Origin of the sequence: Niallia sp. FSL W8-0177, from assembly GCF_038006285.1 — a bacterium.
Lineage (GTDB): Bacteria > Bacillota > Bacilli > Bacillales > Cytobacillaceae > Niallia > Niallia circulans_A.
On sequence record NZ_JBBOUX010000001.1, the window covers coordinates 2,939,641 to 2,997,311 of the forward strand.

Below are 57,671 nucleotides of genomic sequence, written 5' to 3' on the forward strand. Positions count from 1 at the left end.
TGTTTAACCTAAATACGTGGGGAGTTCTATTACCTGTCATTGCATGGATCGGCAGTATCTTTACATTTGTTTATTGCATGATTCTTGTATTTAAGACTTTCACTGGAAAATACCAACCAGAAAAATTATCGGCTAAACCACATGAAGCACCAATGGGTATGCTTATTTCACCCATTATCTTAGTATCCCTTGTTGTCATATTTGGATTATTTCCTGGGCTTCTAACCAATACCATTCTTTCTCCTGCTATTACATCTATTTATGGCGGAGGCGTTTATGATCTGCATATCTATCACTGGCATGGATTTGAACCTGAGTTATTTATGACGATTGGGGTCATTGTGTTTGGAATAATTCTCTATTTAACTGTAGGAAAATGGTCTGTTATCTATCAAGCCATTCCTATTATTTGGAATCGAATATATGATTGGTTATTTGGCGAAACAGAAAATGGATTTAACAAGCTGACAAACAGATATATGACAGGTTCCTTGCGTACCTATCTCATTTATATCTTTTCTTTCTTTATTCTAATCCTTTCTTACACTCTATTTATAAAGGATGGCTTTACAATAAACACTTCCCGACTAGCACCAATTGGTGGATATGAAGTCGTGCTGTCGCTTGTTCTGGTGATTTCCACCATCGCTATATTATTCGCTAAATCTCGTTTGACTTCTATTATTCTTTTAGGAGCAGTCGGATATACCGTATCATTATTTTACGTAGTATTTCGCGCACCTGATCTTGCTTTAACACAATTAGTTATTGAAACAGTTTCCGTTGCTTTATTCTTATTGTGTTTTTACCATTTACCTAGAAATGCTAGAAAAAAGGAAAGTATTCCTTTCAAATTATCCAATGCAATCATTTCTGTACTAGTTGGACTCGTAGTGATGATCATTGCGATTGCCTCCTATAGCACGAAACTATTCGATTCCATTTCTCAATTTTATGTGGAGAATACGTATACAAAAGCGGCAGGAGAAAACATGGTAAATGTTATCTTAGTGGATTTCAGGGGTTTTGATACACTTTTTGAAATTACAGTACTAGCTATTGCTGCTATTGGTATTTATTCGATGATCACTTTGAGAATGGGAGGAAAGAAAAATGAAAATAAATAATTTAGTTTTACAAACCATTACAAAAGTCATTGTTTTTTTAATACTCCTCTATGCAGTTGATCTCTTTTTTGCTGGTCACTATACGCCAGGCGGAGGCTTTATCGGTGGATTAATGGCAAGTGGAGCAATAGTTCTATTGCTGATAGCTTATGATTTAAAATTAGTAAAGAAAATCTTTCCGGTTAATTTTATCTATGTTACTGCAATAGGATTGCTGATAAGCACTTTAACAGGAATGATTGGCGTATTAAATGACAAACCATTTTTAACGCACTTTTTTAATAAACATGCTCACTTGCCTTTATTAGGAGAAACGTCCCTTCACACTGCTGCACTGTTTGATCTTGGGGTTTTCTTAGTAGTAGTGGGAGTTACAATGACCATTATTCAAACGATTGGAGAGGATGACTAATGGAATTCTTAATGGCATTCATTATCGGCATTTTATTTATGTGTGCGACGTATTTAATTCTTTCTAAGAGTCTATTGCGCATTATTATCGGAACTGGCCTTCTTAGCCATGGGGTTCATTTACTAATATTAACGATGGGTGGCTTAAAGAAAGGTGCTGCGCCACTCTTAGGGCAGCATGCTGACAGTTATTCTGACCCGTTACCCCAAGCATTAATATTAACTGCGATTGTTATTAGCTTTGGTGTCACTTCCTTCTTATTAGTACTTGCCTACAGAACTTATCAAGAATTAGGGACTGATAATCTGGAGAAATTGAGAGGGAAAAAGCATGAGTAACTTAATTCTATTTCCAATTTTAATTCCTTTACTCACAGGAATCATTTTGATTTTCTTTTATAAGAAGACCATCTTACAACGGATTATTTCCTTATTGAGCACTAGTGTTTCGATTATAATTGTGCTATTTATGATAGATAAAATCAAAAATGAGGGAATTCAAACAGTAAATTTAAGTAATTGGGATGCTCCGTTTGGGATAACGATTGTAGCAGATATGGTATCAGCACTTCTTGTGTTAACAACAAATATAATCGCCTTTTGTTGTATCCTCTACTCCTTAAAGGGAATCGATAGAGAAAGAGAAAATTACTTTTATTACGCTATGATTCAATTTCTCTTAGTTGGTGTTATTGGTGCGTTTTCAACTGGCGATATCTTTAACTTGTTTGTATTTTTTGAAGTAATGTTAATGGCTTCCTATGTACTACTTGTTCTTGGAAATACAAAAATTCAATTAAGAGAAACAGTAAAATATATTATTGTAAATGTTGTCGCTTCCGCACTCTTCGTTATTGCCGTTGCCTATTTTTATTCTGTTGTTGGAACTTTAAACATGGCGTCTATTTCAGAGCGAATCAGTGAAGTGGGTGGATCAGGCATATTAACGGTCATAGCTGTCCTGTTCTTAATCGTCTTTGGATTAAAAGGGGCTCTCTTCCCGTTATTTTTCTGGCTTCCAGGATCTTATTATGCCGCTCCCATACCGATACTTGCATTATTTGGAGCGTTATTAACAAAAGTTGGAGTTTATTCGATTGCCCGGACGTACTCCCTCTTCTTCTATGAGGATTCTTATGTCTTTACATTATTAGGCATCCTGTCTCTTCTAACCATTATTTTAGGAGCAATTGGAGCAATTGCCTATAATGATGTCAAAAAAATTATTATTTATAATATCGTTACGGCAATTGGTGTTATCTTGTATGGATTCTCTATTTTTAATAGCACTTCCTTAAATGGAGCGATTTTCTACCTTTTACATGACATGATTATTAAAGGAGCGCTGTTTCTATTAATTGGAATCATGATTTATATTACTGGAACTAGCAATTTAAAATATATGAGTGGCTTGATGAAGAAATACCCTTTACTGACTTGGACCTTCTTTCTTGCCGCACTTAGCCTTGCAGGTATTCCGCCATTAAGTGGATTTATTGGTAAATTACTCATTATTCAAGGAGCCTTTGAAGAAAGGAATTATATGGGAAGTTTTATTGTTGTGCTATCGAGTCTCCTCGTATTACTATCTGTTATCAAGATATTTGTTAAAGGTTTTTGGGGAGAGGAATCAGATAATATTACTATAAAGTCTATAAAAACACTTTTACTACCCGGGTGTATACTAGTCCTTCTTTCCTGTCTAATCGGAATTGGCACAGAGATGATCTCACCATATATTTCACTCGCTGTTGAAAGTTTATTGCAACCGGAAAACTATATCCATGCCGTATTAAAGGAGTGATGACAATGGCATTTCAATTATTATTAAATTTTGTAATCAGTTTTATTTGGATGTTTCTGAAAGGCTCCTTCGCTCCAGATACGTTTCTAATCGGGTTTATTATCGGATTGATTCTTATATTTATTACAAGAAGATTTTTCTCCGATAAGTTTTATTTATATCGAGTTGTTTCTATATTAAAACTTTTAGGTATTTTTCTAAGAGAATTAGTACTTTCCAATATCGCTGTGTTAAAAATCATTCTTCGGCCAAGGTTAAAAGTAACGCCGGGTATTTTTGCCCTAGAAACCGATTTAAGGAAAGACTGGGAAATAACGATACTTTGTAATCTTATCACGCTCACACCTGGAACGCTTGTAGTGGATATTTCAGAAGATAATAAAATCCTATATATTCATGCAATGGATATTAGCGATAAAGAGGCCGCTATCAGCAGTATTAAAAATAGCTTTGAAAAAGCCATACAAGAGGTGAGTATTTGATGTTCCAGACCATTATGCATATATCTTTATTTATTGTTTCTATCTCGACGATTTTATTTATTTATCGAGTCGTAAAGGGACCTTCTACTCCCGATAGAGTAGTCGCTCTAGATGCTATCGGAATCAACCTTGTTGCGATTACTGCTATTTTATCAATAGTGTTAAAAACTTCGGCCTTTTTGGAAGTTATTCTTCTCATTGGTATTTTAGCCTTTATTGGTACGGTAGCTTTTTCTAAGTATCTGGAGAAAGGAGTAATAATCGAAAATGACCGAGACAATCATTAACATTATTATAGCCATTCTTATTCTCTTAGGATCCTTATTAAGTCTAGTTGCAAGCATTGGCGTATTAAGATTACCAGATGTGTATACAAGAAGTCACGCAGCGTCTAAATCCGCAACTCTAGGAGTCATGTTTATCCTTCTTGGTGCTTGTCTCTATTTTTTTCAGTCGGAACAAATTTTTAATTCTCGTTTAATTCTTGCAATCGCCTTTATTTTCTTAACATCTCCAGTTGCGGGACAACTTATTATTCGCTCTGCTTATAACAGAAAAATACCAATGGCAGATGAAACGATAAGAGATGATTTAAAAGAAGCGAGAGACGCTGCTGCGAAAAGCAAATAAAACCATCATTTCCCTGCAGACCCAATGTAATGCAGGATAAGCTTTCAAACAAAAGCAAATAATATTCCTGTCCTGTCATTGGACTAATACAGAACAGGAGTACAATAAAATGAAAAATATACGTGAAGGATTAATCCCTACTGTTCTTGGAACAGCCGTTACAACTGCCGGCATTGCCATGAAGAAAAATCGTAAAGTCGATTCCATGATTTCCAATACAGTCTTTGGATTTGGACTAGCACATGTCGTCTTAGGAACAATTGATCTAATCGAACACCGTAATAAGTTTTAGTATTAAACAAAACATCTTAAAGTTCTGCACACTTTAAAGACTTGATATCCAAACAGGATCTTTTTTCCTTTTGTGATTTCAAGTCTTTTTCTTATTCATAAATTCCCTTGATAAGGAATAGTATATAAGAAATAAGATTATGCATGAAAGGAATGGCTACTATGTACCACGCTCGATATTATCATCGTAAAATCCCTACTTTAGCAGCATTCCACCCATATCTTCATTATCCTCTCTATTTTCGAGAACTCCCAGAAGCGAATCCTTCTAAACTCATCGACTCTGCTAAGGATACCCTATCTTTATTGCCTGATGTAGAAACCTGTTTAAAAAAATTAGCTAACTCTCCTGACTTTTCCAAAAATCTCATGAATGCCGCTCAATTATCTAAAACGGAAACAGTAGAGCAATTAATTAAGTCAATTGGTGTAAAAGAAACCCCTACAGTAGCCTATACTCCTGATGGGATCACATTAAATTTCGACCATAAAAATAAACCACCCTATTGCTGCTTCTTATCTGTTCAATTGAGATGGCGTTAGCATTTTTAAATTGTTCATAAAAGATTATTTCAGGCGGTATATCATACTGCCTGAAATAATCCGATAAAGAATAAGTGAATTTTATTTTTCTTAAATGCTTTGTGTCAAGATTATAATCCTTGCAAGCATTGCTATATAATGAATTGTACCTTTTTACCAAAAACAGCTATTCTTCCATCCAGCTGATGAATTTTTTAGTAATAAGGATACGGTCCATATGGTCCCGGAGCAAACGGAGCTGGACCAAACGGAACAGGGCCGTATGGGACAGGACCATAAAATGGTCTTGGTCTAACTAAAGCTCCTCCTATTACTCCTCCTAATAAACCACCCACAAAGGGTGCTGCAAACCAGGCTCTTGAATCTTGTTGTGGATATTGATACTGATAAGGGTATCCATACATTCTTCAACATTACCTCCACTCTCATTTTAGACTTATTTCTTTTCTCTATTTTCTATGCGAATGTCCCTCTTTTGGACTGGGCTATCGCCTTATATAGCTAAATTTCTAGAAATAATAGTCCTCATTTTCGAAGGGTTTTTTTTGATAAATTCATGTTTTATTAAATAATTTAAATGTTTGTGTACACTTGAAGGTGCTAATACTCCAATCTGATCCCCTATTTCTTTTTGGGTAGGCGGATAACCATTTGTACAAGAATAATCATAAATGTACTTAAAATTTCTGTAATGGTATTTTTATCTAAAAACATTAAACTAACTCCATTCTCTACTTATAATAATTGTGTAAAATTGCAAAAAAAATAATTCTATATACCTATGATGTGTGCAAAAATTAAAGCATTAATAAATATATATAAAATTAAACTGTTTCAAGAGTTATATTAATATTAACATAAATTTTTTTTAGAAATAATTGGTTTTAGATAAAATAAAGATGTGAAACTTTTATCTATTTCACTATCTGTTCTCACTGATTTATTATCCATTTATGCGTTGACAATTTTTTTGCTCGATTTTGATTAAACTCTGTTAAGGTATTTTGTTATAGAATTTAAAGAAGGTTATACCATTCTTAATTCCATTTACTATATACTATCCACTACTAAGCTATTTATTAACAAAAAAGAGATTTGGTTGGATTTTGATTTTGCTATTAAACTAAATAGAACTCTTCTTACTACGTTCATAGAATATACCGATTTATAGGATTAATAACAAGAAAAGTAAAAACCGTAACTTTTATACTGATATTTTAAATTATGGTACTCTACAGAAAATATGAAAGGAAAATGTGGGGCGTCCGTCTATGGGAGTTACTAAAAAGGTGTCTATAACCCTTCCTGACGATATATGGGGCAAAATAAAGAGCGATATTAAAGAGAGCGATTTAAAATCTATGTCTGCTTATTTTAGGGAATTAGCTTTGGCTCATTTTAAGGAAGAAACATGATGAGAAAATTAAAAATTTATATGAAAAATGAGGAATTTGTGATAGAGCATGTTAATTCGTTTGGACATAGTACAAAGCGTTTCCTATCAGAAGAAGGCACAATGTAATATAAAAAAGAAAAGTTCTTTATTGACTACAAGAAATTAGATTGCAATTGTACAGTAAGGAGAAATATATTCAGTGAAATATTAAAAATAAAAGAGAACAGCGTATTTGTCCTAAATCCTAAATTGAAACATATAATAGGAAGTATAGAATTTTAAAAAAAGAGAAAAAAATATCGAAAAAATAAATTAAACATTAGTTTAAATAAATAAACGAAAATGCTATTAAAAAATCTTTCTTACTAGTTCAACAAAATAGCCTAATTTACATGGTTATTAGAAGATAAGAAGAAAGTTTTTACTATTATATATATTTAATTTAAACTTGTTAACTAAATTACTAGATTGGTTTATAAAAAATTAAATTGAAAGAAATTATAAGAAAAATTAAAATAAGCAGAAGAGATATAACTTGCCTATGTTAATTGTCTTTAACGAATAATACACTAACATATTTTTTTAAGTACTCAATTATAAAAGTTCTTCTAAGTAGATAAGTTTCTCTTTTTTGGTCGAAATTTCAAATTTATTCTTTCTATAATGTGAGCGATCAAATACTTAACTAGCAAGTATAGACTTTCTCTATTAATTAATATGAAGGTGAAGAAATGAATAAAAGAATATACTTAAGTATCCCTTATTCAGAAAAAGAAGAAGTTAAAAGCAATGGAGCAAAGTGGGATCCAAAATTGAAAAGTTGGTATATTCCAGAAGGGGTAAACCTAAATGACTTTCAAAAGTGGTATCTTACTATTAATGATATAAAAGCTAATGAATATTTTATAGCCGAAACTGTTATAGATTGTTGGAAATGCAAAAAGAGGATTCCGGTTTTTTCTATTTTTCTAAATGAATACTATTCCTTAGATACTGAAGATTTAGAAAGAGATTGGGTATGGGATAAAATAGAGCAACCTTCATTTGTATCATATATTAGGTTTATAGACAAACAGGCTGCCAAACACATGGAAAATATTTCTGAAGGTTATGTGAATATGGATTATTCGAAGATGGTGGGAAATGGGTATTTAATGAATCATTGTCCTTTTTGTGAAATGAAGCAAGGAGATTTTTCATTATTTGAGGATAATCCAGGGGTTGGATTCTGTGTTAGTACTCTAGAACAACTAAATAAAATGAAATTTTATCAAATTAAAGAATCAATTACATTAAGCGGCCAAACATATATGAGTTTTTAAGTAATAAAATAAAGATACGATGTTTTGAAGAAAGTTGCGAAGATAAATAAGGAGTCAATAACATTTTTTAATCAAACTTTATTTCAAGGCTAAAATGGCATTTTAGAAAGAGATTGGACTCTCATTAAATGAGATAAAAAACACATTTCCATATTGAGGAAAGTGACTTTATCTTAAATAAATATATATATTTGAAAAAAATAACAATTTTGGTAGACGCATGACTATATTGGTATTAAAATAGATTTATAGTATTTTCTCACCTCGAATCCCCATCCTTAAACAAGAATGAATATCTGAAACAGGTTCTCTTCTCCAAAAACAAACTAGGGAGATGAGGATTTGAAAAAAATCGCACTAGCATTAGCATTAATGTTTGGTTTCTTGTTACTATCCACTCCAGCACTAGCCAATAATTCTAATGAAGTAAAAACTATCGAAGAATTGCATAATATGCTTTTGAATAAAGAATTAATAAGTCTAAATGATGATAAAAAACTGATTATCAGTCAAGATGCCAACAACTTAGAGATTGATTCATCGCTATTTGATGATTATAAGAAGAGAATTGAATCAGCAAATTTCGCTGTTGGCGAAGGTATAGCTTGGTACGATGAGAATTTACAAATAACATTTTTACCCGATGAAGAAATTACCGAAAAGGTTTACCAGAATTATCAAATAGAGAAAAGCCTTGGTCTTTCTGGACCAATCTCTACTATGGCTACAGTTCTCGATGTAAAGACTATGATGGACAAAAATTACAGAGCTGTTAATAGTATCAATACTGTTGGTAGAGTAACCATAGCTAGAGCATATTGGGTTGGTAAGGTAAGAGAAGGTGGAGCATGGGATTACAAAGTTGTCAAGGGTTTTTCTCCTTGGTATAAAACTTTCTCAATGGTTTTACCGAACGGAAGTACTGAAACTCATAATAGTAAGTGGTTAGGTAATTACAACTACGGATATACAGGTAGGGTTGTTTTTAACAAAACAGTACTTTTGATTGGCGGAGATTTGGTTGGATTAGGAAAAAATCAGAAACCGGATGATGCTCAAGCGAAAGATGCAATTAGAAGGGGATATGATCACGCTAATTCATTTCAAAAAAAGTAAATTGTAATTTTTAAAATTTACTAAGGAGAAGAGAACCTGTTTGAAATGTTAATTAACATCGTTATTATAAAATCTTTAAGATTAAGATTGAGGAATTGGGAGTGAACTATAATGAATGAAATATTATATTTGGCCTTATTTCTATCATTTTTTATCATATCACTAGTATCTATAATTTTTCTTGTTGTCCTATTTGTAAAAATGGTTAAATGGAAAAAAGGGAAATACCTATTCCCTCGAAAAACATTTTTCTATACTCTTTCTTTTTTAGTAGTTACTGGCATTCTCTACTACAATCAATATTATAATTTGGATTATCTCCCGTCCGGAGAAATGAATACTAATATTGTATCGCCAAACGGTAAATACTCTATAAAAACTTATCATTTTACCGGTATTTATGGTGAGAATGCAAAAGCAGTCTTGGTTGATTTAAATAAGAATAAGGAAAAAACCATTTACTTTAATCGATTCGATTATGATCCATATGTGGAATGGGTAACGAACGACCAAGTAGTAATCGGTGAGGAGAAGTTAAATATCCATAAAGACACTTACGATTATAGACATGATCCAAACGCTCTTCGAGGGTTAACTCGGCAAAGATTAGAACATTAGAATTGTTATTAATTCATAAAAGAGAAGATGATATGTCTCTAGTTGGTGAAGTTCTAGGTTCCTCAATGATTACTGGAACCCAAGAATTATTTATTTTCTCCGTACTTTGATCTTTAATCTTTTTCTTCCAATATCCAAATTGCTGATAACTTATCCCATTGTCCTCACAACATTTAACTTGGGATTGACCACTAGATTTGTAGTCAGAAATTCTTTGTTGCCGTTTTTTTCGTAGTTCTAAATTATGGATTCTAGTCATGAAAAATCCTCCTCAAATATTTTTGAAGAGATTATTTCAAAATTTATGGTGTATGAACATGTGGGAAGAATATTACGCTTACTATTAAACACACAATGCTAAACATTTTAGCATTGTGTGTTTTTAAATTTCTTAATACTCTTAAAAAAAATCGTAAAAAACCAAACTAACCCTACTAACGTTGCAATTAAAAAAATATATTCATTTGATTTCCTCCTATAATTTATATTCTTTCTTGCGACTATATAGCAGGGTCAATCTTATAATCTAATGTTATCCCCCAGAAATAAGCTTGACCTAATTTTATAAATAAATAAATGCTTTTTTGTTGATAAAAAAGGCAGGATAGGCATAGGTAATTCCATTAATTTATTCACGCTTAGGTCATTGCTTGTCTATACTATATGGAATAGATGTCGCAGGAGGAATGGTAAAGAAAATGAATTCACTTTTTGATTTCACGAATAAGACGGCAATTATCTCAGGGGGGAGTCGAGGGTTAGGAGAACAAATGGCTAAAACACTAGGTGAAGCTGGAGCTAATATTGTCATTTGTTCCAGAAACTTAGAACAGTGTACAAAAACTGCTGCTAAATTACAAGATAAAGGGATAAAGGTATTAGCCCTTCCATGCGATGTATCCAAAAAAGAGGATATAGACCATGTTATTAGTCAAACAATCGCCAAATTCCAAACAATAGATATCTTAATTAATAACAGCGGAACTTCCTGGATGGCACCTTTTCTTGATTATCCCGAAGAGAAATGGGATAAAGTACTGGATGTTAATCTCAAAGGCTCTTTTTTATTTTCACAGGCAGCTGCAAAAAAAATGGTAGAACAAAAAAAGGGAAAAATAATTAATATTTCTTCTGTTACTGCATTTAACGGAACTCCGCCACACTTATTAGATGCAATCGCGTATAACACTAGTAAAGGGGCACTCATTACATTAACCAAAGAATTAGCTATTAAGTTAGCTCGATATAATATCCAAGTAAATGCGATTGCGCCAGGATTTTTCCCTACAAGTATTACGACTAGCTTAGAAGATTATAAAAAACAAATTACTGCTGGAATTCCAGCAAGGCGCTTAGGGGAATTAAGTGATTTAGATGGAATTATTCTGCTCTTGGCTGGAGAATCTTCCAATTATATCACTGGACAAACAATTGCCATTGATGGTGGACTTTCCTCCAGTTTATAAAAAAGTGAGTCTTTAAATAGACTTTAGGATGTTCACTAAAAAAGAAAAGAAAGAGGGATAGGAAAATGGCACACGTTACAATCGATTTTTATGAGTTATTAAAGAAAGGTGGAACATTATTACAATATCAGTTAAATAACCGTATTAAAAAAAGCTTAAATCAAATGTCCATCATTGATTTCACGACTTCAAAAACAAATCCATTAACAAACAAAATAGATCGAATTCAAACCTATACAGAGCAATTAAGTAATTATATGAATCTACCTACTAAAACAGACCTTGCAAATGCAACCCAATTAATTCTTCAATCAGAAGAAAAAATCGATAATCTTGATGATCAGTTATTTGAATTAACGACAATGATGAAAGAAGTCAAACAATTAATAGAACAACTAAACATGAATCCTTCTGATGATTACTCTAATCAATTGACAACTATTATTACTGAACAAGAACAACGTATTTCCACACTTCAAAATGAATTGACACAAGCAAAACAACAATTGGATTCACAAAAAGACGAACTCAGCTTTTCTACTTTTTCCAATCAGGCGATATAATATGGCAAAAAAAAGTATAGCTAAATTTATTCATACCTTATCGTACGATCCTGCCGTTGGACAGTCAGAAAAATATGCCATCTGGAAAAAAAACAAAGCAACTTTATGGTATTACCCTTCTAAAGAAAGAAAATATAAAGAGTCGATTTTCCTTATTTATTCGATCGTAAATAAACCATATATTCTTGATTTAGGTCCCTCCATGAGTTTAATTGAGGCATTTAATAACGCAGGGTATGATACGTATTTAATTGATTTTGGAATCCCTGCATATGAAGATCGTCATTTAACCATTGATGATTATATAACAAAGTATATTCAACCAGGTTTTAAACGAGCGATGCGACATGCTAATTCCGATTCCTTTACTGTCATTGGTTTTTGTTTAGGAGGAACACTTGCCAGCATATTTGCCGCATTAGATAATCGTTATATTAAAAACTTAATTCTTGCCGTGTCTCCAATTAATTTTTCCGATTTTCCGGACTATGATAAGTGGCTGAATGCCCTTCGCGAAAATGAACTGCACCTTGAGGAATTAATCGATAAAATGGGAATTGTTCCTCCTGAATCGGTTAAATATGGCACTAGGTTACTTGTTGCTCCCCTGTCATTCAGTCATTATTTAGCACTTTTGAATCGTTCTGGCGAAGATAAATACTCGGAAAAATGGGCAAGAATGAACAAATGGACACTTGATCATATCCCTGTAGCTGGTGCAACATTTAAACAACTTATGAATGACTATGTCAGGGACAATAAGATGATTGAGGGTGGATTAACAATCAACGGGGAAGAGGTTGATTTGGCGAACATTCACTCTAATTTACTCGTATTTTCCACCAAGAATGATCCACTTGTTCCAAGTTCTCTCTGCGAACCAATTATGGATCTTGTTTCAAGTCAAGATAAATCCTTTGTTTTATTTGAGGGCGGGCATGCTGGTCTCGTTGCGAGTTCCCATATGCCAGAACCAATGGAAAAGTGGCTGCAAGCGCACAGCACCCCCTTATAAAAAATTACAGACCCCATCAAATTAATAAAATGGGGTCTGTAATTTTTTATATTATATTTTAATAAAACTTTCTACTTTGTACTTTCAAATCTTTCCACAAACAATGCTAATGTTCTAGTCATAGCGCCTGTTCCGCCTGGATGTCCTAAATCAGTAGCTTTACTTTGGGTAGACGTTCCAGCAATATCCAAATGCACCCATGGTGTTTCCTCTGCAAATTCGCCGATAAAGGCCCCACCCATAATTGCATGACCAGCGGCACCTGGTGAATTATTTAAATCTGCAATCGGACTATTGCGCACTAATTTCTTATGACTCTCGAAAATAGGCAGTCTCCACATTTGTTCCCCTGCTTCATAGGAAGCTTCTAACACTTGTTCAAATAAAGATTCATTATTTGTCATTGCACCTGTCGTTTCCATTCCTAAAGCAGTAATTACTCCACCTGTAAGGGTTGCAACATCTACAAGGTAGTCAGCGCCATGATGTTTTGCGTAAGTTACTGCATCTGCTAAAACTAAGCGACCTTCTGCATCTGTATTTAATACCTCAATTGTTTTTCCACTCATTGATGTGATAACATCATCTGGTTTAAACGCATTACCACTTATCATATTATCAGTAGATGGAATAACTGCAACGACATTTTGTTCTGGTCTCAATTCTCCAATAATCTCCATTGCTCCAAGAACTGCTGCCGCACCGCCCATATCCGTTTTCATACCGACAATACCTGTTTTTGGCTTAATAGAATAGCCACCTGTATCAAACGTAATCCCTTTTCCGACTAAGCCGATGACATCTTCCCAGTTATCTTTTCCCTGGTATTTCAGCACAATCATTTTAGGAGGCTCTGTCGAACCTTGGTTCACAGCAAGCATTGCCCCCATACCAAGCTTTAACATATCTTCTCTCTCTAATATTTCTGCCTCAAAGCCATATTTTTCTGCTAATTCTAGTGCATAATTAGCTAGATCTGCTGCTTTTAACATATTTCCTGGCAAGTTAACTAGCGTACGTGCAGAATTTGTCGCCTGACCGTATACATACCCTACTGTTAGCGATGACAAAACTTCCTCTTGCTCTGCATGGCTATAAACCGTAATTTCTGTAATCTTTTTTTCTGGTTCATTTGATTTTTGTTTATAACCTGAAAACTCATAGGTAGCAAGACCAAACGCTTCACTGCATGCATGAGCAACATCTTGTGCATCATTTTCCTCTGATATAAAGGAATCTAAGTATACAGCTGTTTCCACCCACTTTTCACTAGTAATACGTTTGAAAGTTGCTCCAAAGATTGCTTTTAACTCATCAAAGGAAAGTTCTTTCTTTTTTCCTAATCCAACAAAAATAATTCTTTTTGCTCCAATTTTTCCAAAAGTATGTATCACCGTAACGGACTTTTTCTTTGCTGAAATATCTCCATCTTTTACTAAACTGGTTAATTCTCCTTCAAACTGTTCGTCTAGTAATTGCAGCTGACCTTCTAATTTAATAGACTTATCAAATAATCCAATAATAATACTTTCATGATTATTTTGAAAATCCCATTCTTTCTGATATGAAAACATAATCAATTCCTCCATTCTATTTCTTCTTCTATTATAACGAATTTATTTATCATTTCGTATATCTAATTAAATTTACATCATTCAATTCTAAATGATAAAGCTGCATTCCTAAAGATGAGCTATAATTTATTTTGAAAAACAACTTTCTTATAATAGATACCAAAATATAAAAAGTTTTTTCGAATTTAAGTAGAAAGCTCGATATTTGGTTATGTTATAATAAGATAAGTGGAAAAGCAAAGTGAGCATTGAAAATTGCTCTCACCCATTTAAAAATGAATCGCATTTTGTTTTTCCATGGCTTTGAAAGCAAATAACACAGAATAAAATTCATTTTTACCCTATATCTAACTCCACTGTCTACCTCCTTATTTCCATTAATTCTCCTTATATGAAAGATTAATAATGCGTTAAATAAGGTATACATACTAAAAGTACATATTTTTCACAGAATGATGAGGTGTTTTTATGGAACTACTAGCTAACTTTCCTTTACTTGCAAGTTTGGCTGCAATCTTTTTTGCGCAATTTGTCAAAGTGCCAATCACTTATTTTGTTACAAAAAAAATTGACTGGTCTTTGTTAACAAGTACAGGAGGAATGCCAAGTTCTCACTCAGCAGCTGTAACTGCTCTGTCTACTGGTGTGGCTCTGCAAACAGGCTTTGATTCACCGATCTTTGCGGTTGCTGCTATTTTTGCGATAATCACTATGTTTGATGCTACAGGTGTTAGAAGACAGGCAGGAGAACAAGCAATTGTTTTAAATCGCTTAGTGAATGATTTTAATAAGTTTTTAAATGAAGCTAAAGGGTGGCAAAACAAACCAGAACAGGAAAAAAGAAAAGAATTAAAGGAATTGTTAGGACATAAACCGATAGAAGTATTTTTTGGTGGACTAACCGGAATTGTATTGACGCTTGTTTTACATATGCTAATTTATTAACCTTCCCTTTATGAATAAATCCAAATAAAAACTGCTTAAGCTATTCAAAAGCAGTTATATTTATTCTAAAAAAAGAAGGATATCCTAAAAATCAACTAACAATTTTTTGTTAGGACTTTGATTTTAGGATATCCTTTTTACTTGTTAATTAAGTATGTAATTATTTGTTTTCTGCTTTTGTATACTGTTGACGGAATACTTGCATAGATTCTTCTTCATTTAATGCACTTAACGTTTCTTCGGTTAGTTTGCCTTTGCCCATTTCCACTATGTATACATCTATTGTTTTCTTGCCCCATTGACTATATACATCTTGTACGGTTTCATAGTATAAATCTAATCTATTGCCATTAATGGCTGAACCAGTATCGGCGACAACTCCAAATCCATAATCAGGGATAAAAAGAATAGTTCCAATTGGAAATACACTAGTATCAGCAGCAATGGTACTATATAAATCTCTTTTTACTTTTACGCCTGAATAGGTAATACCGAATTGTGGATGGCCTGGGTTCTTGCCAGTTGACTCATATCCAGCCGTATAGCCTGTTGCGATCACTCGTTTTGTCGGATATTGTGACCAATCTTTCATATTTTCTAGTGAAGGTGGTTTACCTGCAACCTCTTTACTGGATGAAATTTGTGTTTTTTCCGCCAATGCCTTTTTAAAGCTTTTTAATGCTACACTCATTTGCTTTATTGTATGATCAATATGATCTGGATTCTTACTTACCTGAGCATGTTCGTTAGTACCTAAATTTATCGAACTCGCCTTAACACCTGAAATCGATTGGAACGTGGTTAGTAGTGCTGCCATAAAAAGTAGAACCATTCCTACTCTTCTAAAAAACTTTTTATAAAAATTCATATTTTTCACTCCTCCCAAAACTATTCATTTCCCATATTCAAAGAATTTATTCATAAAAAGGTAAAAACCAGAACTTTCCCCCTAGTAAAATACCAAAAAAATACAAAAAAATATCGATTAAAAGCTTCTAATCGATAATTTTTACATTATTTTTCTGAATTATACCATTACCAATAAAAGTTAAAAATTGAAAATTTTATATTTTATAAAATTTATGAGTAGGATGGTGGCCTAGATATCTTTCAAAATTGGAAGATTTAAAAAGTGAGAAATCATAATCATTATGATATGATAGCTTGTAGAATTGATCTTTATTAGGAGGGTTTAGGAAAATTGGAAGAAAATCAAACCATTTATGATATTACTGTTATCGGTGGTGGACCTGTAGGCATGTTCACTGCTTTTTATGGAGGGATGAGACAAGCAACCGTTAAAATTATTGAGAGTCTCCCTACCCTTGGCGGTCAGCTTACAGCACTTTATCCCGAAAAATATATATATGACATTGCTGGATTTCCAAAAATTCGTGCTCAAGAGTTAGTCGATAATTTAGAAGAGCAAATGAAAAAATTTGAACAGTCTATCGTACTAGAACAAGCTGTTCAAACAGTGGAGAAACAAGGTGATGGTATATTCAAAATTACTACTGATAAAGAAGTCCATTACTCCAAAACTATTATTATTACAGCTGGAAACGGAGCTTTCCAACCTCGTAAATTAGAGTTGGAGCAAGCGAAAGAATATGAAGGAAAAAATCTTCATTACTTTATCAATGACTTAAATCAGTTTGCAGGGAAAAGGGTAATGGTATTTGGTGGTGGAGATTCTGCTGTTGACTGGGCATTAATGCTAGAGCCTATAGCTGATACTGTTTATTTAGCACATAGACGTGATAAATTCCGTGCCCATGAACATAGTGTAGAAAACCTTAAAAATTCAAAAGTAAACATTAAAACTCCATATATTCCTTCAGAATTAGTAGGAGATGAGGAAATCAAACAAGTGATTCTTGAAAATGTAACAACACAGGAAAAAGAAATTATTGATGTAGATGCAGTCATTGTAAACTATGGATTTGTTTCTTCTTTAGGCCCAATTAAGGAATGGGGCTTTGATATTCAAAAGAACTCTATTGTTGTTAACAGCAAAATGGAGACAAATATTCCAGGTATCTATGCAGCTGGAGACATATGCACATATGATGGAAAAGTGAAATTAATAGCGACAGGATTCGGAGAAGCCCCTACAGCTGTCAATAACGCTAAAACATATATGGATCCAAAAGCTCGCGTACAGCCTCTTCACAGTACTTCTTTGTTTAAATAGACGTTTCTAAAGACTAATGATAATCTTTTGTTTTCTTTAAATGTTTTGAAAAACAACTGATTACATTCAGTCTTTTTTTAATGAAACAAAAACACCGCTGCGTCATGAAGACCAATAAGGTGTTCATGACGCAGCGGTATTCAAATTTTAAACCTTGTTCTTAACACTCCTCAGGTGTTCCAGCCACTTTTGCTGTACGGAAAGAAGACCCGCAGCCACATGAAGCAATCGCATTAGGATTGTCGATGGTGAATCCTCCGCCCATTAGGGATTGCTTGTAATCAATTTTTGTTCCTTTTAAAATAGGACCATCGTTTTGATCAACTAACACACGAATGCCATATTGCTCAAAAAGTTGATCGTTTTCTTCTTTATCTGGTGAGAAGCCCATTCCATAAGATAAACCACTGCAGCCTCCACCTTTTACGGCAACTCTTAAATAGGAACCTTCTTCATCGTTCGCCTTCATCATTTCTTTTATTTGAAGAGCAGCGGCTTCTGTTATGTGTACAATTTCTTCTGTCACTGTTCATTCTCCTTTCGTCCTATTATTACTTCTTATTATATTATATACCGCTAATCAAAACTACTCAACTAAAGGGATCTGTGTAAAAGATGGGAACAAAACAGGTCTATTTGACAATCTGTACTAACATTCTTCAAGTATTTTTCGATTAGAACATTACTATCGTTTGCTGTTCCCACTTTAAAGAGATTTCTTAACATAATATAGACTTTTCACCTATCTGTAAAATTTTCATAGGGAATATTACTCACAATAAGGTATAATAAAATATATAAACATCTAGCCTTTTTACCTAACAACAAAGGGAGTGAGAAATTTGAACAAAATCGAACCGTTATTTGATAAGCAATGTACCTGTTTGCTTTGTCAAACTAAATTTACAACAAAAAAATTACGTTCAAGATTTGTCAAATTGAAACATTTAGATACAGATTTCTTTCCTGTCTATGCTGAGCATAATCCACTCCTTTATTATATAAATGTCTGCCCTGCTTGCGGGTTTTCTTTTAGTGATGATACGGTTTCTTATTTTTCTCCAGAAAGTAAAAAGATACTAATCGAAAAAGTATGTTCCCACTGGATTCCACATTCCTTTGGAGAAGAACGTAACATAGAGGATAGTATTAAAACGTATAAATTAGCTGCTTATTGCGCTTCTTTACGGAAGGATAAGCATATTATCCTTGCAGGACTCCACCTACGGATTGCATGGCATTATCGTATGTTAAATAATCAAGAACAAGAGAAGCGTTTTATATCCCTTGCATTAGCAGAATATGAAACTTCCTATTCTGTTGGTGACTATCAGGGAACTCCTGTTTCAGAATTAAGAACCATTTATTTAATAGCAGATCTTTCCAAGCGGACTGATAATCTTGAAAAAGCTACAAAATTTTATTCAAAAGTAATTGAGCAGCAGAGTAGAACAGTGGAAACACAAATTGTAAAGCTAGCTAAAGAAAGCTGGCAGGAATTAAGAGACAGTCAAAAAACCTTCATCTAAAAACCGCTTATATCAGTGAATAAAATTTTTTATCACACTGATATAAGAGGTTTTATGATGGATTCTCCTTCAAATGCTGATAGATATTTTCAACAAGCTCTTTTGTATCTTTCCCTTTTACTACTTCACCATCTATCAACGCAAATAACGAATCCCCGCATTGCCCACAATAACTCAAACAACCATAGTCAATCACATCTAAAGAATCATCCTGTTCAAGGCATTCTTTCGCTTCATATGCGCCTGATGCTAGGTTACTCGCACAAAATTCAATTAGCGGTTTAAACAAACACCTCACCTCCCTCTGAATTATACAGGTTTTTCTTGGTGGTGAACGCAAAAATTGTCTAATCTCATACTTCCTTTCTTATCTGTAAAGGGGAAAGTCATTTTCCTTCTATAATGAAGAATAAACAATCCTAACCTTTTAATATACTCTAAAAGGAGAAGATCCAAATTTACGAACTAATTTTTAAAGAATAGATATTCTCATGAGTACACTAAGGGGGAAAAAATGAAAAAATTAATAATATTAGGCGGCGGTTATGGTGGTATGCGTGTTTTATCCTCTATCATACCTCATTTACCATATAACTTTATGGTCATATTAATAGATAAGGTCCCATTTCATTTTCTAAAAACCGAATATTATGCTCTTGCAGCTGGCACTGTACTGGATAAAAGCCTACAAATCCCTTTTCCTAAACACCCTCAAGTAAGCATGATACAAGCAGAAGTGGAAAAAATTGATTTGGAAAACAATAAAGTTTGGTTGGCGGGGAGAAATCCGATCGATTATGATGATTTGATTATTGGACTTGGCTGTGAGGATAATTATCACCAAGTCGAGGGAGCTAAAGAAAACACTCATAGTATTCAAACCATCAATAAATCTAAACGAACACATAAGCATCTCCATAGCTTGCCTCAAGGGGCAAAGGTAGCGATTATTGGCGGCGGCTTAAGCGGTGTTGAATTAGCAGCAGAATTAGCTGAAAGTAGCAGCCTGCAAATAACACTATTGGATCGTGGAAATACCATATTATCTTCTTATCCTAAAAAAATAAGAAACTATGTAGAACGATGGTTTACAGATAAAAAGGTTAATCTTATCAAAAATAGCAACATTACTTGTATAAAAAAAAATACAGTTTATAATCATGGAAGCCCCCACCATTATGACTGTATTATTTGGACAGCTGGCATTCAACCAAATAAAATTGTGCGAGAACTTGACGTGGAAAAAGATAAAAAAGGACGCATTATCTTATCCAAGCATCACCATCTTCCTGATAATGAGCATGTTTTCGTAGTTGGTGATTGCGCAAGCCTTTCTCATCCCCCCAGTGCACAGCTTGCAGAAGGACAGGCAGAACAAATTGCTTTTGTTTTAATATCTCGATGGCAAGGAAAAGTACTACCCAATTATATGCCGCCAATCAAGCTGAAAGGAGTCTTAGGATCATTAGGGAAAAAAGCCGGTTTCGGCCTTATTGCCAAGACTGCTTTAACAGGAAGAATTCCACGCTTAATTAAACATGGAGTGTTATGGAAAGATAAAAATAATAAAAATAAAATTAATCACTAGTAAAAGAAAATGAGCATGTCATAAATATTCCAGCTTTAGATAACGCCGGACAACAGAAAACTACCAATAACATTTCCTATTGATTTTGTATGGATAACAAGAGTTATAGTTATCCTTCTAGACTGAATATACTTCCTATTCGATCGATAGTGATGTGTATTCAGTCTACTCCCTTATTACTTAAGGAATGAATACACTTTAACCATTAAGCACTAGTATAGCCGTATTTCTCAAATTCCGCATAAATTTTCTTCAACTTCGGATTACCTTCGCCTACAATCTCTCCCTCAATTACTACTACTGGATAGAATAAATCTTCCTCTATAATTTTCTGACAGAATTTATTTTTATCTTCCGTATAATTTGCTTGAAAAATATCATAATATTTAATCTGAAAAGTCTGCTCTGGAAATTTTCTACTTAATGCAGCTTGGAGCCATTCATATGTGTCCTTAGAAGATGGCAGGTTAACACAGCTTGCACAAATTTGTTCTGCACCATAAATACTAACTTCAATTTCCTTTTTCAAATAAACTCTCCTCCATTGGATAGACAAGCTTGCCTATCCTTTATTTTTCCATAATTATAGGGTTTTTATTATATATCCATTTTTTGTTTATTTAATTCGTGTTTCTTGATTATAGATTTTTCATCCTAATGTGATTATAATAAATAATAGGAAAGGAGTCGATATGTATGCAAGAAGTGGAAATGAAAGAACAAGTACAAGAAGTACTAGATAAATTACGTCCATTCCTTTTAAGAGATGGTGGAGACTGTGAATTAGTGGATGTAGAGGATGGCATTGTAAAACTACGCTTGTTAGGTGCTTGCGGAAGCTGCCCAAGTTCTACTATTACTTTAAAAGCTGGTATTGAACGTGCGTTATTAGAGGAAGTACCAGGCGTTTATGAAGTGGAACAAGTATTTTAATTTTTTATGAGAAAATACAGAAAGAGGATGCAATCGCATCCTCTTTCTTTTTTATTTAACTTCTGTTGCAAGTGCTCCGGAGCAAGTACTCCCTTTCTTGTCTATTTCCAAGGGGAGGAAACGCATATCAGGTAATTTCACTGCTAATCCATCTATTAACGTATTCATTTTTCCAGGTTCTACAAAACATAACACTGTCGGTCCCGCTCCACTTAAAGCCACTCCATAAGCACCTAGATCGCAAGCATGCTCTTCCATGATCTCTAAGTGCGGTACTAACTCTTTCCGATATGGCTGATGATACTTGTCTTTTTTCATCATTTTTCCTGCAAGTTTGCTATTGCCTGTAAGCAGTGCTGCAACTAATAGATTAGATATTGCACCTGCTGAAACAGCTTCAGCAAAAGAAAGAGAGTTCGGTAAAACTCCTCGAGAAGACTTTGTTAATAGCTCTTCTTCTGGAATCACTGCTAGTACTTCCAAGTCTATCGAATGAATAATTTCTGCATCTACTTCTTCTCCTAATTGACAACCAACAACTAATCCTCCGAAAATACTTGCCCCAACATTATCTGGATGCCCCTCCATTTTGGAGGCAATTGCAAATTTCTGTTGTTTAGTCAGTTGTAAATTACCGACTTGATCTGCTAGTTCAATTCCTGCCACAATAGCGGAGGCACTAGATCCTAGTCCTCTTGCTAAAGGAATATTACTATCCACTTTTATTTGACATGGAGGAAGAATAGTATGAAATGATTCCGCCACCTCGATCGCTGTTTTAATAATGAAATTACTTTCATCACTAGGAAATTCCTTCAATTCCTCTGTTAACGGAATAACCTCCCAACAGTCACTTTGAACAACTTCCAATGATAAATATAAATTTAATGCTAGTCCAATACTATCAAAGCCTGGCCCGAGATTAGCAGTACTCGCTGGGACTTTAATTAGCAGCATCTCTCCTTCGTTCATATATGAACGACTCCCTTAATGTGATTAGCTACTGCTTTTTCATCATTAGGCAGTACTACTGGCTTAATTGGACTTACATCGATCGCTGTATTCGGATCTTTCAAGCCATTTCCTGTAAGAATCGCTACTATTCTACTTCCTTTAGGAATTTTTCCATTTTGAATATGCTTATAAACACCGGCAATCGATGCACAAGAACCTGGCTCAGCAAATACCCCTTCTTTTGCAGCAATTGTACGATATGCAGCAATAATCTCTTCATCTGTTACTTCATCAATAATTCCCTTGGACTCTTCTTGTGCTTGAACAGCCAGCTGCCAGCTAGCAGGGTTACCAATTCGAATGGCAGTAGCAATTGTTTCTGGATTCTCAAATACGCGATTATGAACAATCGCTGCTGCTCCAGCCGCCTCAAAGCCATGGATTTTCGGTAGTCCAGTCTGCTTTTTTTCGTGATATTCTTTAAAGCCTTTCCAATATGCACTAATATTTCCGGCATTACCAACAGGAATTGCCAATATATCTGGCGCTTCTCCTAATTGGTCACAGACTTCAAAAGCAGCTGTTTTTTGTCCTTCTAAACGATACGGATTCACTGAATTAACAAGTGCAACGGGTTCTGTTTCACTAATTTTTCGTACCATTTGTAATGCTTGATCGAAATTCCCTTCAATCGCAATAATCTCAGCACCATACATAACGGCTTGTGCCAATTTTCCCATCGCAATTTTTCCTTCTGGTATAACGACAATACAGCGCATCCCTGCACGTGTAGCATAGGCAGCAGCTGCAGCTGACGTATTTCCTGTAGAGGCACAAATAACGGTAGAGTTTCCCTCTTCCTTTGCTTTAGCTACAGCCATGACCATTCCTCTATCTTTAAAGGAGCCAGTTGGATTAGTTCCTTCCGTTTTGACAAATAGCTCGACGCCCCATTCCTCAGACAACTTTTCCAGCTTAATTAAAGGAGTGTTTCCTTCATTTAGTGTTAACATTGGTGTCGATTCATTTATTGGTAAATATTCTTTATATTCTTCTAAAAGACCCTTCCATCTCATTACTTTGTTCCTCCTTCAACTCGATAAGAACTTTTAACTGTTCGAACAGATGATAAGTCCCTTAATTCTAATAAAATATTCTCATAGTTTAATAAAGACGCATGGTGTGTTACTAAGACTATTTCTGCCAATCCTTTTTCCTTTACTGGTAACTGGAGGATTTTCTCAAAGCTGACTCCATGCTGGGAGAAGATGGATGTAATTTCTGCAAATACTCCAACCTCATCCACTACTTGCAGACGTAAGAAATATTTAGAAAACATTTCGTCTGGCTCTTTTAGCTTCTTTTTAAATTGTGGAGCAATTGCACCTTTTCCATTAACGCCCAAGCGCATATTTTTCAAAACATTAACTAGATCCGATACAACGGCTGTTGCAGTTGGTAAGCTTCCGGCACCAGGACCATAAAACATCGTTTCTCCTACCGCTTCTCCATATACATACACAGCATTATACTCATTATTAACAGCTGCCAATGGATGGCTGTCGACAATAAAAGTAGGCTGGACACTAACTTCTACTTTTTCTTCCTGCCTTTGAGCAATGCCAATGAGTTTCATTGTATATCCTAACTGCTTTCCATACTGTATATCGTCATCTGTTACATTCGTTATGCCTTGTACCTTTACATCTTCCAAGCCAATATTCATTGAAAAGCCTAATGTTGCCAAAATAGTCATTTTTCTTGCTGCATCCAGCCCTTCGACATCAGAAGTGGGATCACTTTCCGCAAAACCTAATGCTTGCGCTTCTAATAGAACATCCTCATACGGTCTTTGCTGTTGACTCATCTTTGTTAAAATAAAATTAGTTGTCCCGTTCACAATTCCCATTAATTTAATGATACGGTCAGAAGCTAACCCGTCTACTAAACCTCTTAGAATAGGAATTCCTCCAGCAACACTTGCCTCATAAAATAAATCACAATTATTTTGGGAAGCAGCTTGCAATAGCTCTGCTCCATGTACTGCCATTAAATCCTTGTTTGCCGTTACTACTTGTTTTTTATTTTTTAAGGCTTTTAACAGGATGTTCCTTGTCTCTTCAATCCCACCCATTACTTCTATTACCACATCTATTTCAGGATCATCTAATATATCATTAGCCTCAACTGTTAAATGAATATCATCTGTAATCTCTACTTCTCGTTCTTTCTTTACATTCTTGACGAGAATTTTTTTTACCTTCACTGGACAGCCGACTTGATGCATAATTTTATCTTGATGATTCTCAATAATTTTTACAACGCCCGATCCAACAGTTCCTAATCCGAGTAGTCCAATTGAGATTGCCTCCATCTGTTTACCTCCCGTTGATGTTCTTTTTACGAGAACAACTGTCTTTATATAGTAGACATTATAGTGTTTGATTCCTTTTTTTACAAGGGGTGTTTAAACATTCTTTTAAAATTTTTATGAATAAGAATACTTCTCCCTTTTAAAAAGAATAACTGTGCTCGTTTACTTAATGAATCCATTATATAGGAAGAAGCTATAATTCCAAAAGGAAAATTATAAATTTTATGTATATTTAGATTTTTCAAGAAAGTGAATCAACAAAGCGCTCGGCGCTCACTCCATGGAAAACATACTGTATTCAAAAAAAAAAAAAACTAACAATATACGAAATTCTCATGAATATCTCCATATAATTGTTAGGATTTTTCTTTGTTTTGAACACTTATATCCTGACTATTTATGCTTTCCGCTTTAAACCAATTATTTACAACCAGGAAACAATTGGGATTTTCAATGTTTTAACTGCCACTTCTGTGTTGTCAAAAAATTCTTTCAAAAATAATTCTAAATCTCTCGACTGACTAAGCATTTTCTTTAACCGTTCTTCTAGAAATAGACGGTCTGCCTCCTGTATAGCAGAATAATAATTTTCGATACATTCCACATAATGAATGGGAAATAAAAGCCTTGCATATATTAATCTCCATGCAAAAGAACTTAGAGGCATAACGCTTTGATACTCCTCATAAAACGTCTTCACTTCTCGATGATATGTTTTGATATTTCGAAAATATCGATCTCTTGTCCATTCAGCAAGATCTCTTCCACAATGATCAAATACCCAATCAAATGGATTTTTAATATAATATTCCCCTGCCCATGTGTCTTTTGTAAAACGGTTATAACAAATCGTTCCGCTATCTACAGCAGTTGGATCATCATCTAGCTCTGTATCGACAAGATACTGAATGGCATTTTCAGCAATTCCCATATAATATGGAAAAGATTCTAAAAATAATTGATCGAATTCACTTTCTGGCTGTTTATATAACATACTGTTCCAAAAACCCTCCAATTGTCCCAACCTTTGTTCCCACATGCTCTTCCACTGCCCCATTCTACTTATTTTTTGGACACCAAATGGTACAGTTCTGCCTCTAAAATGAAACTTCCCCAGTTTCCTCCCTAATTTCCGAGACTGAAAGGGACGTAGTCGATCATTCAAAAGCACACAATAAAGTTGCTCATTCATTTCAGTATGTTTGTTTCCTTCTTTTGACTCTAATAACATGCTGACATGTTTATCTCCAATCTGATAGATATGTGCAGCAATTTGATCTCTTTCTGTTAGTTCTTCTTCCTCTATATTTCCAACTGGAACAATGGTATAGAGTTTTCCTTTGCTTATACAAGCTTCATAATGACCGACTCTTGTTTCTTCTTCTACATCAATTCCATACTTTGTAGATAAGATTTTCTTAATCAATGTCTTTTCCTCCTCGTTTTTCTCTCTGTTAGAAGTATATGAGAAGGAATGTTAAAACTTGTTAAGAGGATTCAATTAATGAATTGCCCCAATTATGGAAACAATAGCTGTTAGGAACATTTAGCAGCCATCATGCATATAATAATAAACACTGTGAATACATAGTGAATAATTAAAGAAAAGGTGAAGTTCATGTCATTAAAGGACCTAACAGAAAAAACAGCCAGAAAGTGGCTACATGAACGTGGAGTCGATATTGAAGACATAGCGAAGCTTGTTTATCTCTTACAAGAGAAATATCATAAAGATTTACAAATGGAGGACTGTATTCATAATGTTGAACGTGTTCTTTCGAAAAGAGAGGTTCAAAATGCCGTTATCACAGGGATACAATTAGATGTACTCGCCGAAAAAAAACTACTGGAATCTCCCCTTCAAGAAATTGTCGAAACAGATGAAGGGCTTTATGGAGTAGATGAAGTGCTTGCTTTTTCGATTGTAAACGTGTATGGTTCCATCGGATTTACTAATTATGGCTATGTAGATAAATTGAAACCAGGCATTTTACAAAGGTTAAATGATAAGAGTACTGGTGAATGTCATACCTTTTTAGACGATATTGTCGGTGCTATTGCAGCAGCAGCTTCAAGTAGACTAGCTCACCGTGCTAAAGGGGAAGAATAAGTCACCATGTAAAAAAGGACCTTTCCCACGCTTTAAACAGTGGTGAATCGTCCTCTTTTTATGTCCTTATTTTTTATTTTTTTATATCCCAGTCACTTAAGCTGTCGACCGTGTAGGTTGGCTTAACAGAATAGCCGCTTAGTTGCTCTTTCGTTGTAACTCCTGTATGCACGAGAAGCGTATCCATCTTTGCATTAATGCCTGCCATAATATCCGTTTGATAATTATCGCCAACCATCAAGACATCCTTCTTCGGCAAGTCCAATAATTTGATTGCTTGATTCACAATAATTGATTCTGGTTTACCAACAACAACAGGCTGCCGCTGAGTACTTACCGAAATAACAGAAGTTAAGGCACCATTTCCAGGTAATAATCCTCGCTCACTTGGCAAAGCCGTATCTCCATTTGTAATGACAAATTGTGAGCCATTTCGGACTGCTAAGCATGCTACTGTAAGTTTTTCATAGGTAATCTGTTGATCAAGTCCAGCGACTACATAATCAACATTTTCTGAATCCTCAGCTAACTTCAAGTCTTTTTCTTCTAGTGCTTGCTGAAGTCCTTTTTCCCCAATCATAAACACATTTGCTCCAGGGGATTTTTCAGCAATATAATTGGCAGAAGCCATAGCGGAAGTAAATACTTCACTCGCTTTTGCCGGTATTTGAAACTCCCGTAGCTTTTGTGCCACTTGTTCTGGTGTTTTTGTTGAATTATTGGTCACATATAAATAGGGAATTTGTGCAGCAATCAATCGCTTAACAAATTCAGCTGCCTCTTCAATTACCTCTGTTCCCCGATACATGGTTCCATCTAAATCTATTAAATATCCTTTATACGCTTTCATTTAGAAAAATCCTTTCCATGCTATGTATTAATTCCGGAACTATTTTAAAAAGCACGTTGTTTTTTCTAAGTATGAAACTTATTCATTATTTGATCAAAAACAATTCCTTTAAAAATCATCTAATTTCTAAATGCAGAAACAGGTCCTAACTCATGAATTAAATATTCTTTTACAGATGGGGCAAAGGCTTTTATAGAGAGCAGCTTCGCTTCAAATACTGCAATCAATCCCTTATGATCAATATTGGTATACTGATGTACAAGCTGTTTGCGCCAAAGAATGAGTTCCTTTATGTCATTTCCTATTTCCATAGTAATCACTTTTTCATCAATAAGTATATCAACAATATCGTCATAACTGCCCGGATCTCTCATAATAAAACCATCAATCATACTATTTCCAACATCCAAGATGACTTCAATCATCATATGTGTCAATCTTTCAAGTGCCACTTTCTCAAGAAATGTATTCCACGTTTCTTGCGTTTCAAACTGATTAATGAGCTCGTGGTAATAGTTTAACTGTTCTTCTATTTTTTCTCGGTCCACAAAATACATATTCCCTAACTCCTTCCGCATACTATGAGATTTGTAAATGATTACTAAGACTAGTAGGCTTGGCGTAAAAATATCCTTGAGCTAAATCCACTTTATTTTTTGATAAAATAGAGGCTTCCTCTGCATTTTCAATCCCTTCTGCCACCACAACGGATCCCACTTCTTTTGCAATAAGAAGAAGTCCTTGTAGCATCGATTCCTTTACGGAATTTTTATCAATATTCTGGATTACAGAACGGTCAATCTTAATAATATCTGGCATGATTTCACTGATGGAATTCAGACTAGCATAACCCGCGCCAGTATCATCAACTGCAATTAAAAAACCAAGCATTCTTAATACTTTTAGATTATTAGCAAAATGCTCTAACCCTTCAAATGAATCTCTTTCGGTAATTTCAATTGTTATTTTTTTCGGGGAAATTTCTTTATACCTACGAATTACGCTCTTTATATCTTTAATAAATCTTTGGTTGCCGATTGTGACAGGTGTAAAGTTAATAAAGATATTGTGCCTCCATTTTGTTTGCTGAATTTGTTCAAAGGCCTTTTCAAGAACAATCATTTCAAGATCATACAAAAACTTCGTTTGCCTTGCTAAAGAGAAAAGTTGAAGCGGGTTTTCTAACGGTGTTCCTTCAGGTCCTCTTGTCAGCATTTCACAAGCGTGAATTTTATTTGTCTCTACATCCATAATTGGTTGTGCCAGTAATCGAATGCTTTTGTTTGCCACTATATTCCCCAAAGTATAGACTAATTTATTGAATTCCGGATCAGATCTTTTATGTGCCATTGCAAGGGCTAATTCATATGCAGTTTGAATAGCATCAGAAAGATAGGTATATTTATTCTCAATAAACATGTATCCTGTGCTGAATACAGGCGGAATGCTCCCAATTTTACGAAAGTCATTTTCTACATTATGTATAATATCTTTAATTAATCCATCTAGCACTGGTAAACATTCGGATCCTTGTTCCCATTTCATAAACATAGTTAAACCGTTCGGATTATAATCATGAATCGCAATGATTTCATTAGAAGCTTTTAATTGTATCGTTTTGCCAAATGATTTTTTTAGCAATCGAATATATTGCAAAAAATCATTTGCTTCTAATTGCTGCTTTATTCTATGTAAATTCGATATATCCAATACAATAACAGCTACCTCATATCCTCTTATCATCGCTTTTTGGACTTGATGAATAATAGGGTCTCGTATTACAAATGATGGAGGAAAATACTTAATAAGTTCTGTCGGAAGAAGTAACTTTCCCCAATTAAATAACCTTGAACAGATATTCTCTTGATATTTCATAGCCCCATTCCTCTCAAAATGCCAACTTTTTCTGTCATTAAAGCAAATTAATTCTCTATAGATGGCCTTTTCCTTACTTCTATTGCTACAAGACTTACAATTAGATGCAAAAAGCGCATTGGAATTCAAATGGTAAAGAAAAACATTCATGGCTTTGCTTAAGAAACTGAGTTAGATGGCTTACTTATACATATTAAAGACAAGTAAATTAACAAAACAGTTTCTCCATTCGCCAAGCCAGTCCATTTCTTGTTTTCTTTCTGAATGGAAGCTCCTTCTTCAAGATCAAACTAAAGGATAACCTTATTATTTTGTTTTTTTTACGACAAAATAGGCACAGCCAAAATTACAATATTCATATAAATATTCCGTTAATGTGCTTATTTTCGTATCAAAACTTGATTTTTGATTATGATCATCAAAAAAGCCACGTAATCTTAATTGTCCATAACCCCAATCTCCGACAATATAATCGTATTTCGTTAATATGTCACTATATCTATTTTTAAATGCTTCTTCATTAAAACCTGATTTTCTTTCTTCAATCAGTTCATAACAATGGTTATTAATACAAACCAATCGTATCACCTCAAAACCTGTATATATTTCCTTAATGTAAAACTTCCATCCGTGCAGCTTGCATTTTAACTTCACTGATGATTAGTTGAATTATTTGGATCTTAGATAAATAGTCCAATTATAACATTACTCACTATCATTATAACCTTAGCAAAGATATTTACATAGCACTAACAATAAAATCTTCCTATAAAATACAGAATTTTTATTTTATACTGTTAAATCCCTTTTGAATACGGGCTAATATTCTTAATTAATTCTGCATGAATAAAAAAACTCAAACCATTATACGAAATATTTTTAGTATTTCCGTATAATAGTCTGAGCTTACCTTCAGTGGAAAACTTATCCCTTTAGCCTTATTCTTATTTATGCTTCTTTTGCATGTTCAGCCATTTGCTGATTTTTTTTCGCTTCGTTTACTTGCTCATCTGCGTGATATGAAGAACGAACTAATGGACCTGCTTCACAATGGCTAAATCCTTTACTTAAAGCGATCTCCTTTAGCTCTTTAAATTCATCTGGATGATAATATTTTTGTACTTTTAAATGTTTGACAGTTGGTTGTAAATATTGGCCAATAGTCATAATATCCACATTATTTGCTCTAAGATCATCCATTGTGGCGATAATTTCTTCTTTAGTTTCGCCTAAGCCAACCATAATACTAGACTTAGTAGGAATATTAGGCTGCATCTCTTTTGCTCTTCGTAAAAACTCAAGAGAACGATGATATTTTGCTCTTGCACGGACTCTAGGGGTCAATCTTTCTACAGTTTCAATATTATGGTTCAAGATATCTGGTTTAGCATCCATTAATAATCGTAGGTTTTCTTCTACTCCTCCCATATCGGATGGTAATACTTCAATGCTGGTAAATGGATTTTTTCTGCGAATAGCACGAACAGTTTCTGCAAATACAGCTGCTCCGCCGTCTTTTAAGTCATCTCTTGCAACAGCAGTAATAACCACATGCTTTAAGTTCATTGCAAACACAGAATCAGCAACTCTTTCTGGCTCTTGCCAATCTAATTCAGTCGGTAATCCTGTTTTAACTGCACAAAAACGACAGGCTCTTGTACAAATAGCTCCTAAAATCATAAATGTAGCTGTTCTTCTAACTGCCCAACATTCATGAATATTTGGACATTTTGCTTCCTCACAGACTGTATGGAGCTGCTTTTCCTTCATCATTTTTTTCAAACCTGTATAATTTTCATTCGTATTCAATTTAATTTTTAACCATTCAGGTTTGCGCAAATATTCTTGTTTTTTTTCTGACACCACATTCATCTCCTAGTAAAATAATTTTCATCATTTTTACTTAAAAAACAGTATTGTATAACAGCTATTCCTCAAATTTTTTTGTATGTTATACACAGTAAAAGGATTGTCTCTTCTTCATTTGTCACTTTAACATAATGGAAATGCCTCTACAAGTTATTCATTTAAAATGATTACCATTAATTGATAATTATTTTTTTTGATATAAGTCACAAAATATAACGACAGAATAAGAAGGGAGGGACTAATCTTTTGCACAGGTTAATATTTATAATCATTATTCTTATGTTTTTACTACCTAACACTGTCACATTTGCTAATGAAAAAATGACTGACCCATACACAAAAAGGATGGAACTTTATAAAAAAATAGAAGCATTATATCAAATTCCTTGGTATTATATAGCTGCTGTCGATCAATATGAGCGTAACATTCGCTCCTCAAGAAAAGATATCCCTAAGGCAAAGGGATACACTGGGATTTATTTTACGAAGGAAGAATGGGCTGGTATTATTAATCCCAATCCAGAGGATAATAACCCTTTAACCATTCCTTTATTTGGAGGCCTTGGTGCTGACGGTGATGGAGATGGAAAAGCAGATAGATTTAATGATGAAGATATCCTTTCCGCATTCTCCAATTATATAAGTCAATATGGCATTGATGAGGATAACTTTAAAATCGGATTATGGAACTACTATAAAAGGGATAAAACTGTTAGTATCATAATGGGAAAAGCAGCCATTTACAACCACTTTGGTAGATTAAATTTAGATGATCATGCCTTTCCTCTGCCCTTAAGAAGTGATCATAGCTATCGCAGTACTTGGGGGGACGCCCGTGGCTGGGGAGGAAAAAGAATTCATGAAGGCACAGATATTTTTGCGGACTATGGAGTCCCTGTAAAAGCGACTTCCTATGGGATTGTAGAAATGAAAGGCTGGAATAATTACGGCGGATGGCGAATCGGAATAAGAGATATTAATAATAATTATCATTATTTTGCTCATTTAAATGGATTCTCAAAAGAGATTCAGGCTGGAATGGTCGTAGAGCCAGGGATGATTATTGGTGGAGTTGGAAGTTCAGGGTATGGACCACCAGGAACTTCTGGAAAATTCCCTCCTCATCTACATTATGGTATCTATAAAGATAACGGCTATACAGAATGGTCCTATGATCCGTACGCACACTTACGATTATGGGAAAGACAAGAAAAGATAAAATCAAGAAAGAAAAAATAAATTACTTACTTGGCGATAAGGATATATAGCTCCATTCTTATCGCCTATATGTTCACAAAGGATTTTGGAGGGAATCACATTGCGTTATGACAATTGAGAGATCTTCCTTTAAATTCAAGTCATATGGAGGAATTTCTTTCCCCTCTCTTTCCACAATTCGTACAATTGGTCTTTCATTCATTCCCTTATTTTGTTTACATACAATCCCTTTTTCTCCATTGCTTAGCATAACACTTAATCCATTAGGATAAAGGACTATCGCTCTTCTAAATGCTTCGACAATTTTCGCATCATATAGATAGCCTGAACCCGTATATAAAATCTCTAATGCTTCATGTGGTAATAATGCATCATGGTAGACGCGATTGGATGTAATGGCATCAAAAACATCTGCTACAGCAATAATTTTTCCAAACAAATGAATATCTTTTGCTTCTATGCCTCTCGGATAACCAGACCCATTTAAGCGCTCATGATGCTGGTAGGCACAATGACTAACAAGTAAAGGCAGTGTCTCCACTTTTCTTAGCATCTCAAAGCCTGCTTCTGCATGACTTTTTATAATTTCAAATTCTTCTGCCGTTAACGATCCTGGTTTGAGGAGAATTTCTAACGGAACCTTCATTTTACCAATATCATGTAAAATAGCCCCAAGCCCTAGGATTTCCATCTGCTTCGGCGGAAGTTTTAACTCTAAACCTAATGCTAACGTATAAATAGTCACATTTAAGCTATGCGAAAAAATATAATTATCATATAGATAAACATCCGACATAACGGAAGAAAGATGTTCATGATTTTTTAATTCCAATAGTACTTTTTCAACCAATTTCTTAAAAATAGGTGTATTCTTCTCCATCACCATCGAAATATCATCAGCATCTGCACTTTTTATCATATCAAAACTTTTCTCAATAGTTTGCATCGCTTCCATCTTAACTTGCTCAGATATGGCATCATTCACTTTAATATCCTTTGTATGTTTATCTTCTAAATAAACATAGCTAATACCAAAGTCAAGCAGCCTTTTAATCATCTTTTTCTCTAATCTTATCCCACTATTTATTAACACTCTTCCGCGATCATTTAATATAGGCTTAGCTAAGATTGCACCTTCTTTTATATTCTTTGTCCCAACTAGTCTCATGCTTTAATAGCTCCTAATAATTTATATAGTATCTATTATATCGTACTTTTGCTTTTGTTTCTTTATACCTATAAAAGAAAAGTTAAATTTTAAAAAATAGTCCAAATGCAGGGATATTTATTTCCTTCACTTCCAAAAAAGAAGGTTTAACGAAAAGGGGCAATACCCCTCTAATTCGTTAAACCTTCTTTATCTCTTTATCCTTTATACCATTTTCAATAATGCTTCTCTTCCAATCATCCCTTTATGAATTCCATATGCTTCTGCTTCCATTGTCACAGACTCTAATGGTGCATTTAGCAGTTGTTCAATCGTTTTCACACCAACAGCTCTGCCTGCGATGATTTTCCGGTCTTTCAGCTTATCATTTAACAATGCCACATCTAAGGCACCGCACATGATATAGCCTTTATCATTTTTCACAGCAAGCAAAGTAGTTTTAGGCAATAATACCGAGACCGCAATAAAAGTATGTCCATTGATATCAACAGGATACACATCAATCATAATACTCTGTGCTCACTCCTCTCTGTCCCTTCCTAATAAGTATATTCAAGAGAGGAGAAATCGGTGTTTTCTTCTTTATTTAAGAAATGAAAAAATTGCCTCTTACGCTTTTATCCTATTTTGTAAAGTGTCAGCAAGAATATTACGCATAAATTCAGGAAGAAAATAGTCTTTCTTTGTTGCACGATAAATAGCTGGAAAAAAATTACCAAATGTAAACATATCAGGTACTGTGACAACATAATTCTGATCTGCCTGTATTTCCTTTGCATTTATATAGTACTGCTCTCTTTCTCCGATTATCTCATGCGTAATTCCTGCTGCAATCATTTTCCCCATTAAAGTTCCCCGGAATCCAAGGCCCTTGACAGGCATTGTCTCCCACTTGTCGGATCTCATTTCAAGTATTATTTCTTTCAATTCCGCTCCAGTTAATGTCACATTACATGGATTAATCGGATGTGGACAAATCGATAATAAATCAAAGAAAGTGATATCCCCTGCTTGCAATCCATCTAAAATTAAGCCCTCATTTACTATTGCGCAATCCGATTGACACCACGAAATTAATTTTTCGCAGAGCATTTCTGCTAGCGCTTCTCTAGATAAATACTCATCAATCGTCGCTGCCTTTTCTGATAAAGCTAATTTCCCTTGCTGGTAATAATTTTCCACAATGGCTTCTTCTTTATTTGCAATCGGCAACTTACTTGTTTCATATAATATGGCTTTTTTATCAATTATTTTTTTGGAAGCATTGACCTTTAATTCAATATGACCTAGATAATAACCATACTTACCAGCAGCACCTTGAAGATTATTATTAATTATTTTTCCTTGATGGAAAATATGATGGGTATGTGCACCAAGAATCACATCTATTTCTGGATAATTAGCTGCAATCATCTCATCGTCATTTATCCCTAAATGGGAAAGCAATACAATAATATCAACTTTTCCTCTGACTTTTTCTAATTGCTTAGATAATTCTTCTATTGGATCTGTCAATTTCCATCCTAAAAGCTCATATAACTTTTCAAAATAGGCCGTAATACCGATAACACCAATTTTTGTTCCTTTAGCTGTCTTAAATATTTGAAGAGGAATTGCCCAATCAGGACGTTCCCCATTATGTTTGTAGAGATTAGCAACAATTACATCGAATTTTGCTTCATCATATAAATGATCTAATCCTTCATAAGACAATGTAATTCCTTCATTATTCCCAATTGTCACTGCATCATAGTGTTCTTCATTTAACAGCTGTGTGTTAATTCTACCTTTAGTTGCTTCCGTATAAGGATGAGACAAATCTAAATGGTCACCTATATCAAATAAATAAACAGCTTCGCCAGCCTCTTTATGCCATTTTTTTCTTTCACGCAGCAATTCATAAATTCTTGGCCAATTTTCAAAATGGCTATGTAAATCATTAGTATGATATATATGGATGACTTCCATCTTCTCGCCTTCCTTATTTGTATTTTCTCTTTTTTAGACAATTATCTATTCTATAGCAGAAATATTCTTCTTCACTCTTCTGCCAGTTAAAATAAATCCAATTGTCTTGGAGCTAAATCCGTATATTCTATTTTTAATAAATCAATCATTTCTCTTGCGTTGTCAGCCGCATCTCCACCAGAATTATTATTAAAGAGCACATAAATATTTTTACATTGCTTTTCAAGCAGGCGAATATTTTCAGCCCACTCACTTAATTCTGCTGTATTATACCGATATAAATAGCGAACTTCTCGCCAATTTGGATTATTATTTTGCTGCCACCCGTAATAATTTCTTCCATGAAGCCGAATGAGCACTTTATCTTCGCCAACCGCTTCTAGAACTGTAGGAATTGAAACCGGCATTACTTGAGGCTCATCACAAATACTATGTATCCAATTCTCTTCCTTCATAAACTGAAGGGTACTTGCTCGATATTTGGAATCAAACCATGATTGATGTCTAAATTCAAGTGCACAAGGAATATCTTCCATCCTTTTTCTACATGCTCTTAAGTATTTACATTATCCTTTGTACAATCAAACCAAGGAGGAAATTGGAATAAAACCATCGCTAATTTGCCACTTTTTCTATACGGAACTAAGGAATCGATAAATGCAGCAAACATTTCACCATTCGAGGAAAAAGGAATATCTCCACGGTTATGTCCTGTCATTCCTTGAAATGCCTTTACGATAAATTGAAAAGAGTCAGGTGTTTTCTTTACCCAAGACTCCGCGTTCCGGACTGGCTGCACAGCATAAAAAGAAGCATCCACTTCCACAGTAGGAAAATAACCGGCATATTCCATTAACTTATTTTGTGATGAAGTATTTTTTCCATAAAGACTCGGATGGTCTCCCCAGCCTGTTAATCCAATATGAATCAATAAAATCACCTCTATTACATTGTTTTTCTCAAAGCAATACTTACATAGAGAAAAACACTAACTTCATTTCCAAGAATATAACTGTTTTTTTATTTCTTATATTAAATATCATATCATAATCACCATAAATAACTAAGTTAAAAGAAAAAGAGGTTCCACTAAATCAGTCACCCGATTTAGTGGAACCTCTAAGATAAATTTAAAACATGTACAGATACTTTCAGCTATTGAACTAGTAAAAATATCATTTCTTTATTGATTGAAATAGCACGATTGCTTATCCTTCTTAAGGCTGTTTACCAATATATGCCAGTATACCACCATCTACATAGAGAATATGACCATTCACGAAGTTCGATGCTTCAGATGCTAAAAATACAGCTGAACCAGCTAGGTCTTCAGGATTTCCCCAACGGGCTGCAGGCGTTTTCCCTATAATAAACTGATCAAATGGATGACGGGATCCGTCTGCTTGCTTTTCGCGTAATGGGGCAGTTTGTGGTGTAGCGATATAACCTGGCCCGATTCCATTACATTGAATATTGTACTCTCCATATTCAGAAGCGATATTTTTTGTCAGCATCTTTAGCCCACCTTTAGCAGCAGCATATGCACTGACTGTTTCCCTGCCTAATTCACTCATCATGGAGCAGATATTGATGATCTTACCGCCGCCATTCTGAATCATACCAGGTATAACTGCTTTGGAAACAATAAATGGTCCATTCAAATCTACATCTACTACCTGACGGAAATCTTCTACAGACATTTCTACCATTGGTACACGCTTGATAATCCCAGCATTGTTAACTAAAATATCAATGGGACCAACCTCTTCTTTAATTTGTACAACCGCAGCTTGCACGGCCTGTTCGTCTGTAACATCAAATACATAGCCTTTTGCTTCGATTCCTGCTTCTTGATAACTTTGAAGTGCTTGGTCGACAGATTCTTGGTTTAAGGAATTAAACACGATTTTCGCACCTGCTTTTGATAAAGCGCTTGCGATTTCAAAACCAATTCCATATATTGCACCTGTAACTAAGGCTACTTTTCCATCAATGCGGAATTTATCCATCGTGAATGCCATTGCTTTCTCTCCTCTTATTTCAATTTATCCATTGGTATCATATCCATATCGGTATAAGTGATATTTTCGCCACACATTGCCCAGATAAAAGAATAATTGCTGGTACCAACCCCAGAATGAATAGACCAGCTCGGTGAAATAGCAGCTTGTTCGCTGCTCATAACTAAATGCTTTGTTTCATCAGGTTTCCCCATCATATGGAAAATACGTGTATCTTCTTCCATATCAAAGTAAACATATGCTTCCATGCGTCTTTCATGTGTATGAGAAGGCATTGTATTCCATGCACTTCCAGGCTCTAAGATAGTATAGCCCATTTGCAATTGGCAGCTTTCACATACATTTGGATGTATGTATTGATAAATTTTACGCTGATTTAATGTTAAGGCTTCTCCAGTTTCCATTGGTTTAATGTGATCAATACTAATTTTTACATTTGGATATTTATGATGTGCTGGTACGGAGCTAATATAAAATTTAGCCGGATTGTTTGGATCCTCGGAAGAAAAAACAACATGACGTGTTTCTTTGCCAATATAGTATCCATCTTGTTTTTTCATTTCTTCTTTTTCTCCGTCGATTTCGATATAACCCGGACCACCGATATTAATAACTCCCAGCTCACGGCGTTCCAAGAAATATTCCACACCCAATTGCTTATCCAAAATGATTTCTAAGGATTTATCGGTCGGCGTAACTCCGCCAAAAATCATACGGTCGTTATGTGTATACGTTAAACTAATTTCCCCTGGCACAAACACCTTTTCTACTAAAAATTCTTTTCTCAATTGTTCTGTAGAGTAATGACGAATATCCTCTGGGCTATGTGTATAACGAGTTTCCATGTTTTGCATTTTTCTACACTCCTATCGATTTATTTTTCCAGAGCCAGCTAGTAAAAAGCTGTTGACTTCTGGTTCGCTAAATTGATTACAATCACCATGAATTGTATGTTTCAAAGCGGATGCAGCTGTCGCAAAGTCAATCATTTTCTGTGGACTTTTTTGGGCTAGTATTCCATGCAGAACTCCACCGGAAAAAGCATCACCTGCTCCTACCCTATCAACGATTGGATTAATTACATGATTTTGAGATTCATAGTAGTGATCATCCATCCATAATGTTCCTATTAATTCATTGCAACTAGCAGATACCACCGTTCTTTTTGTGGAATATAAAACAGAGATAGCAGGAAATTTCTTCTGTATTTCTTGATAGTAGTAAACTAATTCATTCTCCTGTTCAGTTGCCTCCGGAATTCCTAACAAATAGAGAGCATCAAGCTTGCCAGCTGAACAGTAATCTACCAGTGGCAATATTTCAGAAATTGTCTCACCTGCTTCTTTCTGAGACCATAATTTTCCTCGATAATTAATATCAAAACTGATTTTACAGCCAGCCTCTTTTGCGGCTTCTATGAGTGAAATGGTTGTTTTTTTCCAACTTGAGGATAACGCAGGTGTAATTCCTGAAATATGAAAGATATCTACGTTATTAAACAGTTCTTCTTTTTGCCATTCACTTTCTGTCATTTCGGCAAAGCTTGAACCTGCACGATCATAAATGACATTGGCTGCTCGTTCACCAATTCCAGCCTCCACATAATAAGTGCCTAACCTAGATCCTCCCTTTAAGAGAAAGTTAGTATGAACACCATAACGATTTAAATGCTTTACTACACCTTCTCCTAAGCCATTGTCTGGAATTTTACTAGCAAAGTAGACATCGTGACCAAAATTGGCAAGTGAAATAGCGACATTGGCTTCACCCCCGCCATAATGTGCACAAAAATTATCAGCCTGGGCAATTCGTACACCAGAATCAGTGGATAGACGAAGCATGATTTCACCTAAAGTAACTACCCTTCCCATATTTATGCTCCTTTTATTTGATGAAATTTCTCCATATATTGACTAGCAATCTCTGTAACTTTCGTAAAATCTCCCTTTGCTACAGGCGCTAATAGATTTCCTCCTACGCCAACTGCTACTACTCCTGCTTTAAACCAGTCTTCCATATTTTCTAAGCTTACTCCACCTGTCGGCATAATATTAACTTGAGGCATTGGCGCTTTAAAAGCGGATACAATACTTGGCCCATAGGCGCTGCCTGGGAACAGTTTGATAATATCTACTCCTGCCTTTAATGCCTCTTTCATTTCTGTTATCGTTAAGCATCCTGGAAGATAGGGAGTTTGATAAAGATTACATAGTTCGGCTGTCTCTCTATCAAAGTTTGGGCTGACAATATACTCTGCCCCAGCCATGATAGCTAAACGAGCAGTTACTACATCTAACACCGTACCTGCACCTATTACAATATTAGAATCATTCTGATACAACTCTACTAATTCACTAATGGCTTTATCAGCATTAGGAACCGTAAAAGTTAATTCGATTCCCTTCATGCCACCTTGAACCACTGCATTACTAGCCTTTACTGCCTCTTCCTTGCTGTTCCCGCGGACTACTGCAATCACCCCAGCACTCTTTAAGCGCCGTAACGTTTCAACTCGTTTCATTTCTACCACTCTTTTCTTATTTAGAAATACAATTTTATTATTAAGAAATTTATCTTGATTATACATACTTTTTCGAAAAATGTAAACGCTAATCATTAAATAAAAAAAATCGCCGAAACGATTTAATGAGTCACAACTTGCATTATCTCATTTTTCGTTTCGACGATAGCCTTTATTATTTGTTTTTTAAATTCTTCTGTAAGCCGATATTTCGGCATGCTTACACTAAATGCTCCAATGATTTTTCCATCTTTTTTTAAAGATGCTCCAATACAGAAGATATCCTTCTCCATTTCTTCGTCATCAAAAGCAATACCAGTCTCTCCCACTTTCTGTAATTCTGATGCAAGCTTTAAAGAGTTGGTTATTGTATGCTCTGTAAATGGAACTAAAGGAGTTGTTTTTAGGTAATTTAAATATTCTTCTTCTTCCAGCTCTGCAAGAACCGCCTTCCCCATTGCTGAACTGTACAAGGGCCTTGTTATCCCAACCCTTGAAGACATTCTTATTGTCTGATGTTTAGCCTCTAGCTTGTTTACATATAAAATTTCATTATCAACAAGTACACCTAAATGAATGGTTTCATCAATTAACTTTTGCAGTTTTTCTAAATAAGGCAATGTCAGCTCTACTAAGTCCAGCTGATCCACACCTTGATTGGCATATCGAATAAGTTTAGATCCTAATCGATAATTTTTATTTTTATCTCTACTAACAAAGCCAATTAACAATAAAGTGTCCAATATTTTCAAAGTAGTTGAAGTTGTCATCTCTGTGTTTTGAGCAATGTTCTGCAATGTTTGATTAGGATTTTCTGAGAGATAATCCATAATTTTTGCAGCTCTTAATAGAACAGTCCCATAAGGTTTTGTTTTCTCCATTATACACCCTCTTTTCCAATAAAGAAATTATATACGAAAAGAGGAGAAATGAAAAGTCTTCTCTTCCTAAAATCATATTTAGAATTCACTTCTTGTCATTTTTTATCAAAACAGATTGGTTCTATCTCCCATCTATAAAAGAGATAACAGTTGAATGATTGTTCTCATTACACCATCTTCTTCATTTGAGCGAGTGATGAAATTAGCTGTCTCTTTTAATTCCTTTACGGCATTCCGAACAGCAAAACTATATATACTGCGACTCATAAGTTCTATGTCATTATAGCTATCGCCAAATGCCATTGTTTCTTCAGGGGTAACATTTAATAATTGTTGCAAATGCTCGACTGTTGTCCCTTTATGAACATTTACATTGGCTATATCAATCCAAGCTGCCTCAGATGCTACAATATAAGCAGATTCGAAAAAGGATGATAATTTTTCTCTTGTTTCAAAACATTTAAGCTCTGAATCATGAATTGTTATCTTCACGAAATCTTCTGTTATTTCTTTAAAGTCTGATACCTTTCTCACTTGTGTATAAGATTTTCTTACAATAGCAACTTCTTCTGGGATAACGCTATCCTTTATAACTGCACCACTTCTCGTACAAGCAATAATAGTATGATTTAGACTGATTTCCTCTAGCAACTGAATAATCGCTTGACCCAATTCATTGCTTATCAGCGATTCATAAACAAATTTACCATTATGCTTGATGCGGGTGGCGCTATCCCCTAGAATCCACATATCTTTCGCATCTTCACCAAATAATTCTTCAACCCGTTCACATTGCTTACCAGTAACAGGTGCAAAAGCTACACCCTTTTCTTTCATTAGATTCTTTACTTCTTTGAACAATTCTCGGTCAAAATCCCCATTATTATTTAAAAATGTTCCATCCATGTCTGTCAGCACTAATTTAATCATTCGCTTTCCTCCAACTCTCCTATTCTACTCAACTATTTTTTTTAAAATTCTTGCTGGATTTCCACCAATAACAACATTATCTGGTACGTCCTTTGTTACAACTGCACCAGATGCAACCACCACATTATTTCCAATGCTTACCCCTGGATTGATAACTGCTCTTCCTCCCATCCAGACATTATTTCCGATATTCACCGGTTTTCCGTACTCAATTCCTGCTATTCTTTCTTGAGCATTTAAAGGATGTGTCGCTGTATAAATATGTACTCCCGGGGCGATGAAGCAATTATCCCCAATTCTAATCTCACAAACATCCAAAAACACACAATCAAAATTAGCAAAGAAGTTTTCCCCTACATGGATGTTATATCCATAGTCACAACGAAAGGTTGGTTCTATGAATATATTAGTTCCTGTGGAACCAAATAATTGTTTTAATAGGACGGACCGTATATTGTCTTCTGTTTCAATGGATTCGTTAAATATTCTTGTTAGCTTTCGCGCATTATTTCGATCCTTCATTAATTCTGGATCTGCTGGATTATAGAAGTCTCCATTTACCATTTTTTCTTTTTCTGTTTTCACTTTTTTGTTCCCTTCTATCCGCATTAGACCGTCAACTCTATAAGATTTCCTTCTGGATCTTCTATCACACTTTCATAATAGCCGTCCCCTGTTAGACGAGGCCCATTAACTAGCAGAAAGCCATCCTTTTGTAATCGTTCCGTCAGTTGATTAACTGCTTCTTTGCTTCCTAATGAAATAGCAATATGCGCCCAGCCAACTCTATCATCTGAATCAGACTTATCTATCCCCGCTTTACGCATAAGTTCTAAGCGAGCTCCCTCCTTGAACGATATAAAATAGGATTCAAATTTCTTTTCTATATTTTGATACTTCGAATTTGCTGTCCCTTCAAAATAGGTCGTATAAAATGTCTTCATTCCTTCTAAATCTTTCACCCAGATTGCAACATGTTCTATTTTCATGTTCCTGTCACTCCTTCTTTAATTAACTTAACTCACACTCGCGGTATCCTTTTTTATCTCTCTTATATGCAATACTCCATTTAACCTTTCCGATCCCCATAGCATCATGGCAATAAAACCTGCAATAACAAAAGGGAAAATTCCTATTGTTGATTTTGCTGCAGCATATCCGAGAATGGGAGGAAGAAAGGTACTGCCTGTATAGGCAATAGCCATTTGATACCCCATTATGGTTTGGGAATGCTTCTGTCCAAAACGTAGTGGTGTTTCATGCAGCATACATGGAAATATCGGTGCTAAACCTAAACCAATCATAATAAAGCCTGCCAGTGAAAAAAGAACAGGGAATGGCAAAAATAATAGAATTGCCCCAACTAACGCAATTATTTGTCCCCATCTTATCAATCTTTGATTACTCATTTTTAATGTAATAAAGCCTGTAATAAATCTTCCAATGGTAATTCCTGCATAAAACACGGAAACCCATTTGGCTGCTACATCTATCGATAAATTTTTAACATTTACGAGGAAGCTGCTTCCCCAAAGTCCAACTGCTGCTTCCGCCCCGCAGTAAAATAAAAATGCAAGTAAAGCTAGCTTAACCCCTCTTATTTGCCAAGGTTTTTGATTTTCCAAATATGCTTCATCCAATGTACTAGTGGACTCTTCTATTTTATTTTCGTGCACCTGTTTAGGAACTTTTTCTATCTTTTTCCATAGGGGAAGTGTGAAAAGCAAAATGACAACTAGAATAAATTGAATGCTTGCGATGGCAAAATAACCACTTCGCCAAGAATTATCTCTAGATATAAACTGAGCCACAATAATTGGTCCAAGCGTAGCTCCAACTCCCCAAAAACAATGAAGCCAGCTCATATGATGCGCCTTGTAATGGCTTGCTACATAGTTGTTTAAACCTGTATCTACAGCACCTGCACCTAAGCCCAGCGGGATGGCAAAAATGAACAGCCATACAATCGATGGTGCGAAATGAAACCCTAATAGAGCTCCCGCTGTCATAAAGCAGCTTACAAATGTAACCATTCCAGTTCCAAATTTTTTCAGCACCGTACCGCTAATAAAGCTGGATATGATCGTCCCCCCTGCAATTGTCATAAAAAGTACTCCTGCAGTTTCAAGGGGTGCCTTAAATTCCACTTGCATTAAAGACCATGACACTCCCAATAAAGAATCTGGCAAACCTAAACTGATAAAAGCCAAATAGATGATTACTAAAAAAAATGTCGCCAATAGTTAACCCCCACTCTGTAAGCATTTTGCAAACTATTCATTTGTTTTACTACTTATTCCTGTAATGATTAAATCGAGTCCAAGTCGTTGTAATCCATATAAATAATCTTGCTTCCAGTCACTCATTCTAAATTCAGGAAGATGTTCTGCCGGAATATAGGTGGAGCTTTGTTGTTTGATATGGTTGATTGTGGTTTGAGTGACTTCATCATTACAGAAAATAACCGCATGCGGGTTAATAATTGCCACAAAGGAAGCAATTAGTCTACTTATGGCATCAACTTCATCTTCCTTTGAAAAGAATACTTTTCCATTTGTAAAGGTCTGTCCAAAGTTTCGGTTATTATATTGCGGTACAAAGGATACTTCCCCTGCAAAATTAGTACTCCCTCGTACAATCTTTCCATTTACGATAATTCCAGCTCCTGGACCATTTTGGCCAGAATAGAGATAAACAAGTGATTTATCGTTCTTTTTCTCCTGCTGATCTTGATAACCTAATACTGCTGCATTCATATCATTTTCAATGACCACGGGGATCGAAAAATAATTTTCTAAGTATCCCTTTAAATCAAAATCATGAAGATATTCATAATCAGGACTGTAAATGATTCGTCCATTATCAACCGAACCAGGCACACCAATAGAAATAGAGCTAATCTTTGGATATTGCATTTGTAACGCTTCCACATACTCGATCAGTAATTTTACATTGTCATCCTTTAACGCACTGGAAATTTTACCAGTCTCCTTCTCTTCTCCCAGGCAGTTAAACACAATATAATTGGTTTCGGTCTTCTCTAAAAAAATGGCTAACCCTAACATATATTCAGGATTATATGTATACCGCTTTGCTCGTCTGCCGCCACTCGAATCATCTAAACCCGCTGACAGTAATTCTCCATCCTCTTCCATCTGTGCCGTAAATTTGCTAATAGTAGGAAAACTAATTCCTAATTTATCACTCAGCTCCACCTTCGTAGCACTTCCATTGGCTAAAAGAAATTGACGAATATTTTGCTGGATAATAATTTTCATAGATTTGGGAGTTGCATCCACTTTATTCCCCTCCTTTCGATTCAACTTATTAAAGATATTTAATAAGTGAACAAAATAAAACTTATTAAACTACTTTAATAAGTTCTTGAGGCTAATATAACACACTACTTTTGGGAATGCAATATAGTTTTTATGCAGCTAAAAACGTTTTCTTCCTAACAAAAATAAAAAAAGACGAACCTCAATGGTTCGCCTTCTTAACTGGATATATTAACCGATAGAGCCTTCCATTTCGAACTTGATCAAACGGTTCATCTCTACTGCATATTCCATTGGTAATTCTTTTGTAAATGGCTCGATAAAGCCCATTACGATCATTTCTGTTGCTTCTTCTTCTGAAATACCTCTACTCATTAAGTAGAATAATTGTTCTTCTGATACTTTTGAAACTTTTGCTTCGTGCTCTAATGAAATATTATCATTTAAAATTTCATTATAAGGAATTGTATCAGAAGTAGATTTATTATCCATAATTAATGTATCGCATTCGATATTAGAACGAGCACCGTCTGCTTTACGTCCAAAGTGAACGATACCGCGATATGTTACTTTTCCGCCTTGTTTCGAAATAGACTTAGAAACAATTGTAGATGATGTATTTGGAGCTAAGTGAAGCATTTTTGCTCCAGCATCTTGGTGTTGTCCCTTACCAGCAAGAGCGATAGATAACGTCATTCCTCTTGCTCCCTCACCTCTTAAGATGACAGCAGGGTATTTCATTGTTAATTTAGAACCAATATTTCCATCGATCCATTCCATGGTAGCATTCGCATCACAAACTGCACGCTTTGTTACTAGATTGTATACATTGTTTGCCCAGTTTTGAATCGTTGTATAACGGCAATATGCATCTTTTTTTATAATGATTTCAACAACCGCACTATGAAGAGAGTTCGTAGTATAAACTGGTGCTGTACAACCTTCTACATAATGTACACTTGCGCCCTCATCCACGATGATTAACGTTCTTTCAAATTGTCCCATATTTTCAGAGTTAATACGGAAATATGCTTGTAATGGTGTGTCTACTTTAATTCCTTTTGGAACATAAATGAAAGATCCACCAGACCATACAGCTGAGTTTAAAGCAGCAAACTTATTATCCGTAGGTGGAATAACAGTTGCCCAATGCTCACGGAAAATATCTTCATTTTCTCTTAATGCAGAGTCTGTATCTTTGAAGACAATTCCCATTTTCTCAAGATCTTCCTGCATATTATGATAAACAACCTCAGATTCATACTGAGCAGATACACCTGCTAAGTATTTTTGCTCAGCTTCTGGAATACCAAGCTTATCAAATGTTTGTTTGATTTCATCTGGAACTTCATCCCAAGATCTTTCAGTTTTCTCTGATGGCTTTACATAATACGTAATTTCATCAAAGTTTAAAGCAGACAGATCACCGCCCCATTGTGGCATTGGCATTTTATAAAAATGCTCTAACGCTTTCAAACGGAAGTCTAGCATCCATTGTGGTTCAGCCTTCATTTTTGAAATTTCTTCAACGATTTCTTTCGTTAATCCACGTTTAGAACGAAAGATAGAAACGTCTTTATCTGAAAATCCATATTTATAATCCCCAATTTCGGGCATCTTTTTTGCCATTTCATTTTCCTCCATTCTACATGCAACCTTGGTAGTAAATTATGAATCTAATCCTTCATTTACGCCTTTTTCCATAGCCTTCCAAGCTAATGTTGCACATTTAATTCTTGCTGGGAATTTACTAACACCTTGAAGTGCCTCAATATCCCCCAAGTCCATATCATCTGGGTAGTCTTTGCCTTGAATCATTTCAGAGAATGACTCAGACATTTTTAACGCTTGTTCGACTGTTTTCCCTTTAATCGCTTGTGTCATCATGGATGCAGAAGACATGCTTATGGAACAACCTTCTCCATCGAATTTTGTGTCTGCGACAATTCCATCTTCAATTTTCATTGTAAGAAGGATGCGGTCCCCGCAAGTAGGGTTATTCATGTTGACAGTCAAACTGCCTTCAAGAACTCCTTTGTTCCGAGGGTTTTTATAGTGATCCATAATTACACTTCTATAAAGTGAATCTAAGTTATTAAAAGACATCGCTAAAATACTCCTTTGTCTTGCCAATCCCTTCCACAAGCTTATCTACATCTTCTTCTGAATTATAAAGATAAAAGCTTGCTCGAGCGGTTGCAGAAACATTTAGCCATTTCATTAATGGTTGTGCACAGTGATGTCCTGCACGTACGGCAATTCCTTCAGCATCTAATACTGTTGCAACATCATGTGGATGAACATCTTCAATATTAAAGGTGATCACGCCAGCGCGGTTATTTGCGTTTTGCGGTCCATAAATAGTTAAACCATTAATAGAAGACATTTTCTCCATCGCATATGCTGCCAATTTATGCTCATGTTCGGTTATATTCTCCAAGCCAATTTCTTCGAGAAAATCAATGGCTGCACCTAAACCGATGGCCCCTGCAATGATTGGTGTTCCAGCTTCAAACTTCCATGGGAGTTCTTTCCAAGTTGACTCATATAATCCGACGAAATCAATCATTTCTCCACCAAATTCAATTGGCTCCATATTTTCTAAAAGTTGTTTCTTTCCATAAAGTACCCCAATTCCTGTTGGACCACACATTTTATGTCCAGAGAATCCAAGGAAATCACAATCCAAATCTTGCACATCGATTTTTACATGTGGAGCTCCTTGTGCAGCATCTACAACGAGCACAGCTCCATTTTTATGAGCAATAGCTGCTATTTCCTTTATTGGATTGATAACCCCTAGAACATTTGAAACATAGGCAATGGAAACTACTTTTGTAGCTGGGGTGATTGTATTTTCAACATCAACAAGGGCAATTGTTCCATCTGCTTGCAGTGGCAAATATTTAAGTGTTGCTCCTGTTTTTTTGGCAACTTGCTGCCAAGGAATAATATTACTATGATGCTCCATCGGGGTAATGACTATTTCATCCCCCTCTTTTACATTTTCCATCGCATAGCTTTGTGCAACTGTATTCAGCGCCGTTGTCGTACCACGAGTAAAAATAATTTCCTCGATGGAAGAAGCAGAGATAAACTTTCTCACCTTTTCCCTTGCTCCTTCATAAGCATCTGTCGCTCTAGTGCCTAAGGTATGAACACCACGATGAACATTGGAATTATATTCTCGATAGTAGTTCTCGATTGTTTCAATTACCTGAACTGGCTTTTGAGAGGTAGCTGCACTATCAAGATAAACCAATGGATGTCCGTTGACTTCTTGGTTTAAAATTGGGAAGTAAGAACGAATGTGTTTGCTATCCATTATCTTACTTTCCTTTCAATTACCTCAACTAATTGCTTTTTCACACCTTCAATTGGCAATTGTTCTACCACAGGAGCTAAGAAACCATGAATAACTAATCTTTCTGCTTCATGTTGTGGAATACCACGGCTCATTAAGTAATACAATTGTAAAGGATCTACTCTACCAACTGATGCTGCATGTCCTGCCGTTACATCATCTTCATCAATTAATAGAATTGGGTTCGCATCGCCTCTAGCCTTTTCGCTTAACATTAGAACACGAGATTCTTGCTCCGCGTTTGCTTTCGTTGCACCATGCTCAATTTTACCAATTCCGTTAAAGATGGAAGAAGCTTTATCCTTCATTACACCATGCTTTAAGATATAACCTTCAGAGCTCTTACCATAATGAACTACTTTCGTAGTGAAGTTTTGTTTTTGATCGCCTCGTCCAACTACTACAGACTTCGTATCGCCATATGAGCCATCACCCATCAAGTATGTTGTATTATCAGAAATCGTATTACCGTCATTCATGAAGCCTAATGCCCATTCAATTTTAGCATCACGACCTGCAACACCACGGCGATTTACATACGTAGTAACACCATGCGCTAGATTATCAACAGCACCATATTGAACTTTTGCATTGGCATTGGCAATTACTTCTGTCACAATATTGAATACTGCTTCTTCAGGATCCACAGTAGAAACATAGTTTTCTACATAAACAACAGAGCTATTATCTTCAGCCACTACAATAACATGGTTAAAAAGGTTCGCTTCTTTGTCATCATGTAAGAAAATGGATTGAATTGGTTCTTCCACTACTACGTTCTTAGGAACATATAAGAATACTCCACCATTTAAAAGAGCCGCATGTAAAGCCGTTAATTTATGCTCATCTATCTTTACAGCATCTTTCATAAAGTATTTTTGCAGTAAGTCACTATATTCTCTTGCAGCTGTAAAAATATCAGTGAAAATAACGCCGCTTTCTTTTAATTCATTAGAAACAGCTAAGAAAGTTGGACGGTTATTTCTTTGGATATAAAGTGTTTTATTTTTTTCTAAATCGATTAGTGCTTTTACTTGTTCCGGTAAATCACTTACATCTGAAAAATCTTCACTGCTTACAATATGCTTTTCAAATTGGGTAAAGTTCCAGTTTTTAATATTGGTTTTGTCCGGTCTTGGCATTGGAAGAGCGTCTGCTTGTTGTAAAGCATTTACACGCAGCTCTGTCAGCCAAGAAGGTTCATTCATATCTTTCGAAAAAGAGGAAAGATACTCTTGGTCAAATGGTAATTTAATATCCGTTGTCATTGGTCAATCCTCCTAACAATTACGCTTCTTGTTCAACAGTTTCGTCTTCAATACCTAGTTCTTTTTTAATCCAGTCATATCCTTCTGCTTCTAAGCGTTGAGCAAGCTCAGGACCACCAGATTTAACAATACGACCTTGCATCATTACATGAACGTAGTCAGGAGTGATGTAGTTTAATAAACGTTGGTAGTGAGTGATAATTAAGCATCCGAACTCTTCTTTACGCTCTTCACGCATTTTGTTAATTCCTTTAGAAACAACTTTCAATGCATCGATATCCAAACCAGAATCGATTTCATCTAAAATCGCAATTTTTGGATTCAACATCATTAATTGAAGAATTTCATTACGTTTTTTCTCCCCGCCAGAGAACCCTTCATTTAGGTAACGTTGTGCCATATCTGGATCCATTTCTAGGTACTCCATGTTATCATCCATTTTACGGATAAATTTCATTAAGGAAATTTCATTCCCTTCACCTAGACGGCTGTTTAAAGCAGAACGTAAGAAGTCAGCATTTGTTACACCGCTAATTTCGCTCGGGTATTGCATAGCTAAAAATAGACCTGCACGAGCGCGCTCATCTACTTCCATTTCTAATACATCTTCGTCATCAAGACTTACATCACCGCTTGTTACTTCATACTTTGGGTGACCCATGATTGCAGAAGATAATGTTGATTTACCAGTTCCGTTTGGCCCCATGATTGCGTGAATTTCTCCACCCTTTATTTCTAAGTTAAGACCTTTAATAATTTCTTTTTCTTCGATTGAAACATGTAAATCATTAATGACTAATTTAGGTTGACTCATATTATATACCTCCATAGTAAAAAGAAGTTTTGTTCACAAAATTGTCGAAACTTCATTATCAATTTATTATCATTCTAATCTTATAACAAATAAAATCTGATAGCAACCTATTGCTTCCCGTTCCATAAGGAAAATTCGCATGAAACAAATAAATACGCTTGATTCCTCATAAATTCGCATGAGTTTGCTTTCTTTAAAATAATTTTTCTCCTTATTACGGTAGCGAACAATTCACTGGCAAAAACGATACCGATAGCTCTAAAGTATATCACTTGAACAGTTTCGTTTTAGTATTTATACACGAAATAAATTTAGCCCTAGTACTTATTGGAAGAGGCTTCCGTTAAATACTATTTGATCATACAAAAATAAAAAATGTTCCTATAAAGACATCTACACATGCTATATCCATTATTAATAGAATCAATTTAATTCTCAATTGGATATATACTGTATGTTTGATCTTTTATAGGAACATCTTCTTACTTATTATTTACTAACCGGTACAACTGCACCTTTATACTCTTTATTAATGAAATCTTGAATTTCTTTAGAATGCAGTACTTCTACTAAAGTTTTAATATCTTCACGCTTTTCGTCTCCTTTACGAACAGTAATGATATTCGCATATGGAGATTCGCTTCCTTCGATTTCAATAGAATCTTTCACAGGGTTTAAGCCAGCATCTAATGCATAGTTGGCATTAATAACAACTGCATCCCCTTCATTATTATTAAAAATTTGTGGAAGTAACGCTGGCTCATAATCTGCTTTTAATTTAACATTTTTCGGATTTTCCGCAATATCTTCAATCTTTGCATTTACTTTATCAATTCCATCTTTAAGCTTAATTAATCCACCTTTTTCTAAAAGAGACAGTACACGGCCATGTTCAGCAACAGAGTTACTAAAAATAATGGTTGCTCCATCCGGAAGCTCATCTAAACTCTTATATTTCTTAGAGAAAACAGCCATCGGCTCAATATGAATTCCACCAGCATTTACAAAATCATAACCATTTTCTTTAATTTGTTGGTTCAAGTATGGAATATGCTGAAAATAGTTTGCGTCAATTTCTTTTGATTCTAAAGCTTTATTTGGCAATACATAATCTTGGAACGTTTTGATCTCTAAATCAATTCCCTTTTCTTTCAAAATTGGTTTTGCTTTTTCCAAAATTTCAGCATGTGGTACATTGGAAGCACCTACTACTAATTTAGTTGATCCTTTGTCAGTGTTAGAACCCCCGTTTTCCTTGCTATCATCATTAGAGCTGCCGCATGCCGCAAGAACAAATATAAATGTTAATGCAATCAGTAAAGACCATAATTTTTTCATGTGTTTTTCTCCTTATCTTTTGTCTATTTTTTTTGTTATAAAATCACCAATAAATTGGATAATAAAAACAATGATTAAAATAATAACAGTTGAAATAAGCGTCACATCACCATTACCCCGTTGAAATCCTTGTAAATAAGCTAAATTCCCAAGCCCTCCGGCACCAATTATTCCAGCCATTGCGGTTGATCCTACTAGTGCAATGGTAGTTACCGTAATTCCTGAAACAAGTGCTGGCATAGATTCAGGCAAAAGAACTTTAAAGATAATAGTGGTTGGTTTTGCTCCCATTGACTTTGCCGCTTCAATAACACCTTTATCCACTTCTCGAAGACCAATTTCCACAAGTCTTGCATAAAACGGAGCAGCACCTATGATTAAGGAAGGCAACGCCGCTTTCGGTCCAATCATTGTCCCGATTAGCAAAGTCGTTAGCGGGATTAATAGAACTAATAAAATAATAAAAGGAATGGATCGGAAAATATTCACGACTGCACTGATGATTCTATTAAAAAATACATTATTCCACATATTCCCTTTATCTGTTAAAAACAGCGTAATTCCAAGTATAATTCCAAGTATAAAAGTAAAAATAATCGAGAATCCAGTCATAAATAAGGTCTCTTTCGTGGCATTCCACATTATTTCCCAATCTACATTTGGCAATAATCTTTCCATCATCCTTCAATCACCTCCACACTAATTTCTTGCGCATGAAGATATTGAATAGCTTTTTCTATTTCTTGTTTCTCTCCATCTAAATGAATATATAATGTTCCATAGGATCCATGCTGTGTTGGCGAAATTTTCCCTTGAATGATATTCACCGAAACCGCAAAAGTCCGAATGAGATTAGTGATTACAGGCTGCTCAGCACTTTCGCCGACAAATCCCAGCATGACAATGCTGCCTGTTTTATATTGCGCTATTAAGTGTTCAATCGTATCTTTCGCCTCTTCTGGTTCAATTACTTGTTGAACAAACCGTTTCGTAATTTCTTTCTTTGGCTGCTTAAAGACATCAATCACCGGTCCTGTTTCTACTACTTTCCCGTCTTCCATCACTGCCACTCGATGACAAATCTTGCGAATAACGTGCATTTCATGGGTAATCAATACAATTGTTAGACCAAGACGTTTATTAATGTCTACTAATAAATCTAAGATGGCATCTGTTGTTTGTGGATCCAATGCTGAGGTTGCTTCATCACAGAGAAGTACTTTCGGATCACTAGCAAGTGCTCTTGCTATCCCAACCCGCTGTTTCTGCCCACCACTTAATTGAGAAGGATAAGCATCTTCTCGTCCTTCTAATCCAACCAGCTTGATGAGCTCTAATACCTTCTTATCTCTTGCTGATTTTTTTACGCCTGCTATTTCTAAAGGAAAAGCAATATTTTCTTTTACGGTTCTTGACCATAGCAGATTAAAATGTTGAAATATCATACTGATTTCTTGTCTCGCCTTACGAAGTTTACTTCCTTTTATTGTAGAAACTTCATGACCTGCAACCGACACACTTCCAGCAGTAGGAATCTCCAATCCGTTCAACATTCTGATTAATGTACTTTTACCTGCACCACTATATCCGATTATCCCAAATATCTCTCCTGAATCGATGGTTAAATCCACGTGATCAACCGCAGTGACCTTCCCACTTCTTGAGGAGTATATCTTTTTTACTGAGTTTACATTAATCAATGTGTTCACCTACTTCTTTTTTAAAATCACTCTATCGTTCACTATATTAAAATAGCTTTTAACAAAGCATATCATATCATTCCAGATAACAAAAAAACCTTTCTGCAAGAAGAGCAGAAAGGTTTTTATTATGAATAATATCCCTTTCTCTCATCTATCAAAGCCTAACGCTTTGTGTGAATTGGCACCGTTTCAGTATACTGACGGTTGCCGGGTTTCATAGGGCACATCCCTCCACCTCTCTTGATAAGAGTTCATTATTTATATGAAATGTAAAAATCGTTAATATGATAGATGTAATTTACCACTTCCCGAAATGACTGTCAACACCTTTTTTAACATAATTTCTTTTCTGAATTTTCAATTAAAAAAAGGAAGGTTTTCTGACATAATTAATTCAATGAGAAAACTTGGATTTAAATCGAATTTGGGGCAAATCCCTTCAAAAAAATAACCCGAAATACACTTCACTTTTTGTTAGCAAAGGCGGATTCCAGGTAAACAACAAAACTATTCCCTTCCTTTTATCCAGTGTGGGGAACTGAACGTGAATGGCTTAAGAAAAACACAGATTCAAGTAAGAGGATTTTCCTTAAGGAGCCTTCTAATTGAATAGATCCATTCTTTTTCGCTTCTCTAAGAAGAACCTCGCCTTCCATAACGAGGCTAATACTAGTCATATCCCCCGTTAACCATATATCTGGATTATCCTCACCCTTCATCCTTCTCCATGAAAAGCGATTGTTCTTAAGCTCCATATAATAGGACTCATTTTGACATGTTAACACTAAGGAAAGCGAAGCGTTTCGTAATAATGGTTTTAACGATTCTTTCCGATTCAGCTTTTCTACAAAACATTTCATCCAATCCTGCAAAAGCATCTCCTACTTTCTGCCGAACAATCTTATATTACTTATTCTTGCAGCAGCAGAAAAAAACCTTTTTTAAAAGTAATCTTTATAAAAAAGGCGATTGATGCTTTTAACCATGCTAGCTTTTTAAGGGCAGCATCCGTTTATGGAATTGGCACACTAATATAGCCCTTTCATGAAAATGGTCCTGCCTATTTTATATAGTTTTGGATAACTTCTACTAAATGAGGGACTGATTCAAAGCGATATACTTTTTCTTTTAACTCCCCCTTTTCCATAATAACTAGACAGGGAACACTTTCTACCTCATATTTTGCTGCTAAACCGGGGGCATAATTTAAATCCATTTTTCCTAAATTCAACTCTGGCTTCATTGTATGCAATACTGTCAACATTTTTGATGCAACCATACACGTACCGCAAAGAGGAGTATACAAGTAAAGAAAGGCAGCGTCTGTATCCTTTACTTGCTTCTCCCATTGATCGAGGTTCCAATCTATCATAATCCATTCATCCTTGTATCTAAATATTTTGCTTCAATCTCAATATCAGCTTGTAATAATAGGGTTGCTAAGTGACATTCAGGAGAGGCAGCAACTTCTTTATATTTGCGATCTATATAAAGGAATTCTGCTTCCGGAAGTTCTCGTTTAAACTGTTTTCTTATCTTATCTCCTGACTTATCAGCATCCACTAAGATATACACATCTTTATCCATTAGCTCGTCTAGTAATTCATCCAGCTTTGAAACTCCAATTGTTCCATTCGTGCAAATAATATCGACTGGTTCACGCACAATCTTCTCTACTTTTTGTTTGTCTGATTTACCTTCCACAATGATTACTTTTTTCATATTGATCACCTAAAGGAGTTATTTCATTTACTTTAACATATTCAAACAGGAAGAGAAAGAAGTAGGTTTTCTGGTATATATCGGTGATAGGAAAGACATATTGCCCTATATATTCTCCTAACAATAAAAAAAACAAACAAGTATACGGAAATTTTTTTTAACATCTCCATATACCTGTTTGGATTTATAAATGGTTGGAATATCTATATCCCATCCTATAGTATTCAATTAGCCTTCATTTGTCATTTCTTCATATTGCTCTGCTGACATAAGCTCCTCAATATCTGCTTTATCACTTGGCTCAATAACAACCATCCATGCTTTTTCGTAAGGAGATTCGTTCACAAATTCCGGATTGTCACTAAGCTCTTCGTTAACTTCAACAACTTTTCCGCTGATAGGAGCATATAATTCAGAAACTGTCTTAACAGATTCCACACTTCCAAAAGGTTCATTTGCTGTTACTTCATCGCCTACTTCTGGTAGTTCAACAAATACGATATCGCCTAATTCAGATTGTGCAAAATATGTAATACCTACACGTGCGTTATCTCCTTCAACTTTTACCCATTCATGTTCTTTTGAATATCGCAAATCCTTTGGTACTGCCATTATAACCCCTCCGTATTTATCATTTTTACTCTGTTAAACAGAGTTACTATTAAAAAAAGCAGGTCGCTTAAGCCCAACTTTCTTTAAACATCTCTTCTTTAAAGCCTAATGTTACTTTATTTCCATCTGTAGTTAAAGGGCGTTTAATTAACATGCCATCAGAAGCAAGCAAATCTAATAATTCCTCATCCGACGCTTCCTTTATTTTATCCTTTAATCCAAGATCTCTGTATTTCTGACCTGAAGTATTGAAGAATTTCTTTATTTCAAGGCCACTTTTTTTATACAAATCCTCTAATAACGCACGAGAAGGAGGATTGTCCACAATATGTACTTCTTCATATGACACATGATTTTCATCCAGCCACTTTTTCGCCTTGCGACAAGTTGAGCATTTTGGATACCAATAAAAAGTAACTTTCATTCCATCACCCATAATCTATGTATTTTGAAACATTCAACTAAATATTATCACAATTTGATATAAAGTAAAACTTCAATCAGTGCCCACTTGTGCCAACTGTTATTTCCTTTCTTGCATTTTTCAGCTATTTCTTTAAGTAGGATAGATTACGACAGAATCAAACTAGGTGAATCCCTCATTCGATTGACTAAAAAGAAGGTTCTTCTGATTCGTTTATTTCAGAAGAACCTGTTTGACTATTTATGATTACACCTTACCCAAGATACTCTCCAGCTGTTAATAAATGTTTGGCAGCCTCTCTTTTCCTTGCAATGATTGGCTTTGGTGTGTATCTAGTATATTTCTTTAATACAGATAGTGCTAATCTAAGTTCATCACCGCTTAGCATATAGGCTAACGTATCTATCGCCTCTGTGATTACTTGCTGAAAAGCCTCTTGGCAATATATTTCGGTATATAATATTTTTTGTTTTTCTTCTTGCTCATTTTTCCCCATTGCCTTTTCCGTTCTTAGAATACAAGAATCCATCGCAAATACCGCATTAAAAATATTTGCTAGATTAACCATTATCTCTTGCTGCTCTTCCAATTTTTCTTTATATTTTTTCAGCATCATTCCAAATAGTAAGTAACTGATTTTTCTAGTATTGGAAAGAAGCATCTTTTCTTGGGATAATAACTTATCATCTGGCTCTTCCGGTAGAAAGGAGAGCATTTCCTTTTCCGTCATTTTTGCTAGTGCCAATAACGGGATTTCTCCTTTGACACTCTTTTTAGCCAAGGTAGGAGGGATTAATAAGCGATTAATCTCATTTGTTCCTTCAAAAATGCGGTTGATACGTGAATCACGATACATTCTAGC

67 protein-coding genes, 1 pseudogene and 1 riboswitch (2 of these 69 only partly in view) are annotated in these 57,671 nt (G+C 35.0%); of the genes and pseudogenes, 23 read left to right on the plus strand and 45 right to left on the minus strand.

All coding sequences use genetic code 11. The annotated features are described in order from the left end of the window. The 9 genes from NST77_RS14525 to NST77_RS14565 form a co-directional block, all read left to right on the plus strand. Window positions 1-1,127 carry the end of a Na+/H+ antiporter subunit A gene (locus NST77_RS14525; protein WP_163187782.1) on the plus strand. 1,264 nt of this gene lie to the left of the window's left edge, so 1,127 of the gene's 2,391 nt are visible here — the last part of the coding sequence; its start codon lies off the left edge, out of view; the stop codon is at window positions 1,125-1,127. After that, the gene (locus NST77_RS14530; RefSeq protein ID WP_095330557.1) at window positions 1,114-1,539 is read left to right on the plus strand and encodes a Na(+)/H(+) antiporter subunit B; all 426 of its coding nucleotides are present in this window, start codon (window positions 1,114-1,116) and stop codon (window positions 1,537-1,539) included. The genes NST77_RS14525 and NST77_RS14530 overlap by 14 nt, the downstream gene beginning before the upstream one ends. Further along, a complete protein-coding gene (locus NST77_RS14535; protein WP_047942219.1) occupies window positions 1,539-1,877 on the plus strand; it encodes a Na(+)/H(+) antiporter subunit C in 339 nt (112 codons plus the stop codon). The genes NST77_RS14530 and NST77_RS14535 overlap by 1 nt, the downstream gene beginning before the upstream one ends. Next, a complete protein-coding gene (locus NST77_RS14540; protein ID WP_341123144.1) occupies window positions 1,870-3,342 on the plus strand; it encodes a Na+/H+ antiporter subunit D in 1,473 nt (490 codons plus the stop codon). Before NST77_RS14535 ends, NST77_RS14540 begins: the two co-directional genes overlap by 8 nt. Before the next feature lie 5 nt (window positions 3,343-3,347). Further along, on the plus strand, window positions 3,348-3,824 hold the full coding sequence (locus NST77_RS14545; RefSeq protein WP_095330553.1) for a Na+/H+ antiporter subunit E: 477 nt from the start codon (window positions 3,348-3,350) through the stop codon (window positions 3,822-3,824). Continuing rightward, window positions 3,824-4,111 (plus strand): Na(+)/H(+) antiporter subunit F1, encoded by a 288-nt coding sequence (locus NST77_RS14550; RefSeq protein ID WP_095330551.1) that lies wholly within the window; start codon window positions 3,824-3,826, stop codon window positions 4,109-4,111. Before NST77_RS14545 ends, NST77_RS14550 begins: the two co-directional genes overlap by 1 nt. Then, on the plus strand, window positions 4,092-4,454 hold the full coding sequence (gene mnhG, locus NST77_RS14555; RefSeq protein ID WP_163187786.1) for a monovalent cation/H(+) antiporter subunit G: 363 nt from the start codon (window positions 4,092-4,094) through the stop codon (window positions 4,452-4,454). Before NST77_RS14550 ends, mnhG begins: the two co-directional genes overlap by 20 nt. Window positions 4,455-4,563: 109 nt before the next feature. Next, window positions 4,564-4,746, plus strand: coding sequence for an asparagine synthase (locus NST77_RS14560; protein ID WP_095330548.1), 183 nt, complete (start codon window positions 4,564-4,566; stop codon window positions 4,744-4,746). 143 nt (window positions 4,747-4,889) lie between these two features. Next, a complete protein-coding gene (locus NST77_RS14565; protein WP_341123146.1) occupies window positions 4,890-5,288 on the plus strand; it encodes a hypothetical protein in 399 nt (132 codons plus the stop codon). A 194-nt stretch (window positions 5,289-5,482) separates the two neighbouring features. On the opposite strand, the gene NST77_RS14570 is transcribed toward NST77_RS14565, so the two are convergent. Then, window positions 5,483-5,692, minus strand: coding sequence for a hypothetical protein (locus NST77_RS14570; RefSeq protein ID WP_095330544.1), 210 nt, complete (start codon window positions 5,690-5,692; stop codon window positions 5,483-5,485). Window positions 5,693-5,781: 89 nt separating this feature from the next. Further along, window positions 5,782-5,961 (minus strand): LexA family protein, encoded by a 180-nt coding sequence (locus tag NST77_RS25950; protein ID WP_445668918.1) that lies wholly within the window; start codon window positions 5,959-5,961, stop codon window positions 5,782-5,784. 598 nt (window positions 5,962-6,559) lie between these two features. Here NST77_RS25950 and NST77_RS14575 point away from each other — a divergent pair. The 4 genes from NST77_RS14575 to NST77_RS14590 all read left to right on the plus strand — a co-directional run bounded on the left by NST77_RS14575 (window position 6,560) and on the right by NST77_RS14590 (window position 9,740). After that, on the plus strand, window positions 6,560-6,703 hold the full coding sequence (locus tag NST77_RS14575) for a CopG family transcriptional regulator (protein WP_095330540.1): 144 nt from the start codon (window positions 6,560-6,562) through the stop codon (window positions 6,701-6,703). A 712-nt stretch (window positions 6,704-7,415) separates the two neighbouring features. Further along, window positions 7,416-8,006, plus strand: coding sequence for a DUF5710 domain-containing protein (locus NST77_RS14580; RefSeq protein ID WP_095330538.1), 591 nt, complete (start codon window positions 7,416-7,418; stop codon window positions 8,004-8,006). 342 nt (window positions 8,007-8,348) lie between these two features. Further along, on the plus strand, window positions 8,349-9,122 hold the full coding sequence (locus tag NST77_RS14585; RefSeq protein WP_095330536.1) for a polymorphic toxin type 44 domain-containing protein: 774 nt from the start codon (window positions 8,349-8,351) through the stop codon (window positions 9,120-9,122). 111 nt (window positions 9,123-9,233) lie between these two features. Next, complete coding sequence (locus tag NST77_RS14590) at window positions 9,234-9,740, plus strand: DUF5412 family protein (RefSeq protein ID WP_095330534.1); 507 nt, start codon at window positions 9,234-9,236, stop codon at window positions 9,738-9,740. Between the two features lie 13 nt (window positions 9,741-9,753). Here the strand turns inward: NST77_RS14590 and tnpA are convergent, their stop codons facing one another. After that, complete coding sequence (gene tnpA / locus NST77_RS14595) at window positions 9,754-9,999, minus strand: IS66 family insertion sequence element accessory protein TnpA (protein WP_341123147.1); 246 nt, start codon at window positions 9,997-9,999, stop codon at window positions 9,754-9,756. A gap of 439 nt (window positions 10,000-10,438) precedes the next feature. Between tnpA and NST77_RS14600 the strand changes: the two genes are divergently transcribed. The 3 genes from NST77_RS14600 to NST77_RS14610 all read left to right on the plus strand — a co-directional run bounded on the left by NST77_RS14600 (window position 10,439) and on the right by NST77_RS14610 (window position 12,784). After that, window positions 10,439-11,206, plus strand: a complete 768-nt coding sequence (locus tag NST77_RS14600; RefSeq protein ID WP_095330531.1) for a glucose 1-dehydrogenase — start codon at window positions 10,439-10,441, stop codon at window positions 11,204-11,206. Between the two features lie 65 nt (window positions 11,207-11,271). Then, the gene (locus tag NST77_RS14605) at window positions 11,272-11,769 is read left to right on the plus strand and encodes a hypothetical protein (RefSeq protein WP_095330529.1); all 498 of its coding nucleotides are present in this window, start codon (window positions 11,272-11,274) and stop codon (window positions 11,767-11,769) included. Between the two features lies 1 nt (window position 11,770). Further along, window positions 11,771-12,784 (plus strand): alpha/beta fold hydrolase, encoded by a 1,014-nt coding sequence (locus tag NST77_RS14610; protein ID WP_095330527.1) that lies wholly within the window; start codon window positions 11,771-11,773, stop codon window positions 12,782-12,784. 71 nt (window positions 12,785-12,855) lie between these two features. Here NST77_RS14610 and NST77_RS14615 read toward each other — a convergent pair whose 3' ends face one another. Beyond that, window positions 12,856-14,358 (minus strand): leucyl aminopeptidase, encoded by a 1,503-nt coding sequence (locus NST77_RS14615; RefSeq protein WP_095330525.1) that lies wholly within the window; start codon window positions 14,356-14,358, stop codon window positions 12,856-12,858. Window positions 14,359-14,826: 468 nt separating this feature from the next. Here NST77_RS14615 and NST77_RS14620 point away from each other — a divergent pair, with 468 nt between their 5' ends. After that, a complete protein-coding gene (locus NST77_RS14620) occupies window positions 14,827-15,303 on the plus strand; it encodes a divergent PAP2 family protein (RefSeq protein ID WP_095330523.1) in 477 nt (158 codons plus the stop codon). 160 nt (window positions 15,304-15,463) lie between these two features. Here the strand turns inward: NST77_RS14620 and NST77_RS14625 are convergent, their stop codons facing one another. Then, a complete protein-coding gene (locus NST77_RS14625) occupies window positions 15,464-16,171 on the minus strand; it encodes a 3D domain-containing protein (protein WP_095330522.1) in 708 nt (235 codons plus the stop codon). A 333-nt stretch (window positions 16,172-16,504) separates the two neighbouring features. Between NST77_RS14625 and NST77_RS14630 the strand changes: the two genes are divergently transcribed. Next, the gene (locus NST77_RS14630; protein ID WP_095330514.1) at window positions 16,505-17,497 is read left to right on the plus strand and encodes an NAD(P)/FAD-dependent oxidoreductase; all 993 of its coding nucleotides are present in this window, start codon (window positions 16,505-16,507) and stop codon (window positions 17,495-17,497) included. A 160-nt stretch (window positions 17,498-17,657) separates the two neighbouring features. On the opposite strand, the gene NST77_RS14635 is transcribed toward NST77_RS14630, so the two are convergent. Further along, window positions 17,658-18,023 (minus strand): HesB/IscA family protein, encoded by a 366-nt coding sequence (locus NST77_RS14635; RefSeq protein WP_082138323.1) that lies wholly within the window; start codon window positions 18,021-18,023, stop codon window positions 17,658-17,660. Between the two features lie 307 nt (window positions 18,024-18,330). On the opposite strand from NST77_RS14635, the gene NST77_RS14640 reads away from it, so the two are divergent. Further along, window positions 18,331-19,026, plus strand: coding sequence for a DUF2225 domain-containing protein (locus NST77_RS14640; RefSeq protein ID WP_338134284.1), 696 nt, complete (start codon window positions 18,331-18,333; stop codon window positions 19,024-19,026). A 52-nt stretch (window positions 19,027-19,078) separates the two neighbouring features. Here the strand turns inward: NST77_RS14640 and NST77_RS14645 are convergent, their stop codons facing one another. Next, the gene (locus tag NST77_RS14645) at window positions 19,079-19,315 is read right to left on the minus strand and encodes a DUF1450 domain-containing protein (protein ID WP_095330512.1); all 237 of its coding nucleotides are present in this window, start codon (window positions 19,313-19,315) and stop codon (window positions 19,079-19,081) included. Window positions 19,316-19,540: 225 nt separating this feature from the next. On the opposite strand from NST77_RS14645, the gene NST77_RS14650 reads away from it, so the two are divergent. Continuing rightward, entirely contained in the window at window positions 19,541-20,614 is a 1,074-nt protein-coding gene (locus tag NST77_RS14650; protein ID WP_341123149.1) for an NAD(P)/FAD-dependent oxidoreductase, read from the plus strand. A gap of 205 nt (window positions 20,615-20,819) precedes the next feature. Here the strand turns inward: NST77_RS14650 and NST77_RS14655 are convergent, their stop codons facing one another. Then, on the minus strand, window positions 20,820-21,143 hold the full coding sequence (locus NST77_RS14655) for a YuzD family protein (RefSeq protein ID WP_047942237.1): 324 nt from the start codon (window positions 21,141-21,143) through the stop codon (window positions 20,820-20,822). Between the two features lie 167 nt (window positions 21,144-21,310). Between NST77_RS14655 and NST77_RS14660 the strand changes: the two genes are divergently transcribed. Continuing rightward, window positions 21,311-21,547: a NifU family protein gene (locus NST77_RS14660; RefSeq protein WP_047942238.1), complete on the plus strand. Its 237-nt coding sequence runs from the start codon at window positions 21,311-21,313 to the stop codon at window positions 21,545-21,547. 51 nt (window positions 21,548-21,598) lie between these two features. Here NST77_RS14660 and thrB read toward each other — a convergent pair whose 3' ends face one another. The 4 genes from thrB to yutH all read right to left on the minus strand — a co-directional run bounded on the left by thrB (window position 21,599) and on the right by yutH (window position 26,301). Then, window positions 21,599-22,519, minus strand: a complete 921-nt coding sequence (thrB, locus tag NST77_RS14665; RefSeq protein ID WP_095330510.1) for a homoserine kinase — start codon at window positions 22,517-22,519, stop codon at window positions 21,599-21,601. After that, complete coding sequence (thrC, locus tag NST77_RS14670; RefSeq protein WP_095330509.1) at window positions 22,516-23,577, minus strand: threonine synthase; 1,062 nt, start codon at window positions 23,575-23,577, stop codon at window positions 22,516-22,518. Before thrC ends, thrB begins: the two co-directional genes overlap by 4 nt. Next, a complete protein-coding gene (locus NST77_RS14675) occupies window positions 23,577-24,875 on the minus strand; it encodes a homoserine dehydrogenase (RefSeq protein WP_095330508.1) in 1,299 nt (432 codons plus the stop codon). Before NST77_RS14675 ends, thrC begins: the two co-directional genes overlap by 1 nt. A 424-nt stretch (window positions 24,876-25,299) precedes the next feature. After that, window positions 25,300-26,301, minus strand: coding sequence for a spore coat putative kinase YutH (gene yutH / locus NST77_RS14680; RefSeq protein ID WP_095330507.1), 1,002 nt, complete (start codon window positions 26,299-26,301; stop codon window positions 25,300-25,302). A gap of 192 nt (window positions 26,302-26,493) precedes the next feature. Here yutH and NST77_RS14685 point away from each other — a divergent pair, with 192 nt between their 5' ends. Continuing rightward, on the plus strand, window positions 26,494-26,985 hold the full coding sequence (locus NST77_RS14685; protein ID WP_095330506.1) for a phosphatidylglycerophosphatase A family protein: 492 nt from the start codon (window positions 26,494-26,496) through the stop codon (window positions 26,983-26,985). A 73-nt stretch (window positions 26,986-27,058) separates the two neighbouring features. Here NST77_RS14685 and NST77_RS14690 read toward each other — a convergent pair whose 3' ends face one another. The 5 genes from NST77_RS14690 to lipA form a co-directional block, all read right to left on the minus strand. After that, complete coding sequence (locus NST77_RS14690; RefSeq protein ID WP_123258145.1) at window positions 27,059-27,835, minus strand: TIGR01457 family HAD-type hydrolase; 777 nt, start codon at window positions 27,833-27,835, stop codon at window positions 27,059-27,061. A gap of 119 nt (window positions 27,836-27,954) precedes the next feature. Continuing rightward, on the minus strand, window positions 27,955-28,392 hold the full coding sequence (locus NST77_RS14695) for a DUF86 domain-containing protein (protein ID WP_095330504.1): 438 nt from the start codon (window positions 28,390-28,392) through the stop codon (window positions 27,955-27,957). Window positions 28,393-28,414: 22 nt separating this feature from the next. Continuing rightward, entirely contained in the window at window positions 28,415-29,710 is a 1,296-nt protein-coding gene (locus tag NST77_RS14700; protein ID WP_095330503.1) for an EAL domain-containing protein, read from the minus strand. Window positions 29,711-30,016: 306 nt separating this feature from the next. After that, a complete protein-coding gene (locus NST77_RS14705) occupies window positions 30,017-30,289 on the minus strand; it encodes a YutD family protein (protein ID WP_047942248.1) in 273 nt (90 codons plus the stop codon). A gap of 369 nt (window positions 30,290-30,658) precedes the next feature. Beyond that, complete coding sequence (gene lipA / locus NST77_RS14710) at window positions 30,659-31,573, minus strand: lipoyl synthase (protein WP_235844501.1); 915 nt, start codon at window positions 31,571-31,573, stop codon at window positions 30,659-30,661. A gap of 285 nt (window positions 31,574-31,858) precedes the next feature. On the opposite strand from lipA, the gene NST77_RS14715 reads away from it, so the two are divergent. Further along, on the plus strand, window positions 31,859-32,818 hold the full coding sequence (locus NST77_RS14715) for a M23 family metallopeptidase (RefSeq protein WP_164464147.1): 960 nt from the start codon (window positions 31,859-31,861) through the stop codon (window positions 32,816-32,818). 52 nt (window positions 32,819-32,870) lie between these two features. Here NST77_RS14715 and NST77_RS14720 read toward each other — a convergent pair whose 3' ends face one another. From NST77_RS14720 to NST77_RS14855, 28 genes and pseudogenes are all read right to left on the minus strand, one after another. Further along, on the minus strand, window positions 32,871-33,965 hold the full coding sequence (locus NST77_RS14720) for an HD-GYP domain-containing protein (RefSeq protein WP_095330502.1): 1,095 nt from the start codon (window positions 33,963-33,965) through the stop codon (window positions 32,871-32,873). Between the two features lie 204 nt (window positions 33,966-34,169). Beyond that, entirely contained in the window at window positions 34,170-34,472 is a 303-nt protein-coding gene (locus NST77_RS14725; RefSeq protein ID WP_095330501.1) for a YunC family protein, read from the minus strand. 102 nt (window positions 34,473-34,574) lie between these two features. After that, the gene (locus NST77_RS14730) at window positions 34,575-35,933 is read right to left on the minus strand and encodes a bifunctional metallophosphatase/5'-nucleotidase (RefSeq protein ID WP_095330500.1); all 1,359 of its coding nucleotides are present in this window, start codon (window positions 35,931-35,933) and stop codon (window positions 34,575-34,577) included. Between the two features lie 86 nt (window positions 35,934-36,019). Beyond that, window positions 36,020-36,864: pseudogene (locus NST77_RS14735) on the minus strand (DUF72 domain-containing protein). 286 nt (window positions 36,865-37,150) lie between these two features. Continuing rightward, window positions 37,151-37,954, minus strand: a complete 804-nt coding sequence (locus NST77_RS14740; RefSeq protein ID WP_095330498.1) for a gluconate 5-dehydrogenase — start codon at window positions 37,952-37,954, stop codon at window positions 37,151-37,153. A gap of 14 nt (window positions 37,955-37,968) precedes the next feature. Continuing rightward, window positions 37,969-38,799: a 5-dehydro-4-deoxy-D-glucuronate isomerase gene (gene kduI / locus NST77_RS14745; protein WP_123259151.1), complete on the minus strand. Its 831-nt coding sequence runs from the start codon at window positions 38,797-38,799 to the stop codon at window positions 37,969-37,971. A 21-nt stretch (window positions 38,800-38,820) separates the two neighbouring features. Next, the gene (locus NST77_RS14750) at window positions 38,821-39,825 is read right to left on the minus strand and encodes a sugar kinase (RefSeq protein WP_123260644.1); all 1,005 of its coding nucleotides are present in this window, start codon (window positions 39,823-39,825) and stop codon (window positions 38,821-38,823) included. A gap of 2 nt (window positions 39,826-39,827) precedes the next feature. Continuing rightward, entirely contained in the window at window positions 39,828-40,475 is a 648-nt protein-coding gene (locus NST77_RS14755; RefSeq protein WP_095330496.1) for a bifunctional 4-hydroxy-2-oxoglutarate aldolase/2-dehydro-3-deoxy-phosphogluconate aldolase, read from the minus strand. A gap of 122 nt (window positions 40,476-40,597) precedes the next feature. Beyond that, the gene (locus tag NST77_RS14760; protein WP_123258148.1) at window positions 40,598-41,356 is read right to left on the minus strand and encodes an IclR family transcriptional regulator; all 759 of its coding nucleotides are present in this window, start codon (window positions 41,354-41,356) and stop codon (window positions 40,598-40,600) included. Window positions 41,357-41,488: 132 nt separating this feature from the next. Next, complete coding sequence (locus NST77_RS14765; protein WP_163187799.1) at window positions 41,489-42,286, minus strand: HAD family hydrolase; 798 nt, start codon at window positions 42,284-42,286, stop codon at window positions 41,489-41,491. A 24-nt stretch (window positions 42,287-42,310) separates the two neighbouring features. Next, window positions 42,311-42,871, minus strand: a complete 561-nt coding sequence (locus NST77_RS14770; protein ID WP_095330517.1) for a maltose acetyltransferase domain-containing protein — start codon at window positions 42,869-42,871, stop codon at window positions 42,311-42,313. Window positions 42,872-42,894: 23 nt separating this feature from the next. After that, complete coding sequence (locus NST77_RS14775; RefSeq protein WP_095330493.1) at window positions 42,895-43,275, minus strand: VOC family protein; 381 nt, start codon at window positions 43,273-43,275, stop codon at window positions 42,895-42,897. A gap of 27 nt (window positions 43,276-43,302) precedes the next feature. Continuing rightward, window positions 43,303-44,526 carry an MFS transporter gene (locus NST77_RS14780; RefSeq protein ID WP_095330492.1) on the minus strand — a complete coding sequence of 408 codons (1,224 nt, stop codon included), beginning with the start codon at window positions 44,524-44,526 and terminating at the stop codon, window positions 43,303-43,305. 33 nt (window positions 44,527-44,559) lie between these two features. Next, a complete protein-coding gene (locus tag NST77_RS14785; RefSeq protein WP_206427998.1) occupies window positions 44,560-45,564 on the minus strand; it encodes an ROK family transcriptional regulator in 1,005 nt (334 codons plus the stop codon). A gap of 231 nt (window positions 45,565-45,795) precedes the next feature. Then, window positions 45,796-47,193 (minus strand): Fe-S cluster assembly protein SufB, encoded by a 1,398-nt coding sequence (gene sufB / locus NST77_RS14790; protein WP_095330491.1) that lies wholly within the window; start codon window positions 47,191-47,193, stop codon window positions 45,796-45,798. 39 nt (window positions 47,194-47,232) lie between these two features. After that, complete coding sequence (sufU, locus tag NST77_RS14795) at window positions 47,233-47,670, minus strand: Fe-S cluster assembly sulfur transfer protein SufU (RefSeq protein ID WP_095330490.1); 438 nt, start codon at window positions 47,668-47,670, stop codon at window positions 47,233-47,235. Next, the gene (locus NST77_RS14800) at window positions 47,660-48,889 is read right to left on the minus strand and encodes a cysteine desulfurase (RefSeq protein WP_095330489.1); all 1,230 of its coding nucleotides are present in this window, start codon (window positions 48,887-48,889) and stop codon (window positions 47,660-47,662) included. The genes sufU and NST77_RS14800 overlap by 11 nt, the downstream gene beginning before the upstream one ends. After that, a complete protein-coding gene (gene sufD, locus NST77_RS14805) occupies window positions 48,889-50,196 on the minus strand; it encodes a Fe-S cluster assembly protein SufD (protein WP_095330488.1) in 1,308 nt (435 codons plus the stop codon). The genes NST77_RS14800 and sufD overlap by 1 nt, the downstream gene beginning before the upstream one ends. Window positions 50,197-50,215: 19 nt before the next feature. Continuing rightward, window positions 50,216-51,010, minus strand: a complete 795-nt coding sequence (gene sufC / locus NST77_RS14810) for a Fe-S cluster assembly ATPase SufC (RefSeq protein WP_047942270.1) — start codon at window positions 51,008-51,010, stop codon at window positions 50,216-50,218. Between the two features lie 489 nt (window positions 51,011-51,499). Then, window positions 51,500-52,348, minus strand: coding sequence for a MetQ/NlpA family ABC transporter substrate-binding protein (locus tag NST77_RS14815; protein ID WP_095330487.1), 849 nt, complete (start codon window positions 52,346-52,348; stop codon window positions 51,500-51,502). Window positions 52,349-52,360: 12 nt separating this feature from the next. Next, window positions 52,361-53,029, minus strand: coding sequence for a methionine ABC transporter permease (locus NST77_RS14820; RefSeq protein WP_095330486.1), 669 nt, complete (start codon window positions 53,027-53,029; stop codon window positions 52,361-52,363). Continuing rightward, window positions 53,026-54,048 carry a methionine ABC transporter ATP-binding protein gene (locus NST77_RS14825; protein ID WP_095330485.1) on the minus strand — a complete coding sequence of 341 codons (1,023 nt, stop codon included), beginning with the start codon at window positions 54,046-54,048 and terminating at the stop codon, window positions 53,026-53,028. The genes NST77_RS14820 and NST77_RS14825 overlap by 4 nt, the downstream gene beginning before the upstream one ends. Before the next feature lie 147 nt (window positions 54,049-54,195). Then, window positions 54,196-54,301, minus strand: a riboswitch (SAM riboswitch). Between the two features lie 271 nt (window positions 54,302-54,572). Beyond that, window positions 54,573-54,911 carry an SCP2 sterol-binding domain-containing protein gene (locus NST77_RS14830; protein ID WP_164464111.1) on the minus strand — a complete coding sequence of 113 codons (339 nt, stop codon included), beginning with the start codon at window positions 54,909-54,911 and terminating at the stop codon, window positions 54,573-54,575. A 200-nt stretch (window positions 54,912-55,111) separates the two neighbouring features. Next, complete coding sequence (locus tag NST77_RS14835) at window positions 55,112-55,423, minus strand: thioredoxin family protein (RefSeq protein ID WP_095330483.1); 312 nt, start codon at window positions 55,421-55,423, stop codon at window positions 55,112-55,114. Next, the gene (locus tag NST77_RS14840; RefSeq protein WP_082138325.1) at window positions 55,420-55,773 is read right to left on the minus strand and encodes a toprim domain-containing protein; all 354 of its coding nucleotides are present in this window, start codon (window positions 55,771-55,773) and stop codon (window positions 55,420-55,422) included. Before NST77_RS14840 ends, NST77_RS14835 begins: the two co-directional genes overlap by 4 nt. 228 nt (window positions 55,774-56,001) lie before the next feature. Then, entirely contained in the window at window positions 56,002-56,385 is a 384-nt protein-coding gene (gcvH, locus tag NST77_RS14845) for a glycine cleavage system protein GcvH (protein ID WP_095330482.1), read from the minus strand. Between the two features lie 67 nt (window positions 56,386-56,452). Beyond that, window positions 56,453-56,809, minus strand: coding sequence for an arsenate reductase family protein (locus NST77_RS14850; protein ID WP_095330481.1), 357 nt, complete (start codon window positions 56,807-56,809; stop codon window positions 56,453-56,455). A 253-nt stretch (window positions 56,810-57,062) separates the two neighbouring features. Next, window positions 57,063-57,671 carry the 3' end of an acyl-CoA dehydrogenase family protein gene (locus NST77_RS14855; RefSeq protein WP_341123150.1) on the minus strand. It continues 1,146 nt past the right edge of the window, so only the last 609 of its 1,755 coding nucleotides appear in the window; the start codon falls outside the window, past its right edge — the gene reads right to left on this strand; its stop codon occupies window positions 57,063-57,065.

Coding starts and splice junctions, on each gene's coding strand:
- NST77_RS14530 (WP_095330557.1), top strand. CDS start 1,114: ATGAAAATAAATAATTTAGTTTTACAAACCATTACAAAAGTCATTGTT.
- NST77_RS14535 (WP_047942219.1), top strand. CDS start 1,539: ATGGAATTCTTAATGGCATTCATTATCGGCATTTTATTTATGTGTGCG.
- NST77_RS14540 (WP_341123144.1), top strand. CDS start 1,870: ATGAGTAACTTAATTCTATTTCCAATTTTAATTCCTTTACTCACAGGA.
- NST77_RS14545 (WP_095330553.1), top strand. CDS start 3,348: ATGGCATTTCAATTATTATTAAATTTTGTAATCAGTTTTATTTGGATG.
- NST77_RS14550 (WP_095330551.1), top strand. CDS start 3,824: ATGTTCCAGACCATTATGCATATATCTTTATTTATTGTTTCTATCTCG.
- mnhG (WP_163187786.1), top strand. CDS start 4,092: ATGACCGAGACAATCATTAACATTATTATAGCCATTCTTATTCTCTTA.
- NST77_RS14560 (WP_095330548.1), top strand. CDS start 4,564: ATGAAAAATATACGTGAAGGATTAATCCCTACTGTTCTTGGAACAGCC.
- NST77_RS14565 (WP_341123146.1), top strand. CDS start 4,890: ATGAAAGGAATGGCTACTATGTACCACGCTCGATATTATCATCGTAAA.
- NST77_RS14570 (WP_095330544.1), bottom strand. CDS start 5,692: ATGTATGGATACCCTTATCAGTATCAATATCCACAACAAGATTCAAGA.
- NST77_RS14575 (WP_095330540.1), top strand. CDS start 6,560: ATGGGAGTTACTAAAAAGGTGTCTATAACCCTTCCTGACGATATATGG.
- NST77_RS14580 (WP_095330538.1), top strand. CDS start 7,416: ATGAATAAAAGAATATACTTAAGTATCCCTTATTCAGAAAAAGAAGAA.
- NST77_RS14590 (WP_095330534.1), top strand. CDS start 9,234: ATGAATGAAATATTATATTTGGCCTTATTTCTATCATTTTTTATCATA.
- tnpA (WP_341123147.1), bottom strand. CDS start 9,999: ATGACTAGAATCCATAATTTAGAACTACGAAAAAAACGGCAACAAAGA.
- NST77_RS14600 (WP_095330531.1), top strand. CDS start 10,439: ATGAATTCACTTTTTGATTTCACGAATAAGACGGCAATTATCTCAGGG.
- NST77_RS14605 (WP_095330529.1), top strand. CDS start 11,272: ATGGCACACGTTACAATCGATTTTTATGAGTTATTAAAGAAAGGTGGA.
- NST77_RS14610 (WP_095330527.1), top strand. CDS start 11,771: ATGGCAAAAAAAAGTATAGCTAAATTTATTCATACCTTATCGTACGAT.
- NST77_RS14615 (WP_095330525.1), bottom strand. CDS start 14,358: ATGTTTTCATATCAGAAAGAATGGGATTTTCAAAATAATCATGAAAGT.
- NST77_RS14620 (WP_095330523.1), top strand. CDS start 14,827: ATGGAACTACTAGCTAACTTTCCTTTACTTGCAAGTTTGGCTGCAATC.
- NST77_RS14625 (WP_095330522.1), bottom strand. CDS start 16,171: ATGAATTTTTATAAAAAGTTTTTTAGAAGAGTAGGAATGGTTCTACTT.
- NST77_RS14650 (WP_341123149.1), top strand. CDS start 19,541: ATGAAAAAATTAATAATATTAGGCGGCGGTTATGGTGGTATGCGTGTT.
- NST77_RS14660 (WP_047942238.1), top strand. CDS start 21,311: ATGCAAGAAGTGGAAATGAAAGAACAAGTACAAGAAGTACTAGATAAA.
- thrB (WP_095330510.1), bottom strand. CDS start 22,519: ATGAACGAAGGAGAGATGCTGCTAATTAAAGTCCCAGCGAGTACTGCT.
- thrC (WP_095330509.1), bottom strand. CDS start 23,577: ATGAGATGGAAGGGTCTTTTAGAAGAATATAAAGAATATTTACCAATA.
- NST77_RS14675 (WP_095330508.1), bottom strand. CDS start 24,875: ATGGAGGCAATCTCAATTGGACTACTCGGATTAGGAACTGTTGGATCG.
- NST77_RS14685 (WP_095330506.1), top strand. CDS start 26,494: ATGTCATTAAAGGACCTAACAGAAAAAACAGCCAGAAAGTGGCTACAT.
- NST77_RS14690 (WP_123258145.1), bottom strand. CDS start 27,835: ATGAAAGCGTATAAAGGATATTTAATAGATTTAGATGGAACCATGTAT.
- NST77_RS14695 (WP_095330504.1), bottom strand. CDS start 28,392: ATGTATTTTGTGGACCGAGAAAAAATAGAAGAACAGTTAAACTATTAC.
- NST77_RS14700 (WP_095330503.1), bottom strand. CDS start 29,710: ATGAAATATCAAGAGAATATCTGTTCAAGGTTATTTAATTGGGGAAAG.
- NST77_RS14715 (WP_164464147.1), top strand. CDS start 31,859: ATGTTTTTACTACCTAACACTGTCACATTTGCTAATGAAAAAATGACT.
- NST77_RS14720 (WP_095330502.1), bottom strand. CDS start 33,965: ATGAGACTAGTTGGGACAAAGAATATAAAAGAAGGTGCAATCTTAGCT.
- NST77_RS14725 (WP_095330501.1), bottom strand. CDS start 34,472: ATGATTGATGTGTATCCTGTTGATATCAATGGACATACTTTTATTGCG.
- NST77_RS14730 (WP_095330500.1), bottom strand. CDS start 35,933: ATGGAAGTCATCCATATATATCATACTAATGATTTACATAGCCATTTT.
- NST77_RS14740 (WP_095330498.1), bottom strand. CDS start 37,954: ATGGCATTCACGATGGATAAATTCCGCATTGATGGAAAAGTAGCCTTA.
- kduI (WP_123259151.1), bottom strand. CDS start 38,799: ATGGAAACTCGTTATACACATAGCCCAGAGGATATTCGTCATTACTCT.
- NST77_RS14750 (WP_123260644.1), bottom strand. CDS start 39,825: ATGGGAAGGGTAGTTACTTTAGGTGAAATCATGCTTCGTCTATCCACT.
- NST77_RS14755 (WP_095330496.1), bottom strand. CDS start 40,475: ATGAAACGAGTTGAAACGTTACGGCGCTTAAAGAGTGCTGGGGTGATT.
- NST77_RS14760 (WP_123258148.1), bottom strand. CDS start 41,356: ATGGAGAAAACAAAACCTTATGGGACTGTTCTATTAAGAGCTGCAAAA.
- NST77_RS14765 (WP_163187799.1), bottom strand. CDS start 42,286: ATGATTAAATTAGTGCTGACAGACATGGATGGAACATTTTTAAATAAT.
- NST77_RS14775 (WP_095330493.1), bottom strand. CDS start 43,275: ATGAAAATAGAACATGTTGCAATCTGGGTGAAAGATTTAGAAGGAATG.
- NST77_RS14785 (WP_206427998.1), bottom strand. CDS start 45,564: ATGAAAATTATTATCCAGCAAAATATTCGTCAATTTCTTTTAGCCAAT.
- sufB (WP_095330491.1), bottom strand. CDS start 47,193: ATGGCAAAAAAGATGCCCGAAATTGGGGATTATAAATATGGATTTTCA.
- sufU (WP_095330490.1), bottom strand. CDS start 47,670: ATGTCTTTTAATAACTTAGATTCACTTTATAGAAGTGTAATTATGGAT.
- NST77_RS14800 (WP_095330489.1), bottom strand. CDS start 48,889: ATGGATAGCAAACACATTCGTTCTTACTTCCCAATTTTAAACCAAGAA.
- sufD (WP_095330488.1), bottom strand. CDS start 50,196: ATGACAACGGATATTAAATTACCATTTGACCAAGAGTATCTTTCCTCT.
- sufC (WP_047942270.1), bottom strand. CDS start 51,010: ATGAGTCAACCTAAATTAGTCATTAATGATTTACATGTTTCAATCGAA.
- NST77_RS14815 (WP_095330487.1), bottom strand. CDS start 52,348: ATGAAAAAATTATGGTCTTTACTGATTGCATTAACATTTATATTTGTT.
- NST77_RS14820 (WP_095330486.1), bottom strand. CDS start 53,029: ATGATGGAAAGATTATTGCCAAATGTAGATTGGGAAATAATGTGGAAT.
- NST77_RS14830 (WP_164464111.1), bottom strand. CDS start 54,911: ATGAAATGTTTTGTAGAAAAGCTGAATCGGAAAGAATCGTTAAAACCA.
- NST77_RS14835 (WP_095330483.1), bottom strand. CDS start 55,423: ATGATAGATTGGAACCTCGATCAATGGGAGAAGCAAGTAAAGGATACA.
- NST77_RS14840 (WP_082138325.1), bottom strand. CDS start 55,773: ATGAAAAAAGTAATCATTGTGGAAGGTAAATCAGACAAACAAAAAGTA.
- gcvH (WP_095330482.1), bottom strand. CDS start 56,385: ATGGCAGTACCAAAGGATTTGCGATATTCAAAAGAACATGAATGGGTA.
- NST77_RS14850 (WP_095330481.1), bottom strand. CDS start 56,809: ATGAAAGTTACTTTTTATTGGTATCCAAAATGCTCAACTTGTCGCAAG.